At 68.8% G+C, this 53979-nt stretch carries 58 protein-coding genes and 9 pseudogenes (1 of these 67 only partly in view); 38 read left to right on the top strand and 29 right to left on the bottom strand.

The genetic code is table 11. The features are described from left to right. On the bottom strand, window positions 1-301 hold the 5' portion of the coding sequence (locus ABD346_RS38700) for a carboxymuconolactone decarboxylase family protein (protein WP_381226454.1). It extends 365 nt beyond the left edge of the window; the window shows 301 of its 666 coding nt (coding positions 1-301); it begins with the start codon at window positions 299-301; its stop codon lies beyond the left edge, outside the window. Window positions 302-440: 139 nt separating this feature from the next. On the opposite strand from ABD346_RS38700, the gene ABD346_RS34250 reads away from it, so the two are divergent. The 4 genes and pseudogenes from ABD346_RS34250 to ABD346_RS34235 form a co-directional block, all read left to right on the top strand. Next, entirely contained in the window at window positions 441-737 is a 297-nt protein-coding gene (locus ABD346_RS34250) for a winged helix-turn-helix transcriptional regulator (protein ID WP_344380215.1), read from the top strand. Window positions 738-767: 30 nt separating this feature from the next. Next, the gene (locus ABD346_RS34245; protein WP_344380214.1) at window positions 768-1112 is read left to right on the top strand and encodes a hypothetical protein; all 345 of its coding nucleotides are present in this window, start codon (window positions 768-770) and stop codon (window positions 1110-1112) included. Beyond that, window positions 1027-1581, top strand: coding sequence for a UDP binding domain-containing protein (locus ABD346_RS34240; protein ID WP_344380213.1), 555 nt, complete (start codon window positions 1027-1029; stop codon window positions 1579-1581). The genes ABD346_RS34245 and ABD346_RS34240 overlap by 86 nt, the downstream gene beginning before the upstream one ends. 129 nt (window positions 1582-1710) lie before the next feature. Continuing rightward, a pseudogene (locus tag ABD346_RS34235) lies at window positions 1711-1899 on the top strand (NADP-dependent oxidoreductase); the annotation flags it as partial. A gap of 503 nt (window positions 1900-2402) precedes the next feature. Here ABD346_RS34235 and ABD346_RS34230 read toward each other — a convergent pair. Next, window positions 2403-3362: a ScbA/BarX family gamma-butyrolactone biosynthesis protein gene (locus ABD346_RS34230; protein ID WP_344380212.1), complete on the bottom strand. Its 960-nt coding sequence runs from the start codon at window positions 3360-3362 to the stop codon at window positions 2403-2405. A gap of 125 nt (window positions 3363-3487) precedes the next feature. Between ABD346_RS34230 and ABD346_RS34225 the strand changes: the two genes are divergently transcribed. Then, the gene (locus ABD346_RS34225) at window positions 3488-4117 is read left to right on the top strand and encodes a ScbR family autoregulator-binding transcription factor (RefSeq protein ID WP_344380211.1); all 630 of its coding nucleotides are present in this window, start codon (window positions 3488-3490) and stop codon (window positions 4115-4117) included. Window positions 4118-4232: 115 nt separating this feature from the next. Further along, entirely contained in the window at window positions 4233-5012 is a 780-nt protein-coding gene (locus ABD346_RS34220) for an SDR family NAD(P)-dependent oxidoreductase (RefSeq protein WP_344380210.1), read from the top strand. Between the two features lie 23 nt (window positions 5013-5035). Here ABD346_RS34220 and ABD346_RS34215 read toward each other — a convergent pair whose 3' ends face one another. Next, window positions 5036-5635 carry a TetR family transcriptional regulator gene (locus tag ABD346_RS34215; RefSeq protein ID WP_344380209.1) on the bottom strand — a complete coding sequence of 200 codons (600 nt, stop codon included), beginning with the start codon at window positions 5633-5635 and terminating at the stop codon, window positions 5036-5038. Between the two features lie 820 nt (window positions 5636-6455). On the opposite strand from ABD346_RS34215, the gene ABD346_RS34210 reads away from it, so the two are divergent. Next, entirely contained in the window at window positions 6456-7697 is a 1242-nt protein-coding gene (locus tag ABD346_RS34210; protein ID WP_344380208.1) for an IS701 family transposase, read from the top strand. 85 nt (window positions 7698-7782) lie between these two features. Here the strand turns inward: ABD346_RS34210 and ABD346_RS34205 are convergent, their stop codons facing one another. From ABD346_RS34205 to ABD346_RS34170, 8 genes are all read right to left on the bottom strand, one after another. Further along, entirely contained in the window at window positions 7783-8046 is a 264-nt protein-coding gene (locus ABD346_RS34205) for a DUF6253 family protein (protein WP_344380207.1), read from the bottom strand. Further along, on the bottom strand, window positions 8043-8855 hold the full coding sequence (locus ABD346_RS34200; RefSeq protein ID WP_344380206.1) for a maleate cis-trans isomerase family protein: 813 nt from the start codon (window positions 8853-8855) through the stop codon (window positions 8043-8045). The genes ABD346_RS34205 and ABD346_RS34200 overlap by 4 nt, the downstream gene beginning before the upstream one ends. A gap of 11 nt (window positions 8856-8866) precedes the next feature. Then, on the bottom strand, window positions 8867-9550 hold the full coding sequence (locus ABD346_RS34195; RefSeq protein ID WP_344380205.1) for a transglutaminase domain-containing protein: 684 nt from the start codon (window positions 9548-9550) through the stop codon (window positions 8867-8869). 16 nt (window positions 9551-9566) lie between these two features. Further along, window positions 9567-10685, bottom strand: a complete 1119-nt coding sequence (locus ABD346_RS34190) for an acyl-CoA dehydrogenase family protein (protein WP_344380204.1) — start codon at window positions 10683-10685, stop codon at window positions 9567-9569. A 118-nt stretch (window positions 10686-10803) separates the two neighbouring features. Beyond that, window positions 10804-11178 carry an ectoine synthase gene (locus ABD346_RS34185; RefSeq protein ID WP_344380203.1) on the bottom strand — a complete coding sequence of 125 codons (375 nt, stop codon included), beginning with the start codon at window positions 11176-11178 and terminating at the stop codon, window positions 10804-10806. A 59-nt stretch (window positions 11179-11237) separates the two neighbouring features. After that, on the bottom strand, window positions 11238-11504 hold the full coding sequence (locus tag ABD346_RS34180; RefSeq protein ID WP_344380202.1) for an acyl carrier protein: 267 nt from the start codon (window positions 11502-11504) through the stop codon (window positions 11238-11240). Continuing rightward, window positions 11501-12970: an AMP-binding protein gene (locus tag ABD346_RS34175; protein ID WP_344380201.1), complete on the bottom strand. Its 1470-nt coding sequence runs from the start codon at window positions 12968-12970 to the stop codon at window positions 11501-11503. The genes ABD346_RS34180 and ABD346_RS34175 overlap by 4 nt, the downstream gene beginning before the upstream one ends. 243 nt (window positions 12971-13213) lie before the next feature. After that, window positions 13214-13663: a MarR family winged helix-turn-helix transcriptional regulator gene (locus tag ABD346_RS34170; protein ID WP_344380200.1), complete on the bottom strand. Its 450-nt coding sequence runs from the start codon at window positions 13661-13663 to the stop codon at window positions 13214-13216. Window positions 13664-13883: 220 nt separating this feature from the next. Here ABD346_RS34170 and ABD346_RS34165 point away from each other — a divergent pair, with 220 nt between their 5' ends. From ABD346_RS34165 to ABD346_RS34130, 8 genes are all read left to right on the top strand, one after another. After that, entirely contained in the window at window positions 13884-14204 is a 321-nt protein-coding gene (locus ABD346_RS34165) for a DMT family transporter (RefSeq protein ID WP_344380199.1), read from the top strand. A gap of 46 nt (window positions 14205-14250) precedes the next feature. Further along, window positions 14251-14652: a DMT family transporter gene (locus ABD346_RS34160; RefSeq protein ID WP_344380198.1), complete on the top strand. Its 402-nt coding sequence runs from the start codon at window positions 14251-14253 to the stop codon at window positions 14650-14652. A 106-nt stretch (window positions 14653-14758) separates the two neighbouring features. Next, window positions 14759-15241 (top strand): nucleoside deaminase, encoded by a 483-nt coding sequence (locus ABD346_RS34155; protein ID WP_344380197.1) that lies wholly within the window; start codon window positions 14759-14761, stop codon window positions 15239-15241. Next, complete coding sequence (locus ABD346_RS34150; protein ID WP_344380196.1) at window positions 15241-15885, top strand: DsbA family oxidoreductase; 645 nt, start codon at window positions 15241-15243, stop codon at window positions 15883-15885. The genes ABD346_RS34155 and ABD346_RS34150 overlap by 1 nt, the downstream gene beginning before the upstream one ends. A 2-nt stretch (window positions 15886-15887) precedes the next feature. Further along, window positions 15888-16883 (top strand): FkbO/Hyg5 family chorismatase, encoded by a 996-nt coding sequence (locus ABD346_RS34145; RefSeq protein WP_344380195.1) that lies wholly within the window; start codon window positions 15888-15890, stop codon window positions 16881-16883. Then, window positions 16880-17851, top strand: a complete 972-nt coding sequence (locus ABD346_RS34140) for an LLM class flavin-dependent oxidoreductase (RefSeq protein ID WP_344380194.1) — start codon at window positions 16880-16882, stop codon at window positions 17849-17851. The genes ABD346_RS34145 and ABD346_RS34140 overlap by 4 nt, the downstream gene beginning before the upstream one ends. 65 nt (window positions 17852-17916) lie before the next feature. Next, the gene (locus tag ABD346_RS34135; RefSeq protein WP_344380193.1) at window positions 17917-19035 is read left to right on the top strand and encodes an MFS transporter; all 1119 of its coding nucleotides are present in this window, start codon (window positions 17917-17919) and stop codon (window positions 19033-19035) included. Continuing rightward, window positions 19032-19436: an ArsR/SmtB family transcription factor gene (locus ABD346_RS34130; RefSeq protein WP_381226441.1), complete on the top strand. Its 405-nt coding sequence runs from the start codon at window positions 19032-19034 to the stop codon at window positions 19434-19436. The genes ABD346_RS34135 and ABD346_RS34130 overlap by 4 nt, the downstream gene beginning before the upstream one ends. A gap of 70 nt (window positions 19437-19506) precedes the next feature. Here the strand turns inward: ABD346_RS34130 and ABD346_RS38695 are convergent, their stop codons facing one another. Then, complete coding sequence (locus ABD346_RS38695; RefSeq protein ID WP_381226439.1) at window positions 19507-19767, bottom strand: transposase; 261 nt, start codon at window positions 19765-19767, stop codon at window positions 19507-19509. A 282-nt stretch (window positions 19768-20049) separates the two neighbouring features. On the opposite strand from ABD346_RS38695, the gene ABD346_RS34125 reads away from it, so the two are divergent. Both ABD346_RS34125 and ABD346_RS34120 read left to right on the top strand, forming a co-directional pair. Further along, window positions 20050-20289: a hypothetical protein gene (locus ABD346_RS34125; protein WP_344380191.1), complete on the top strand. Its 240-nt coding sequence runs from the start codon at window positions 20050-20052 to the stop codon at window positions 20287-20289. Window positions 20290-20383: 94 nt separating this feature from the next. Next, window positions 20384-20823, top strand: a pseudogene (locus tag ABD346_RS34120) (helix-turn-helix domain-containing protein); the annotation flags it as partial. Between the two features lie 207 nt (window positions 20824-21030). Here the strand turns inward: ABD346_RS34120 and ABD346_RS34115 are convergent. After that, window positions 21031-21882, bottom strand: coding sequence for an MBL fold metallo-hydrolase (locus ABD346_RS34115; protein WP_344380190.1), 852 nt, complete (start codon window positions 21880-21882; stop codon window positions 21031-21033). Between the two features lie 649 nt (window positions 21883-22531). After that, window positions 22532-22836, bottom strand: a pseudogene (locus ABD346_RS34110) (transposase); the annotation flags it as partial. A gap of 82 nt (window positions 22837-22918) precedes the next feature. On the opposite strand from ABD346_RS34110, the pseudogene ABD346_RS34105 reads away from it, so the two are divergent. From ABD346_RS34105 to ABD346_RS34095, 3 genes and pseudogenes are all read left to right on the top strand, one after another. After that, a pseudogene (locus ABD346_RS34105) lies at window positions 22919-23476 on the top strand (cysteine hydrolase family protein). Window positions 23477-23614: 138 nt separating this feature from the next. Then, a pseudogene (locus ABD346_RS34100) lies at window positions 23615-24118 on the top strand (transposase); the annotation flags it as partial. Between the two features lie 70 nt (window positions 24119-24188). After that, complete coding sequence (locus ABD346_RS34095; RefSeq protein ID WP_344380189.1) at window positions 24189-24497, top strand: hypothetical protein; 309 nt, start codon at window positions 24189-24191, stop codon at window positions 24495-24497. A gap of 185 nt (window positions 24498-24682) precedes the next feature. Here the strand turns inward: ABD346_RS34095 and ABD346_RS34090 are convergent, their stop codons facing one another. The 4 genes from ABD346_RS34090 to ABD346_RS34075 form a co-directional block, all read right to left on the bottom strand. Continuing rightward, complete coding sequence (locus ABD346_RS34090; protein ID WP_344380188.1) at window positions 24683-25972, bottom strand: FAD-dependent monooxygenase; 1290 nt, start codon at window positions 25970-25972, stop codon at window positions 24683-24685. A gap of 398 nt (window positions 25973-26370) precedes the next feature. Continuing rightward, entirely contained in the window at window positions 26371-27684 is a 1314-nt protein-coding gene (locus ABD346_RS34085) for an MFS transporter (protein WP_344380187.1), read from the bottom strand. Between the two features lie 123 nt (window positions 27685-27807). Continuing rightward, the gene (locus tag ABD346_RS34080) at window positions 27808-28977 is read right to left on the bottom strand and encodes an acyl-CoA dehydrogenase family protein (protein WP_344380186.1); all 1170 of its coding nucleotides are present in this window, start codon (window positions 28975-28977) and stop codon (window positions 27808-27810) included. A 14-nt stretch (window positions 28978-28991) separates the two neighbouring features. After that, window positions 28992-30548 carry an acyl-CoA synthetase gene (locus tag ABD346_RS34075; RefSeq protein WP_344380185.1) on the bottom strand — a complete coding sequence of 519 codons (1557 nt, stop codon included), beginning with the start codon at window positions 30546-30548 and terminating at the stop codon, window positions 28992-28994. Window positions 30549-30661: 113 nt separating this feature from the next. Here ABD346_RS34075 and ABD346_RS34070 point away from each other — a divergent pair, with 113 nt between their 5' ends. Together ABD346_RS34070 and ABD346_RS34065 are read left to right on the top strand one after the other, a co-directional pair. Next, window positions 30662-31288 carry a TetR/AcrR family transcriptional regulator gene (locus tag ABD346_RS34070; protein ID WP_425583047.1) on the top strand — a complete coding sequence of 209 codons (627 nt, stop codon included), beginning with the start codon at window positions 30662-30664 and terminating at the stop codon, window positions 31286-31288. 107 nt (window positions 31289-31395) lie between these two features. Beyond that, window positions 31396-32583, top strand: a complete 1188-nt coding sequence (locus ABD346_RS34065; protein ID WP_344380183.1) for a serine hydrolase domain-containing protein — start codon at window positions 31396-31398, stop codon at window positions 32581-32583. A 66-nt stretch (window positions 32584-32649) separates the two neighbouring features. Here ABD346_RS34065 and ABD346_RS34060 read toward each other — a convergent pair whose 3' ends face one another. Beyond that, window positions 32650-33528 (bottom strand): GNAT family N-acetyltransferase, encoded by an 879-nt coding sequence (locus ABD346_RS34060; RefSeq protein WP_344380182.1) that lies wholly within the window; start codon window positions 33526-33528, stop codon window positions 32650-32652. A gap of 1254 nt (window positions 33529-34782) precedes the next feature. After that, window positions 34783-35247 carry an SRPBCC family protein gene (locus tag ABD346_RS34055; protein ID WP_344380181.1) on the bottom strand — a complete coding sequence of 155 codons (465 nt, stop codon included), beginning with the start codon at window positions 35245-35247 and terminating at the stop codon, window positions 34783-34785. 46 nt (window positions 35248-35293) lie between these two features. Between ABD346_RS34055 and ABD346_RS34050 the strand changes: the two genes are divergently transcribed. The 3 genes and pseudogenes from ABD346_RS34050 to ABD346_RS34040 all read left to right on the top strand — a co-directional run bounded on the left by ABD346_RS34050 (window position 35294) and on the right by ABD346_RS34040 (window position 37295). After that, the gene (locus tag ABD346_RS34050) at window positions 35294-35902 is read left to right on the top strand and encodes a TetR/AcrR family transcriptional regulator (protein WP_344380180.1); all 609 of its coding nucleotides are present in this window, start codon (window positions 35294-35296) and stop codon (window positions 35900-35902) included. A 146-nt stretch (window positions 35903-36048) separates the two neighbouring features. Beyond that, window positions 36049-36197 (top strand): annotated as a pseudogene (locus ABD346_RS34045) (IS5/IS1182 family transposase); the annotation flags it as partial. 156 nt (window positions 36198-36353) lie between these two features. After that, window positions 36354-37295 (top strand): alpha/beta hydrolase, encoded by a 942-nt coding sequence (locus ABD346_RS34040; protein WP_344380179.1) that lies wholly within the window; start codon window positions 36354-36356, stop codon window positions 37293-37295. A 297-nt stretch (window positions 37296-37592) separates the two neighbouring features. On the opposite strand, the gene ABD346_RS34035 is transcribed toward ABD346_RS34040, so the two are convergent. Further along, on the bottom strand, window positions 37593-38222 hold the full coding sequence (locus ABD346_RS34035; RefSeq protein WP_344380178.1) for a DEAD/DEAH box helicase family protein: 630 nt from the start codon (window positions 38220-38222) through the stop codon (window positions 37593-37595). On the opposite strand from ABD346_RS34035, the gene ABD346_RS34030 reads away from it, so the two are divergent. The 4 genes from ABD346_RS34030 to ABD346_RS34015 all read left to right on the top strand — a co-directional run bounded on the left by ABD346_RS34030 (window position 38221) and on the right by ABD346_RS34015 (window position 39987). Then, window positions 38221-38667 carry an SRPBCC domain-containing protein gene (locus tag ABD346_RS34030; RefSeq protein WP_344380177.1) on the top strand — a complete coding sequence of 149 codons (447 nt, stop codon included), beginning with the start codon at window positions 38221-38223 and terminating at the stop codon, window positions 38665-38667. The genes ABD346_RS34035 and ABD346_RS34030 overlap by 2 nt on opposite strands. Beyond that, window positions 38664-39056: an ArsR/SmtB family transcription factor gene (locus tag ABD346_RS34025; protein ID WP_344380176.1), complete on the top strand. Its 393-nt coding sequence runs from the start codon at window positions 38664-38666 to the stop codon at window positions 39054-39056. Before ABD346_RS34030 ends, ABD346_RS34025 begins: the two co-directional genes overlap by 4 nt. 20 nt (window positions 39057-39076) lie before the next feature. Next, complete coding sequence (locus tag ABD346_RS34020) at window positions 39077-39550, top strand: SRPBCC family protein (RefSeq protein ID WP_344380175.1); 474 nt, start codon at window positions 39077-39079, stop codon at window positions 39548-39550. Window positions 39551-39804: 254 nt separating this feature from the next. Next, a complete protein-coding gene (locus tag ABD346_RS34015; protein WP_344380174.1) occupies window positions 39805-39987 on the top strand; it encodes a hypothetical protein in 183 nt (60 codons plus the stop codon). Between the two features lie 410 nt (window positions 39988-40397). On the opposite strand, the gene ABD346_RS34010 is transcribed toward ABD346_RS34015, so the two are convergent. Both ABD346_RS34010 and ABD346_RS34005 read right to left on the bottom strand, forming a co-directional pair. Then, window positions 40398-42194, bottom strand: a complete 1797-nt coding sequence (locus ABD346_RS34010; RefSeq protein WP_344380173.1) for an alkaline phosphatase family protein — start codon at window positions 42192-42194, stop codon at window positions 40398-40400. A 724-nt stretch (window positions 42195-42918) separates the two neighbouring features. Next, window positions 42919-43244: pseudogene (locus ABD346_RS34005) on the bottom strand (helix-turn-helix domain-containing protein); the annotation flags it as partial. 543 nt (window positions 43245-43787) lie between these two features. On the opposite strand from ABD346_RS34005, the gene ABD346_RS34000 reads away from it, so the two are divergent. From ABD346_RS34000 to ABD346_RS33980, 5 genes are all read left to right on the top strand, one after another. After that, complete coding sequence (locus ABD346_RS34000) at window positions 43788-44672, top strand: RICIN domain-containing protein (RefSeq protein WP_344380172.1); 885 nt, start codon at window positions 43788-43790, stop codon at window positions 44670-44672. 568 nt (window positions 44673-45240) lie between these two features. Beyond that, window positions 45241-45435 (top strand): hypothetical protein, encoded by a 195-nt coding sequence (locus ABD346_RS33995; protein WP_344380171.1) that lies wholly within the window; start codon window positions 45241-45243, stop codon window positions 45433-45435. Between the two features lie 168 nt (window positions 45436-45603). Then, the gene (locus tag ABD346_RS33990) at window positions 45604-45930 is read left to right on the top strand and encodes a PadR family transcriptional regulator (RefSeq protein ID WP_344380170.1); all 327 of its coding nucleotides are present in this window, start codon (window positions 45604-45606) and stop codon (window positions 45928-45930) included. Then, window positions 45927-46283, top strand: coding sequence for a DUF1048 domain-containing protein (locus ABD346_RS33985; RefSeq protein WP_344380169.1), 357 nt, complete (start codon window positions 45927-45929; stop codon window positions 46281-46283). Before ABD346_RS33990 ends, ABD346_RS33985 begins: the two co-directional genes overlap by 4 nt. A gap of 1 nt (window position 46284) precedes the next feature. Then, complete coding sequence (locus tag ABD346_RS33980) at window positions 46285-46611, top strand: DUF1048 domain-containing protein (protein ID WP_344380168.1); 327 nt, start codon at window positions 46285-46287, stop codon at window positions 46609-46611. Between the two features lie 66 nt (window positions 46612-46677). On the opposite strand, the pseudogene ABD346_RS33975 reads toward ABD346_RS33980, so the two are convergent. Then, window positions 46678-46966: pseudogene (locus ABD346_RS33975) on the bottom strand (Tn3 family transposase); the annotation flags it as partial. 142 nt (window positions 46967-47108) lie between these two features. On the opposite strand from ABD346_RS33975, the gene ABD346_RS33970 reads away from it, so the two are divergent. After that, complete coding sequence (locus ABD346_RS33970) at window positions 47109-48566, top strand: NF041680 family putative transposase (RefSeq protein WP_344380252.1); 1458 nt, start codon at window positions 47109-47111, stop codon at window positions 48564-48566. A gap of 269 nt (window positions 48567-48835) precedes the next feature. On the opposite strand, the gene ABD346_RS33965 is transcribed toward ABD346_RS33970, so the two are convergent. From ABD346_RS33965 to ABD346_RS33955, 3 genes are all read right to left on the bottom strand, one after another. Next, window positions 48836-49624, bottom strand: coding sequence for a hypothetical protein (locus ABD346_RS33965; RefSeq protein WP_344380167.1), 789 nt, complete (start codon window positions 49622-49624; stop codon window positions 48836-48838). Further along, a complete protein-coding gene (locus ABD346_RS33960) occupies window positions 49621-49962 on the bottom strand; it encodes a hypothetical protein (protein WP_344380166.1) in 342 nt (113 codons plus the stop codon). Before ABD346_RS33960 ends, ABD346_RS33965 begins: the two co-directional genes overlap by 4 nt. 716 nt (window positions 49963-50678) lie before the next feature. Next, on the bottom strand, window positions 50679-50870 hold the full coding sequence (locus ABD346_RS33955; protein ID WP_344380165.1) for a hypothetical protein: 192 nt from the start codon (window positions 50868-50870) through the stop codon (window positions 50679-50681). 129 nt (window positions 50871-50999) lie between these two features. Between ABD346_RS33955 and ABD346_RS33950 the strand changes: the two genes are divergently transcribed. Continuing rightward, window positions 51000-51320: a hypothetical protein gene (locus ABD346_RS33950; protein ID WP_344380164.1), complete on the top strand. Its 321-nt coding sequence runs from the start codon at window positions 51000-51002 to the stop codon at window positions 51318-51320. Window positions 51321-51370: 50 nt separating this feature from the next. On the opposite strand, the gene ABD346_RS33945 is transcribed toward ABD346_RS33950, so the two are convergent. Next, a complete protein-coding gene (locus ABD346_RS33945; protein WP_344380163.1) occupies window positions 51371-51610 on the bottom strand; it encodes a hypothetical protein in 240 nt (79 codons plus the stop codon). Between the two features lie 52 nt (window positions 51611-51662). Here ABD346_RS33945 and ABD346_RS33940 point away from each other — a divergent pair. Further along, window positions 51663-52208, top strand: a pseudogene (locus ABD346_RS33940) (transposase); the annotation flags it as partial. Beyond that, the gene (locus tag ABD346_RS33935) at window positions 52205-52576 is read left to right on the top strand and encodes a hypothetical protein (protein WP_344380162.1); all 372 of its coding nucleotides are present in this window, start codon (window positions 52205-52207) and stop codon (window positions 52574-52576) included. The pseudogene ABD346_RS33940 and the gene ABD346_RS33935, both read left to right, overlap by 4 nt. A 1046-nt stretch (window positions 52577-53622) precedes the next feature. Here the strand turns inward: ABD346_RS33935 and ABD346_RS33930 are convergent. Next, the gene (locus ABD346_RS33930; RefSeq protein ID WP_344380161.1) at window positions 53623-53844 is read right to left on the bottom strand and encodes a hypothetical protein; all 222 of its coding nucleotides are present in this window, start codon (window positions 53842-53844) and stop codon (window positions 53623-53625) included. Window positions 53845-53979 lie beyond the last annotated feature (135 nt).

Below are 53979 nucleotides of genomic sequence, written 5' to 3'. Positions count from 1 at the left end.
TCGCCTGCTTGCGGGTGAGTTCCACCCGCTCGGCGAACGTCGTCATGTGCACGCCCCACTCGTACTCGCAGCCGCACCGCGCGCACGTCCGGTCGATGACGATCTCGCGTTCCCTCATGGTCAGAGTCAGCTGCCGGCCCAACTCGTAGCGGCCCCACCCGTGCATGGCGCCGGCCATCGAGAGGTTTCGGGCGAACATCCGGAACAACCCGATCGGTTGGGCGTCCCCCGGCATCATGCGCGCGAGCAGTGCGCCGGCCTGGTCGGTGTACGGCGGTTCCAGCAGGGCTATCCGAGACATCGGCTCTCCCGTCGAGTTTGTTTCGAAATCCGAAACGCCCGGTGGATGCTAGTGTTTCTAATACCGAAACGCAAGGAGGGTCATGCCGACACCGCGCCCAGGAATACCGGTACGTGGATCGACGACCGGCCGCCCTCTCATGGCCGCGTTGGACCTGTTCGGCCGCCGGTGGGCACTGCGCATTCTCTGGGAGCTGCGTGCGGGTCCACTCGGCGCCCGCGCGCTGCTGGCGCGGTGCGAGGGACTGTCATCCAGCGTCCTCTACCAGCGCCTTCGCGAACTCACATCGAGCGGGATCATCGCGCCCTCGGCCGATGGCTACGAGCTCACCCGGCTGGGAACAGAACTCAGTGGCGCCTTCCGCCGGCTGGACGAGTGGGCGGTCACCTGGGCACAAGAGCTAGAACGCAACGATCAAGAGCCCACGGAGACCTGAAGGTCGCACCCGGCCAGGTGGAGCCCTGATGTGCGTGGAATCCGGAGTTCCTGCGGGAATCGGTCGCCATCTAGGACATGCTCTGCCCCGACCGGGCTCGTCCTCGGCTTCGAGACCGAATACACCTGGGCCAGAGCCGTCCTGCGGCAGCGGCAGTGCTGCGAGAAATTCATCGAATCGGGGACGCCGACGATCGTTCCCGACTGGGCCACTGCCGAGCTCGCCAAGGCGTCCGCGAACGCCTTCCTCGCCACGAAGATCTCCTTCATCGACGCCATCGCCGAGGTCGGTGAAGCCTCCAGCGCCGACGTCACCACCCTCGCAGACATCCTCGGCCACGACGCACGCATCGGCCGTCGCGGGATGCGGCCCTGACCCGGCTTCGGCGGCGGCTGCCTGCCCAAGGGCATTCGCGGCTTCATGGCCCACGCCAGCAGTTCGACGGCAATCTCATGGGCAAGCGGGTCACCGTCTGGGGCGTCGCATTCAAGCCGAACACCGACGACATCCGGGACTTGCCCGCCCTCGCCCTCGTCCCGAACTCCCCGAGCTCGGTGCCACCGTTACCGTCACCGACCCGCAGGCCGGGGGCAACGCCCGTAAGACGCACCCCGAGCTCGGCTACGCCGACGATCCGATCGCCGCCGTCCAGGACGCGGACCTGCTGCTGTACCTGAGCGAATGGGCTCAGTTCAGCCACGCCGATCCGCACCGTCCCGCCGCGCGTGCCACGAAGGCGCAGGTCATCGACGGCCGCGGCACACTCAACGCCAGCACCTGGTGCGACGCCGGCCGCGATCTCTTCCCCGCCATCCTCACCCCGCGGGGACGGGAGGGCCAGTGATGGCGCGGCCACAGGGCGGTCAGTCGCTCGAGGCGTCGGCGACCCAACAGGTCAGTCCTCGCGGGTCACTTCGGCGCGCAGCAGCTCCGGACCCATCGGTCCCAGGCTGAAAGCATCGTGGTGGACCCCTTCGTCACGGCCGCGGCCGGTGGAGTCGGCTCACTGGCCGGGCAGTCCGCCCGCCTGGGAGGCGTGAGGAGGATCATCGGCAGTACCAGCTCCCGGCACAAGAGCCGGTACGTGGTCGAGGAACTCGGCTACGACGCCGTCGTCCCCCTCGGTGCGGGCCCGGTCGCAGACGAACTGCGCGAGGCGGCGGCGGCATTGACACGGTCTTCGACGGGGTAGCCCCAGGGCGAGATCCGCTCGGGCACCCCGACGATCTCCTTTGTGTCGGGCAGGCGGGTCGCCGATGTCGCCGTCACCCGGCCGTGGGCGGCGAAGTGCGTGGTCACCAGCCGACGGCACCTCGCCCACCCCGCGGGCAACCCGCGACAGCGAGGACATGTAGCCGACACCCTGATGACGACGCGTCACCTCATGGAGCCAACGAGAGGGCCGAGTTCGTGCTCACTGTGAACGGTGCGGCCATGGTCATCCCGAGCTCCGACAGTAGTTGGGCCGTGGCCGCTTGCCGCCCCGTGGAGGGCGGGTGGCGGAGATGGTCTTCAGGGAGAGCCGGGCGTGTTTGTGTGAGCTGGGGGTGCCCGACGGTGGTCCCGACACCAAAACGCTGGTGTCGGGTGCGACGTTCGCGGATGGGCGGGCGGCTGTGGAGTGCGGGCCGGTCCGGGCTCTCGGGGTGCCGCTTCGGTGGTGTTTCAGCGGGCCGGGTGGGGGGCCAGTGCCACCGTGGCGCTGAAGACCCGCCGTTCGCGCTGCTGTGCGTCGATCCGCACGCGCGGGCGGTTGTGGAGGTCGGGTGCGAGGGGGGTGGTGGTGAGCAGGCAGGGCGCGTCGAATTCGACGTATCCGTCGAAGGTGGTGGTGAAGGCGACGGGGGTGGCGGGTGTGTCGTGGCTTGCCTGGGCCGCCTGGCTTGCTGCCTCGAGGAGCACCATGCCGGGTATGTGGTCGTGGGGGTGGTCGTAGAGGACGGTGTGGCCGGTGTCGACGCGCATGTGCCATCGGCCTTCTTGGCCGGTGGGGGAGAGGACCACGTCTCGTGGGTTGGTGCGTCCCACGCGTTCGGGAGGGATGGGGGGAGTGGGCGGGGCGGCCCGCAGGAAGACGGTGCGGTCGGCGTAGGGGCCGCGCAGACGGTTGTAGATGCTGCTCGGGTGGGCGCTGTAGCAGACTTCGGCGGAGCCCGCGTACCTGCCGTCCACGCTGCCCTGCACATGTGCGACCAGCCGGACCGAGCCCATCCGGCGGTGCTCGATCGCCGAGTGGATGACCCGTAGGCGCAGGGTGGCCGGCCGCTGCGTGGTCCGCAGCGCGTCGGCGGCCACCTCCAGGTTCAGGTGCTGCCAGCCGAAGTGATAGTTCCTGGGTATGCCGTGTGCCGTGTGGCAGGACACGGCGAGTGCCTGACGCACGCTCTCGGTGAAGAGCAGGGGGCTGTGGGCCTGCGGGGTCGGCGTGTAGAAGTCGTGTGCCCGCGGCCATTGGACGGTGACCGCCTGTTCGCTGCCGCGCAGGTAGAGGCAGTCGGTAACGAAGACCTCCGACAGGTCGCGTTTGCCGACACACTCCTTGAGACTGGCCTGGGTGCGGACTTGCGGCGATGCGATCGATGGTGCCTCAACAGTGCATGGTGCTTCAGCGGTGCCGTATGACACGGTGCTGCCCTCCCCCAACTCGCTTCGACCTTGACGTGGCACGGTTGGACGCCTGCATGAGCACGAAATAAAATAGTGCCCGTTGTTTTTTTTGTCGAGTCGTTACTTGGAGGAGGCGGGATGGCATGGCACAGCGGGCTGTGAAGCAGGAGCGTGCGGTACGGACGAGGGAGGCGCTCGTCCAGGCGGCGGCCGAGGTCTTCGGCGAGTTGGGGTTCGCGGGCGCGAGCGTCTCGAAGATCGCGGACAGAGCGGGGCTCACGCTGGGGGCGATGTACTTCCACTTCAAGTCGAAGGAGGAGCTCGCCCGGGAGATCGTGGTCACCCAGCCTGCCAGGGTCCGGCCGGAGCATGAGTCCGAGGGGCTGCAGCATGCCATCGACATCACTCTGACCTGGGCGTACGGACTGGCTGAAGACACCGTGCTGTACGCGGGGGCGCGCCTGGTGATGGAACAGGAGCAGTTCAACGCTCCCGAGGAGAACTCGCACCGGCAGTGGACGGACATCATCGCTTGCGACCTGCGTGCCGCGCAGGCCGGCCGGGAGGTGCGCAGGGCAGTCGACGTGGAGGCCGTCGCGCGGCTGGTCGTCAACGCCTGTACCGGCGCCCAGATGCATTCCTCCATAGAGTCGGGCCGGGCCGACCTGCCGCAGCGGATCGAGGAGATGTGGCGGGTCGTGCTGCCGTCGGTCGCGGTGCCGAGCGCCGTGGCGCGCCTGGAGTTCGGGCAGTCGCGGGGCAGGCGCGTCTGACCGGTGGGTCGTGCGAGGGCCGTCCGTTGTCGTTCCGGGTGATGCCGGGCCCGGGATGTGCTCTGCTGGGCATGGTCAGTTCATGCGGACGAGTGGTGGGGGTACGAAGATGGCGATGTCTGTGGGGAGAGGCCGGCGGGAGCTCGATGGCAGGACGGTGATGGTCACCGGGGCCTCCAGCGGAATCGGTGCGGCGGCCGCGCGGCTGTTCGCCGCCCGGGGGGCGAATGTCGTCCTCATGGCCCGGCGTGAGGAGCGGCTGCGGGAGCTGGCGGCGTCCATAGCCGCGGGGGGCGGCACGGCGTCGGTCGCACCGGGCGATGTGACGGTATCCGCGGACGTGGAGCGGGCCGTGTCCACCGCGGTGGATACGTTCGGGTCGCTGGACGCGGCATTCAACAACGCGGGATGGGGCACGGTGGCCGTGCCCCTGCACGAGCTGGACGACGATGTCTATGACCGGATCATGGACGTCAATGTGCGTGGCGTGTGGAACTGCCTGCGCCATCAGATACCCGTGATGCTGGCTCAGGGCAGGGGCGGGGCGATCGTCAACACCTGCAGCACCGCGGGCCAGTTCGCCACGGGTGCCGTGGCTCCGTATGTGGCGGCCAAGCACGCGGTGCTCGGGCTGACCCGGGCTGCCGCGGCCGAGTACGGCGACCGGGACATCCGGGTCAACGCGCTGATGGTCGGCATTACGCGTACCGAACTCGTCGAGCAGGCGCTGCAGGAGATGCCCGGGCTGGAGAAGGCGGCCGTCACGCGGGCGGTCCAGAAGCGGCTTGCCGAGCCGGAGGAGATCGCGCGCGTGGCCGTCTGGCTCTGCGGTCCGGAGGCGTCGTTCATGACGGGCGCGGGCGTTCCGGTGGACGGCGGCTGCAGCGCCGTGTGACGCCGCTGGAGGCAGGGGGGGGGTCACTCACGGACGCGGGGGCCCTCCAGTGCCGGGAGGAGCATCTCGCACATCTGGGTGAACAGGTCCGACACGCTGCTCGCTTGGGTTTCGGGCGCCCCCCTGCGCCGTTGTGCGCGTACGTCCACTTCTGCTCCGCGCACCAGGTAGACGACGAGTGACAGGACGAGGGAGGGTTCTGCCGGCGCGCACGATGATGCGCCTGTCGTCTTGGCCAGTTCCTGCTGAACGGCCGTTGACCAAACGGAGTTCCAGGTGGGTGCGCAGTCTTCGCGATCCCGGTCCAGACGTGCTGCGGCGCACACGGTGACGTCGTTCTCCAGACATCGCACCACCGCGCCCGCCATGGAGATTGCCGACCGTAGCGGTCCGGCCTGGTGATCCACCTGCTGCAGGGCGTGCCGTGTCACTGCGACGCCCTGTGCGTGCACCTCGTCGGCGAGTGATGCCTTCGACGGGAAGTGAAAGGTCACGGCGCCTGTCGATGTGCCCGCGGCCTTGCCGATGTCGGCCAGGGACGCGGCGGCGTACCCGTTGTCGTCGAACTCCCGGGCCGCGGCAAGGACCAGGGCCTGCCGTGTGCGTGCGGCTCGTTCCTGCATCCCGTTGACCTTCCGTCGGACAGGCACACCAGTGTGCGTCGCGTTCTGTGGGCTCGCCCCGCCCGCGCACCGGGGCGGCGGTACACCCCTGGTGCAATGCCGAAGTGAAGGTGCGTCCCGGGCCTGGTGAGGCCCAAGGGGTCTGCGGCCTTCCCGGCGGCCCGAGCCCGTCCAGGCTGGGCGGGCGCCCGGCCCAGGGTATGCCGAGGCGCCCCAGGCTTCCAGAAAAATGATAGCGATCACTATGCTAAGTGTCTTAAAAAGATCGCAGTATCGCCAGAGGGGCGATGGCTGCGCATCTCCGGGAGCGGGAGTCGTTCCGCCCTCCGCCGGGTGCACGCGACGTGCCCGAACCGCGCACCCTGCTCTGCAGGGTGGCCGCCCGTGAGCCGCTGCCGTACGGGCCGGCGGGTTTCGTTGCCGGGTCCTCCCGTAGTACTCCCGCCCGCCGTGGAGTCCAGAGGTGTGTGCTGCCGACGAGGCGGGTTTCGTGTGGGACCGGCCCTTACCAAGAAAGAAAAAATCAACTATTTTTATCCTGTACCGAGAGGCAGACCTGACTCTGGGGGGACACCTTGCACGGCTTGACCGACGACATGGGGACGCAGCAGGCCCGCGTCCCGGCACCGTCATCGAGGCGCCGAAGACCCGCGTACGGGTCGTGGGCGACGCCGCCGCGGCCGAGGAGTGCGTGCGCCACCTGCGCAGGCACGGCTCGGCCGGCGTCGGGAGCGGGGAGGAGGCGTAGCGCATGCACCAGCACTCGGAATTCTTAGGCGTGACCCACGAGCGTAGGTGGGGACAGGGGGAGAACCCGCACATGTCTGCGCAGCACGGGGCGGACGGATCGGAATCCTTCAGCGGGTTCGCCGAGGAACTCTTCAGGCATCTGCCCAGGGTCGACCAGCGCAGGTGGGCGGCTGCCTATGTACAGGGTCTGCTCACCACACGGGGCAAGAAGACGGTCCGGCGCATGGCTGCCGAGGTGACCGACTCGTCGACAGCGGCGCAGGCCCTGCATCAGTTCATCAACTCCAGCCCCTGGGAGTGGGGGCCCATCCGTGCAGAGCTCATCCGGTGGGCCCAGGAGCGCACCCAGCCCCGGTGCTGGACCATCGCCCCCGCCGTACTGCCCAAGCGGGGCGAGCAGTCCTGTGGAGTGCACCGCCGTTTCATTCCGCACGCCGGGCGTACCGTCAACTGCCAGATAGGCTTCGGCGTCTTCCTGTCGTCGGACACCGAGGACCTTCCCGTCGCCTGGGGCATGCTGCTTCCTGACGAGTGGTCCGACCAGGCGCGACGGCTACGGGCTCGCATTCCCAGCGATGCCGCGGCTTCGGCGGAGAAGTGGTTCCTGGATCTGACCGACGAGCTGGCCGCGTTCGCGGCTCACGGCCCGATGCCGGTGGTGGCCGATGCGACCGGGTACCTGGACGCATCCGCGCTGGTCAGTGGACTCAGCGCCCGGGGCCACGACTTCGTGGTCGCGGTGCCGGACAACCTGCTGGTGCGGCCCGGCAGTCATCTGGCGGCCCGCCAGTGCCCCGAGGCCGCCCCCGTGTCGGCCGTCCGGCTCATCAACGAACGTCCCGGCACCGTCTCCCGGCTTGCCGTGCCCGCGCCGGCCGACGCACCGCAGTACCCGACGGCCCTCGTTCACCTGCCCCGGACCTGTTCGCTGCCCGGGCCCCAGCACACCTATCGGCTGTTCGCCCAGCCCGACGGCCGGGGCCGCCGCGGCTGTCTGTGGCTCACCAACATGGTGAAGCACCCTCTCGGAGACCTCGGCGGACTGGCCGGCCGCCGCGCGGAGGCGGCGGGAACCGTGGACAGCCTTGAACGGAACTTCGGCCTGCGGGACTTCGAGGGCCGTTCGTTCCCCGGATGGCACCACCACATGACGCTGGTCTCCGCGGCCTTCACGTACGCCCGGCTGACGGCGCAGCAGGACATGCGGAGCATCCGCGGTGTCGGCTCGGGCAGCGGGGCAGTGCCCGATCCCCACGCAGCGCCGTGGACGTCGCTCCACGGGCAGCAGGCCCAGGGCCACCGGACCGCCTGATACACGGTCACGCAAGTGCAGGGGGCGGGCTCGTCGGCGTACGACGAGCACGCCCCCTGCGGTGTTCCGCCCGCCCGCGGCGGTGTCAGTGCACGGCTTGGGGCAGGCGGGTCTGCGATGGTGCGTCGGTGAGGCGGGAGGCGTAGGCGTCCACGGGCAGGGGAGCGGGGCAGGTGTCGTAGCGCATGAAGCCCGTGACCTGCTCGGCACGCCTGAGCTGCCCCTTGTGCAGGACCATTCCGGAGATGTAGGTGCCGTCGTCGTGCCAGCACACCAGGGGGAAGCGGTAGCTGTCTCCTTCAGGGGTGCCGAATACGGCCTCGTAGCCGGCGGCGTCCAGCAGGCTCACGCGTGTCCGTCCTTGGGGGTGGCGGTGAACAGGTGCCCGTAGTCGGTGATGTCCGCGGCGAGGTGGGCGGCGTCTGCGAGGTGCAGCGCGTGCCAGAGGATCACCTGGTTCGCGGTGATCACGTGGAATCCGAGCTCTTCCTCGAGGGGCCTGATGGTGCCCACGGCCCGGATGCCGTTGCCCGCAACGAGAACGGCGTCGGGACGGTGCGGGGCGACCGTGGTGCGGATCCAGGCGGACAGGTTGTCGGGGGTGATCGCCTTCTGGTTGGAGGGCAGGCCGCACGGCCCGTGGTGGACGACGTCGAAGCCGAACTCGCGGAAGTAGTCGGCGCCCTGGCCCGAGAGCGTGTCGTCGAACCACGGCGGGTTCACGATGGCGATCCGGTGGGCGCCCAGCGCGTGGAACGCGGCGCGGGCGGCCCTGGTCGTGCCGGTGATGGGCAGCCCCCGGGTGAACGGCGCCAGCCGCTGGTACAGCGCCTGTTCTCCCTGGGCCTTCAGTACGTAACTGGAGGAGGTGAAGCCGAGGGTGAGCGCGTGGAGCGGGGAGGCTGCCACGAGTTCCACGGCCTGGTCCAGGAAGGGCGGTTCGACGAACGCCCTGACCGGGTCGTGCGGGATCTTCTCGTCCATCTCGCCGCCCGCGCGCATGGCGGCGAAGTGGATGCGGGAGCCGTGGACGGATACCGAGGCGGGGGCCATGGCCTGGAGTTCGGCCTCCGGGCCGACGTCGGCGTGCGGGACGACGACGCCGATGCGGGTGGAGGCATCCCATCCGTCGGTGGGAGGAGCGCTGGTGCTGGACATGAGGGGATCTCCTACTTGGACGTCGTGAGGGTGGACTCGTCGGCCAGCCGCCCGCCGCTGACCGTGCCCGTCCCGGCCTTGTCGAGGAAGTTGGGGTGCTTGGAGCGCATGGTCGCGATGATGAAGTCGTAGGGAACGTCGTCGAAGGCGCCGTGGTCGACGAGGAACTCCATGGAGCCGCCGCCTTCGGCGTACGGGTGGTAGAGGCTGTCGTGGGTGCCGTCGAACTCCAGGGCCTCCATGCCGTAGAGCTTGCAGAGCATCTTGTTGAACACCGGTGTGGCCTTGACCCACGTGCCGTCCAGGTGAACCTGGGTCAGACCGTGGAAGAAGACGTCGCCGCCGATGTGCTCGATGAGCCGCGGCGAGGCGAGGTGGTTGCGCACGTCGCCGTACACGAGGCGGGAGGGGATGCCGAGGGCGCGTACCGCCGCGGCGTACAGGGCGGCCTTGTGCAGGCAGAACCCGGACTTGGTCCTGGCGGTGTGCGAGGCCTTCAGTCCCTCGGGGGAGAGGTCGGCGCCGTAGACCTCGTAGAAGACACCGTCGCGCACGGCGTAGTACAGCTCGATCGCGTTGGTCTTCTTGTCGGCGGAGCGGTCCTTGACGGCGTGGTCGATGAAGTCCTGGACCTCATCGCTCTCGTAGTCGAGGAAGGGAGTGGGGCGGGTCAGCTGGAGGAGGTCGGCAGTCATGGCATGTCCTGTGGTGTTAGAGGCCGATGAGGGTGGCGATGCGGTTGCGCTGGATCTCCGAGCTGCCGGAGTAGATGGTCCCGGCGATCGAGTTGCGCAGCTCGCGTTCCATGCCGTGCTCGGTGAGCACCCCGCGCCCGCCGTGGATCTGCACCGCGTCCAGTGCGGTCTGCACGTTGGCTTCGGACACGATCGTCTTGGTGGCCGCGAGGTCGAGGGCGGCGTCCTGCCCCGCCTCGACCTTGGCCGCGGTGTCGGTGAGCCACTTGCGGGCGGTCTCCACCCGCATCTTCATGTCGGCGATCTTGTGCGAGATGGCCTGGTACTTGCCGATCGGCTGCCCGAACTGGGTGCGGGCCTTGGCGAAGCCGATGGTCTCCTCCAGCCGGCGGGTCATCTCGCCGAGCGTGAGCGAGAAGCCGAAGAGGACCTCGCGCTTCATCACGTGGTCCAGGACGAGGAAGCCCGCGCCCTCCTGGCCGACGCGCTGGGCGACGGGGATGCGCAGCTCGTCGAAGGACAGCGTGCCGATCGGGCTGGTGCGCAGTCCGATCTTGTCCATGGTGGGCCCGACGGACAGACCGGGGGTACCGGCCTCGACCAGCAGCGTGGTCAGGCCGAACGGGCCGGGCTTGCCGGTGCGTACGTACAGCAGGAACAGGTCGGCGATGGGGGAGTTGGTGATGAACATCTTGCCGCCGTTGACCACGTAGTGGTCGCCGTCGCGGTGCGCGACGGTGGACAGGTTCATCGCGTCCGACCCGCCGGACTCCTCGGTGATCGCGTGCGCGGTGATCAGCTCACCGCCCATGATTTTCGGCAGGTACCGCTCTTTGAGCTCCTGCGTCGCGAACCGCTGCACGGGGATTCCGACGGACACGATCTGGGTGGAGGTGGAGAAGGACAGTCCCGCGTCGCGGGAGGTGTACCCCAGTCCCTCCAGGGCGCGCATCGTCTCGGAGAGACTGCGCCCGCTCCCGCCGAAGTCGGGGTGGAAAGGGGTGCGCAGGATCCCTGAGCTCCGGATGGCCTTCCACTTGTCCTGGGGGAAGGCGCCGGAGGCGTCCAACTCCTGCAAGTCGGCATTGAGTTCGTCGGCCCACGGGGTGGCGAGGTGGAAGAGGTCGTCGCTCAAGGCTTGTCCTAGGTCCGCTGCGGGTGAGGTCGGTGGCGCGGGGCCCCGCCGACGGCGCCCGGGGGGAGTGGGCGCCGCCGACGGGGGCTGGGGACACGGGGGCCGTGGGCCCGCCGTATCAGTACTGGGAGAACCCGTCTGCGGACAGGTTGTGTCTCTCGGTGCCGTTGATCGGCGGGTTGAACACGGAGATGAGGTGCAGGTCCTCGTCGCTGGAGGCGACGAGGTAGTGGGGGTCGTGCTGGTCGAGGGCGTATATCGTGCCCTGCACGATCTTGTGGCGGGTGCCGTCCTTCTCGACCACTTCGCCCGATCCCTTGACGCAGTAGCAGGCCTCGAGGTGGTTGCGGTACTGCAGGGCGCTGGTGGTGCCGCGGCGGACCAGGGTGTCGCAGACGGCGAAGCCCATGCCGTCGGACTCGGTCAGGAGGCGGTAGCTGAGGCCGTTGCCCCACTCGACCGGGGCGAGGGCGTCGATGCTGCGGACGATCATGTTCTGTTTCTCCTTGTCGTGGAAGGTGCCGAACGCCTGGAAGGTGTGGAAGGAGCCCTTCAGGCCGCGAGGGGCCCGGTGTGGGAGGTGATCAGGGCGACGATCGCGTTGATGCTGCGGAAGTTGTCCGGGCCGAACTCGATGTCGTCCAGGGGGACTTCGTGGGACTGGCTGATGTGGGAGATGAGCCGGACGAGGCCGAGGCTGTCGATGACTCCGGACTCGATCAGGTCGTAGTCGTCGGTGAGGTCGGACGCGTCCTCGCCGGACAGGTACTGGGTCACGACGAAGTCGCGGATCCCGGCCGCGATGTCCCTGCTGCTCATGCGTGGATCTCCTTCATTCGGTTGCTCTTGATCTGGTTGCGGTCGGGCTTGCCCGTGGAGGTGCGGGGAAGGGGGGCATCGGTGATGTGCACGGAGGTGGGAATGGCGTGCCGCGGCAGGTGTTTTCCGGTGTGTGTACGCAGCTGCAGGCTGGTCAGCGTGCTGCTGGGGTGCCGGCTGACATGTGCGTGGAGGCGGACGCCCGCCTGTTCGTCGGGCAGGGGGACCACGACGGCCTCCGCCACGTCCGGGTGCGCGGCGATCACACGCTCCACCTCCTGCAGGTTGGTGCGCACTCCGCGGACCTTGACCTGCCAGTCCGCGCGGCCCTGGAGGCTGTATGTGCCGTGCTCGTCGCGTGAGACGAGATCGCCGGTGCGGTAATAGGTGAGTCCGTCGACGACGGTGAACGCCGCCGGGTTCAGGGCGGTGTTGAGGTAGCCGTGGGTCTGGAAGGGCGTGGCCACCAGCAGTTCACCGGTCCCGGCGGCCTCCACCACCGTTCCGTCCGGGGCGTGGACGAGTGCGCGTGTGCCGGCGATGGGCCGGCCGATCGGCAGCGGGCCGGCCGGCGCGACCGGGTCGAACTCATGGATGAACGAGTCGTTGGTCTCCGTGCAGCCGAACACGTTGTGGAAGCGGGCCCCGGGGAAGGCCGCCGCCACCTTCGTGAGCAGCGAGGCGGGCATGCTGTCCCCGGTGAAGATCATGCGGCGTACGGCCGTGAAGACCCCGCCGGCCTCGGTCAGCAGGCGGTGGAGCATCGGCACCCCCTGGACGAACGTGACCTCGTGTTCCGCGGCCAGCGCCCGGACGTGCGGGCCGTCCGCCGCCCTGCCCTGGTCCACCAGGACGACCTCCGCCCCCAGGTGCAGGAAGGTCCAGACGTCGAGGAGCGCGAGGTCGAAGTTGAGCGGGGCGTAGGACAGCGCGATGTCACGGGGGGACAGGGCGAACTCGTGGACGGCCCAGTCGGTGAAGGCGTCGAACCCGGTGGCCTCGATCGGAACGATCTTCGGAGTCCCGGTCGAGCCGGACGTGGTCAGCAGCAGCCGGGTCCGTACCGGATCCGGCATCGCGAAGTGCTGCGCCTGCTCGTGGTCCGCCCGCGCCGGCGCCGCGCTGAGCTCGCCGTCGGCGGTCGCCGTGAGCAGGTGCGAGACACGGGCCTGCTGCGCCAGGCGCTCGAGTGCCGCACTGCCCAGGTCGGGGGAGGGGGCGAGGGCGACGTGGCCCTCGTGGAAGACGGCCAGCAGCAGCGCGATGGTCTGCGGCGTCTTGTGCGCCGGCACGCACACGGTGCTGCCTGCCGGGAGGTTCAGCCGCAGCACCTGGCTGCGCAGGTTCTGGGTCAGGTCGCTCAGCTCGCCGTAGGTGACGGCCTGGTCGTTGAAGTGGAGCGCGATGCGGTGGGGCCGGCGGTAGCCGTGGACGGCGACGGTCTCGGCCAGACGGGGCGATGGCACGGCGGGATTCCTCGCGGTCGGATCAGTCGGCGCTCAGATGCGGCTCGACTGTTCGTCGAATCGTGCGGTGTCGAGGGGGAAGGTATCCGGCCAAGTGCATGCTTGGTCAAGCATGCACTTGGCGAAGTGGGTGTGATCCAGGTCGCAGGTGAATGTTTGTGCAACTAAAAACCCCCGGACGATGAAGCGTCCGGGGGTGAAGGGGGCGATGTGTCGGATGTGGTCCGGAGGAGTGCGGGGGGATCAGCTCCGGGGGGCGCGCAGGGCCTGGACCGTGGGTCCCAGATCCGGGTCGGCGGTGAAGGCGTTCAGCGCGGACGAGAGGACCTCCGTGTAGGTGGCGCGCGCGGCCTGGTAGCGCTGCCGTCCCTCGTCCGTGATGACCGCGTAGACGCCGCGCTTGTCCGACGGGCAAAGGTCCTTGTAGGCGAAGCCGGCCGCCTCCAGCCGCCCTACCAGGCGAGTTACGGAGGACTGCCCCAGGCCCACCCGCTCGGCGAGGTCCTGCATGCGCAGCTCGCTGTCCTCGGACTGGTCGAGGTGTTCCAGGGAGCGGTACTCCGACAGGCCGAGCCCGTGCCGGCTCTGCAGCGCCTGGGTCAGCTCGCGTTCCACCTGTGCGTGCAGCGCGAGGACGCGGTTCCAGGCGGCGTGGTCGGACGTGCGCGGGGGCACGGGGTGTGAAGTTGCCATAGTCGTGGCCTCCCCGGGTTGATGTTTGACATCAGAGTACATGCTCATGCAAGCTCCAGGCGTTCCTCCCATTGAGCTTTCGGGAGCGCTCGGGCATCATGTCTTTGCATGCACAAGCAATAACTTGCCCCCTCGGTGCAGCCACCCCTCACGCCCCACCCCCGCCCCCCCCGCATGGCCGGCCCGGAACGTACGGCCATCACGCCGAAAGGACTCCTCCATGCAGTGGCTCTACCTCGCCATCGCCGTCGTCTTCGAGATCGGCGTCGCCATCGCAGCCGGCAAGGCCGAAGGCTTCCACAACCGCAAGTGGACGACCGTGACCCTCGTCAGCGGCGCCCTCGGCACCTACTTCCTCAGCCAGGCCCTGCTGACCTTCAACGTCGGCGTCGGATACGCCCTGTGGACCTCGGTCTCCGGCGTCGGCATCACCCTCCTGGGCGCGCTGCTGTTCGGCCAGAGCCTCAGCTGGCGCAAGGCCCTGGGCATCGTGGTGATCATCGTCGGGGTCGTCGGCCTCCAGCTCAGCGGCGCCGCCTGACACTCCGCCCGCCCCAGCACCCCAACCCCACGAAAGGCACCCACCCATGTCCTCGAACAGCCCCTCCGCCGCCAACTCCTGGCTCATGCTCCTCCTCGCCGGCGTCTTCGAAATCGGCTACGCACTCTCGGTCGGCGGAAGCCACGGCTTCACCCGGCTGACCTGGTCGCTGGTCGCCGTCGTGTTCTTCCTCCTGACGCTGTGGGCGCTGAGCGTCGCGCTGCGCACCATCGACGTCGGCATCGGCTACGCCGTCTGGGCGGGAATCGGGGCGGCCGGAGCGGCGGCACTCGGCCCCGTCTTCTTCGACGAGAGCCTCACCGCCGTCCAGTCCCTGTGGCTCGGCGTCATCATCCTCGGCGTCGTCTGGCTCAAGCTCGCAGACAAGCCGAGCAGCACCGAACAGCCCGCCGACCAGCCGAAGGCAGCCCAGGGCGCCGGCGTCTGAACGCGCCCCGCACCGCACACCGCACCGGGGGCAGCTCTTTGCCACGACGGGCCGCCCCCAGCCCATGCCCGACGCCCCCCGCCCCCTCTCAAGGACCGACTCCGCCATGCAGAGCGACACCCTCGACCACCTGACTCCCTACGTGGAGGAAGCCGTAAAGATCAGTCGCAGTCACGTCGCCGAAGGCGGCATCCCCTTCTCCGGGATCGTCGTACGGGACGGCCACGTCCTGGGCACCGGCTTCAACCGGGTCCATGAGGACAACGACCCCACGGCCCACGCCGAAGTCGTCGCGCTGCGCGCCGCGGCCCGGAAAGCCGGCAGATACGGCGTCGCCGGAGCCACCCTGATCGCCTCCGGCGAGCCCTGCGCCCTGTGCTACATGGCCGCCCTCTACTTCAACATCGAGCACATCGTGTACGCGGCCGACCGCAAGACCGCCGACGCGTACGGCTTCAACTACGCCGACTCGTACGCCATCTTCTCCACCGACCCCACCTCGTGGCCGCTCAAGGTGACGCACGCCCCCGTCGAGGGGCACGAAGTGCCGTTCCAAGAGTTCTTGACCGGCCGGAAAGGCCGACTGTGATGAGCACCCCAGTCAAGATCCAGGTCTGGTCCGACTACGTCTGCCCCTTCTGCATGCTGGCCGAAGGACCGCTGGACGAGGCCACGAAGGACCTCGACGTCGAGATCGAGTGGAAGCCCTTCGAACTGCGGCCCCACCCGCAGCCCACCCTGCGCCCCGAGGACGCCTACCTCCCCGACATCTGGCGGCGCGCCGTGTACCCCATGGCCCGTCGCATGGACGTCGACATCACCCTGCCCACCGTCTCCCCGCAGCCCTACACCCGCCTCGCCTTCGAGGGCTACCAGTTCGCGGCCGAGCACGCAAAGGGCACCGCATACACGCGTCGTATGTTCCGCGCCTTCTTCCAGGAGGACCAGGACCTCGGCCGGCTCGACGTCCTGCAGCTCCTGGCCGAGGAGATCGGCCTGGACGGCGCCGCGTTCCGCGCGGCCCTCGAACAGGGCACCTACAGCGCCAGGCACCAGGACGCACTCCGCGAGGCACAGGCGCACCGCGTGCAGTCCGTGCCGACCCTCCTGATCGGTGACACCCGCATCGAGGGAGTGCCGAGCCCCGCCCAGCTGCGCAAGGCGATCCTCGACGCCCAGGCCCAGCAGGACACCGAGCCCGGCGGATCCTGCAGCGTGAACGGCGGCTGCTGACCATGAGCATCCGCGCACACTTCGCTCCCATCCGGGAGATACCGAAAGCGGAGCAGGGGCGGCACGTCCTGGCCTCCGTCACCTTCACCACCACCGCCTCCCTGACCCTGACCGAACACGGCAGCCCCGACCTGGCCATCCCCATGGCAGACGGGCCCGCCCAGGAGTTCCGCGAGGTATGGACCGTGCCCGGACGGCCCCGCTGGGCCATCCGCGACGACCTCGCCTACGCCCACGACGGCCAGTACCTCTTCATCGCCGGACTCCTGCCCGAGCAGGACGTCTACACCCCGCCGGTGCGAAAGCTGTACGAGAAGGCCTTCGCGCTGGTCAACCACCTCGGCTACGCGCACATCTTCCGCATGTGGAACTTCGTCGGCGACATCGTCGGCGCCAACGCCGAAGGCATGGAGGTCTACCAGGACTTCGTCCAGGGGCGCGCCCAGGCATTCGAGACGTACAAAGGCCGGGGCACCGCACACATGCCGGCCGCCACCGGGATCGGGACACGGGACCGCGGAATCGCCTTCTCGCTCCTCGCCTCCCACCAGGACGTACCGCGGCACGTGGAGAACCTGAAGCAGACGCCCGCGTACCACTACCCCAAGGAGTACGGCCCGAAGCCCCCGAGCTTCGCCCGCGCCACCATCCTCGGCGACGCGCTCTACGTGTCCGGCACCGCGTCCATCCTCGGCCACGCAACCGTGCACCAGGGCGACGTGGAGAGCCAGACGCGAGTGGTGCTCGACAACATCGCGCACCTCGTGTCCCGCGAGAACCTCACGGCCCAGGGCATCGACGACGGGCACGAGCTGAAGGACCTACGGCTGATCAAGGTGTACGTGCGGCATGCCAGTGACATTCCGGCAGTGCGCGCGGCATGCGAAGAGGCGTGTGGCACCGGCGTCGAGGTGAAGTACCTCAACGTCGCCGTGTGCCGCGACGACCTCCTAGTGGAGATCGAAGGCATCGTGCCCGGACGGGAGTGGGCACTGTGACCGCGGTGAAGGTCGGCATCGTGCTGCCCGGGCGGGAGTCCGTGGTGGACGACGGCCCCTACCCGGCCAACCTGGCCTCGATCGCGAGGCTGGCCGAGGACTGCGGCTTCGACTCCGTGTGGGCCGGCGAGTCTCCCCTCGCCCGCTCCCGGATGAACCCCCTCCTGGCACTCACCGCCGCAGCCGCCGTGACCGAACGGATCCAGCTCGGCACCGCCGTCCTGATGCCCCTGCGCCCTCCCGTGCACCTGGCACACGAACTCGCCTGCCTCGACCGCATCTCCGGCGGCCGCCTCATCGCGGGCATCGGCTCAGGATTCGCCTCACCCGCCACCGAGCAGGAATTCGCCAACTACGGACTCGACTTCGCCACCCGCCTGGGACGGATGCGGGAGACCGTCGACATCTGCCAGGCACTGTGGAAGGCCCAAGGGCAGCCCGTCTCCTACGAGGGGCGGCACTACCGGCTGAAGGACGCCGCGCTGCTGCCGAACCCCGCACAGCCCGGCGGGCCGCCCCTGTGGATCGCGCACTCCGGACCGAAGATGCTCCAACGCACCGGCCGCCAGTTCGACGGCTGGATGCCCACCTCCACCTCCCCCGACAAGTACGGCGAGGGATGGAACCAGGTCGCGGCGGCACGCGAAGCGGCCGGGCGCCCCGGCGACGCCGTCACCGCAGCCGTCTACCTCTCCGTCGCGGTCGACAGGACGAAGCAGGACGCGGAGGACACCCTCGGGTCCTACTTCCGCGCCTACTACGGCCTTCCCCTCACCACCATGCGTACCACCCAGGGCATCTTCGGAGGAACGGCCGACGAGGTCGCCGACCGGCTGCGGCAGTACGTCGACAACGGCGCCCGCCACCTCATCCTGCGCCTGCCCACCAGCGAGCTCACCGAGGCGAGATACCGAACCGCGGTGCAGCGCACCGCGCAGGAGCTGCTGCCGCTCCTGCGCGCCCTATGAGCTCGCGAGCGGACGCGCGGAGTTGGGACGTGTGGGCGGCGGCATGGCCCGTCACAGCCGTGTTCATGCTGTCCAACATCCCGACCCCGCTGCTCGGGGTGTGGCAGGAGCGCCTCGGTTTCACCACCGCCACCACGACCGTCATCTTCGCCGCCTACATCGCCGGACTCCTGCTCGTGCTGCCGTTCGCCGGTGTGCTGGCCGACCGGTTCGGGCGTCGCGAGGTCCTGGTCCCCGCCCTCGTGGCGGCCCTGGCCTCCTGCGTGCTGTTCATGACGGCACGCCACGTCCCCGAACTCATTGCCGCCCGCGTCCTGACGGGGCTCGCGGTCGGTGCCCTGGTGTCGGCCGGCACCGCGGCCGTCGCGGACGTCGGCGGCCCCGCCCGCAAACGGGCGGCATCCCTCGCCGGTTCGGTCGCCATCGGTGTCGGCCTCGCCACCGGCCCCCTGCTGGGAGGCCTCGTCTCCCAGCTGTGGGGGCCGCCCACCGTCACCGTGTTCGCCATCGAGATCCTCGTACTCCTGTCCGCGCTCGCCGTCGTGTTCACCGTCATCCCCTCCTCGGCCGGCACCGCGACGGAGCACCGGTGGCTGCGGATCCCCTCGGTGCCCCGCGCGAACCGCACCAGCCTCACATCCAGCCTGATGGCCTACATGCCCGGCATGACCGGAACCTCGCTCATCCTCGCCCTGGGCCCGAGCCTGCTGACGACCCTGCTGCACACCAGCAGCCGCCTGATAGCGGGAGGCATCGGATGCGTCATGTTCGGGACGTCGACGGGCATCCAGTTCGCCATCAGGAGCGTGCCGGTACGCCGAGTGCTGATCCAGGCCGGAATCCTGACAGGTGCGGGAATGCTGGCCGCGGTGGCCGCCGTCCGCGCCCAGTCCCTGACCCTGCTGATCGCCGCCGCCGTCCTTGCCGGCGCGGGCCAGGGAATGGGCCAGCTCGGCGGGTTCTCCCTGCTCAACTCGGCCGTACCGACAGGCAGGCTGGCAGAGGCGAACGCGGCGCTGAGCGCGGGAGGCTACGCGTTCGCCGGCATCCTGCCGATCGCCACGGGATACCTCAGTGACGCCGTCGACATGACCACGTCCGCGACCGTGTTCGCCGCCCTGACGGCCGTCGCCGCCGTCGCCGGTTCGCTGATGATCCGCCTGCCGCGCCGGACATGGGCATGAACCGGAAGGAACACCACGCACGACCGGCCCGGCAGGGACGCGTGAACGCGAACACCACACCGGCCAACCGTGAACTGCCCCACCCCGCCCCGGAAGACATCCGCCTGAAGGACCTCCTCCACGCCGTGTCCGACCCGGTGCGGCTGGGCATGATCCGACAACTCGCGGCCGCCACCGGCGCCCTGCCCTGTTCATCCATCACCGTGCCGGTGAGCAAGTCCACGGCCTCGCATCACTACCGCGTGCTGCGCGAGAGCGGCCTGATCCGGCAGACCTACGAGGGAACGGCCAAGATGACACGGCTGCGGCGGGCCGACCTCGACATGCTGTTCCCGGGCCTGCTCGACACGCTGCTCACGGCGGCCGGACTCCCCGGAGACCGAGCCGCCCGCCGGGCCTGACCCCAGGGCCCCGAGGCCGCGACACCCTGTCCGTAGAGGCCGCTATTGCGGCGGACGCGCCACTGTGGCTCTACCCCGGTTTCCGGGGTTTCCGGCACAGGCCGGGCTCCGCGTCCTTCGCCAGGGCCGCAACCGCCTCGGGCTGCTCGGCCCTCTCCGCCGTCTTGATCCACTGCCGCAGCCTCTCGTGGTTCACGCCGAGTCCGGCCGCGATACGTGAGACAGACCGGCCCGACGAACGGCCAACACCACCGCGTCGGCCCGCAATTCCGTCGAGTAATCCGTCGAGAACTCGTAGGTCCCCACCCCGGACTCCTCTCCCTGGACTCAAGATCCAGCGTCGACGTGTCCACGATCAAGGTGGAGGGCCCGCCATGGCGAGGAATAGAAGATCAGACACGTCTGCCCAGACAACACCCCAGGCAGGCGCGGTTCCACCCAGGCCGTCGGCCTGGGCAGCCTGCGGCTGCAAGCCCGTGGCGCAACGTCCGGGCACAGGCGATCGGTGGACGGGAGGCGTCGACGGTCTGCGACTCGGGATGGGGGAGCGGCACCGCGGTGGAACGATGAGCAGCAGCGTGACCCGGGCCGAACCGGTGTCGTTGACCCGGCCATGAAGAAGATCAGCGCGCTTGTCGCGCTCACCATCGCCGGCTTCGCCCTCGCCACCCCGGCCCACGCCGACAACGGCGACGACTTGGGCCGCAGCATCAACATCGCCGGCCATCAGCCCCTCTCCACTGCCAATCTCTGCAAGCAGGCATTCGGACTCGTCCCATTGGCCGCACCGTGGACCGACGCCGTGGACGACGCATGCAACAACCGCGACCACATCCACAGCGAACGAAACTAGTGCTGCCACTGTGAGGTTCACCGGGTTGCCGTTCGCGATGGGGCTCCTGCGGGCGATTGGATGTGCCGACATCCAATCTGTGCGTGGGGGTGCGGTGGCAGAGCCGGCCAGGGTCCGGAGGCTTGACCGACCAAGTAGGGCAGAGGTTTCAGTAGATCGTGCGCCGGGCCAGCACCAGTACGGTGCGCTACCGACGCGCGATGATGATCCTTGCCTCGCCCGGAGGTAACGGGGTGCCGGTGATCGCCCAGCTGGTCCAGGCCGACGAGGCACCGTCCGTGACGTGATCCACCGGTTCGACGGGATCGGCCTGGCCCGCCTGGACACTCAGTGGGCGGGAGGCCGTCCCGCCTGCTCAGTCCTGACGACGAGGATTCGTCGCCCAGACGGGCGCCGCCCGCCCGACCAAGCGCGGCCAGCTCTTCACCCGCTGGTCCATCCGCACTCGCCGCCTACCTGCGCAAAGTCCACGGCCGTACGATCCGCATCGGCCGCGAGGCCCTGCGTCTACTGCTCGCCCGCGGCGGGGTCACGGCCGGCACCTGGTTGGGGCTGAGCTGGGCGGGGCGCTCTGGCCCAGCAGGCGCAGCACGGCCTCGGGCCCGTGGTCGCGGCGGGCCATCGAATGTCGAGCGGGCAGGCAGCTGCCGTCCGGTGTCACGGCCGCCGCTGTGCAGAGCGGCGGCGACCGGTCCGCACGGGTCTCCATGTGGGCACGCGAGGCCTGAGTGGACACTGTTCTCAGGTGAGCAGCCCCAGGCCGCTGTACCAGAGGGGGCCGGGGTTGAGCCGCTCGCCGTGGAGCTTCATCATCTCGTCGAAGAACTCCAGCGGGGTCGGCCGGTCGGCGAGCAGGCGGATCGTGTCCCGCAGGTACTGGCGGGTCTCGTCCAGAATCTTCGGATCGTCGGGCAGATCTTTGTTCTTGTGGCCGGCGACGACATGGCGCGGGTTGAGGGCGGCGACCCGGTCGATGCCGTCGAGCCACGCCTGGAGGCCGCCGTTGCCGCCTTCGAGCATCATCTGGTGGACGCCGTTGTACACGACGTCTCCGGCGACGACGAGGTCGATCGACGGTACGTGCAGGACGCTGGAGTCGTCGGTGTCGGTGTGGCCGGTCTCGACCGCGCGCAGGACCCGGCCCTCCAGGCGGAACCCTTCGGGCGGTACGGGGACGGCGAGCACCGGGGTGTTCTCGGGGACCTCGGGGAACGTCTTTGCGAACCCCTCCTCCTTGTCCTTCAGCTGCTCGCGCATCTGCCCGATGGTGCCCTCGGTGGCGTACACAACGGTGCCGTCATCTCCGAACTGCTCCAGCAGCGTCGCTGTGCCGAACCAGTGGTCGGGGTGGCCGTGGGTGATGTACACGTACGCGAGCCGCTTTCCGGAGCGCTCGACGCCCTGGGCGACCTGAGCGATCTGCCCGTGGGTCAGCGGAGGGTCCACCAGGACTGCATCCCGTTCCCCGTAGATCAGGGTGGATGAGATGGGGGAGGAGACAATCTGGTCGCCGTTCGGCATCCTCAGATCGATCTTCCTGGGGACGCCGTCCGCGACGAGCACCTCGTAGGACAAAGGCGCAGGCTCGGTCATGGTGGACATCCCTCAGACGTGGGCGTAGATACCGCTGCCACCTTTACACAAGCAGAAGTGGCTTGCCCGCCGAAGGTCTGCGGGCAGAGCCGGGAGGTCGAGTCTGCATGGGGCAGCGAGGCGGGCCGCTTATCGCTGAGCAGAGCAGCCATCCGACCCCATCTGCCACTGATCTCTCCGGTGCGGGGTGATGGTGATGGTGCTCGGGGATGCGCCCCGGGTTGCCTTCACTCCGACGTAGGCGGCCCGACCGCGCGGCGGCGGGCCCGGCGGGAGCAAGCGCGGCCCGAGGCCGCCGAGTTGATCGCGGTACGCCGGCGTCGACGGCCGCCATGTCCTCGACCGCCTGGGCGCGACAGGGCCCGCCCTGCTGCGGCCTCACGGTGTTCTGCTGCTGGTCCAGTCCGCCCTGAGCTGCGCCGACGTGACGCTGGAGATGCTGGAAGCGGCAGGCATGCAGGCCAAGGTGACCGACCGGGCCGCCATTCCCTACGGGCCCGTCCTGCGCTCTCGGGCGAAGTGGCTGCGCGTCCGAGGTCTGGCCAGCGCCGACGACACGACGGAAGAGCTGGTGGTGACCGTGCTGAGGCGCCCCTGGCGATCCTTGTCCCGGCCACGCCCGGCGGGTCACCGTTGGTCCCGAAGGCCCGGTGCTGGTGTCCACGCTCACCATGGACCAGTCAATGCGGCCTCGGCATCCGCGTCGGCCAGGACGGCCGCGTAGATCTTGTCCCATGTACCGTCCGCCGACTGGTGTCTGTGCCTCTCGTACACCGTCTTCCACTTGCCGAACCACGCAGGCAGGTCCCGCCAAGGCACCCCAGTCCGGTTCCGGTACAGGATCCCGTTGATGATCCTGCGGTGACTGGCCCAACGCCCACCGCGCAGCCCGCATTTGGGCAGATGCGGCTTGAGGCGGACCCAGTCCTCGTTCGTGAGATCCCCTCGCTCTATGGACATGCCAACGCGCCGGGGCGCGAGAAGTCACATGATCCGCCGGACGGGCCCTAGCGGGGCCAGACGCCAGGTGCAAGGCATGGACAAGACTGCCGTCATCGCCGTCGACGTGATCAACACGTATGACCACGACGACGCCGACCTCCTGCTCCTGGCCGTCGAGTCCGCGCTGCCCGCCATGGTGGACCTACTCGAACGGGCATGGCGGCACGATGTCGGCGTCATCTACGCCAATGACACGGGCAGTGGAGGTCCCACCACGGCGAGCTCCTGGCGACGGCCCTCGCGGGGCCACACTCCGCTCTCGCCTGCCGGCTCAGCCCCGACGAGGACTCGCTGTTCGTGGTGAAGGCAGGACATTCCATCTTCTACGAAGCCTCCGCTGAGCTATCTCCTGAGGGAGCAGGGGATCACGCATGTGGTGCTGTGCGGACAGGTCACCGAGCAGTGCGTCCTCTACTCGGCGCTCGACGCCCACATCCGCCACCTGAAAGTAACCGCCCCTCGCACCGCGGTCGCCCATATCCATGAGGACCTTGCCAACGCCGCCCTGTGGATGATGGAGCGCAACATGGGCGCCCACATCCCTGCCCTCGCCGATCTGCGCTGGCGAGGCGTTTCCGCAGGGGTTTCCTAGCCCGCTCGCTCCATCCGGGTGAAAATGCTGGTGTACAGGCGTGAGCAGTTCCGCGGTGTTGCCGTACACGGCTTGGGCGTCGGCTTCTTCGAGGTCGGCACGGGGGATGCCGCCCGCGAGCAGCGCGACGGCGCGATACGGGAGAAGGCCCGCCGGTTAGAGGACCCGTCCCTCGTGATCCTCGACACCCAGTCCGTCCGCGCGGCTGCAGGTGTCCCGAAGGGCACGACGGGACTGGACGCGAACAAGAAGGTGTCCGGGCGCAAGCGGGGGCTGGCCGTCGACGTTCTGGGACTGGTCATCGGCGTCGTGGTGTTGGCCGCCTCCGCTCACGACAACACCGCCGGCACCGCCCTGCTCGACCAGGTGGCCGAGCGGTGCGGGATGCGGTTGGAGAAGGCCCTGGTCGACCAGGGCTTCAAGGACCAAGTCGTCATCCACGGCGCCCTGTTGGACATCGACGTCGAAGTCGTCCGCCGCAACCCCGAAGATCAGGGCAAAGGGTTCGTCCCGCAACCCAAGCGATGGATCGTGGAGCAGGTCAACGGCACATTGATGCTGCACCGCCGCCTGGCCCGCGAGTACGACCACCGGCCCGACACCTCCGCCTCGCGCGTCTACTGGGCCTCCATCGCGAACATGGCCNTGCCTCCAGGCCCAGCACGACCAGACCGCAGCCCGGGCCAGGGAACTGCGCGACCAGATCGAGCACTTGACCGCCACCCTGGCCGAGACCGAAGCGCGACTCGCAGACCTGGACACCACCCAGAAGGTCATAGCCGAACTCGCACCGGCTGGAGCCGAACCCGAACCATCCGAGATGAACACTGCCTACCAGGCCATCGTGAACACCTTCAACCAGCACCCCGACCAGGCATTCCGAGCCCGCGAGCTGCACGAACTCCTCGGCATGCCTACCCACGAGGCTGCCGTCAACATCACCCGCAGTCGTCTCGGCCGCCTCGTTCGCCAAGGCTTCCTCACCCAGCCCGGACGAGGCCGCTACCAGAAACGGACTTAACGTCCACTGAGACCCCGCGCAGTGGATTCCCATCGATCCTGTCAGTTCTCCCAGCCAACACCGCCTCATCGGAACGTGGCGCGACCGCCGAAAGGGCGCTCCAACGCTCACCGTGCGGCATGAGTGGAGGTCGTCCGGCGGTGTCCTGCCGGAGCGGGGGTCCCTCTCTACACGTTGTGTGACACCTACGGCTTGGCCGACGAGGTGATCGGCGATCCCGCCGGGGCTGCGGAGTCCGGCACCCCCGCGTAGTCGGGCAGCTCGATGCCGTTGATCGCGCGCCCGACCAGTTCGGTGAACCATTCGCCGGCGAAATCGGGGCGCGGCTCGGCGTCCGGCCCGGGGACGTCGCGGCTGCGGGCGTTCAATCGGCCGATCTCCTGATTGGCCTCGACGAAGGAGCGCATCCGCGCCTCGTAGCGGGTGAACCCGGTGTCGGGGTCCCATCCGGCGGCGGCCAGCTCTCCGGCCAGCAGGTAGGCGCCGACCAGGGCCAGCCCGGTGCCCTGGCCGGACATCGGCGACGAGCTGAACGCCGCGTCCCCGAGCAGCCCCACCCGTCCGCTCGACCAGCGGTCCATCACCACCTGGGCGACCTGGTCGAGGTAGAAGTCCGGGGTGTCGTCCAGGTGCGCGAGGACGTCCGGGGCCAGCCAGCCCAGGCCCGCCATCCGCTCACGGAGCAGGCGTTTCTGGGCCGCGACGTCACGGTGGTCGACGTCGAAGTCGGCCGAGGCGGAGTAGAACATGGCCATCGCCCGGGTGGCGTCCTGGATGGGGCGCAGGAGGGCGGAGCGCCCGGACTCCTGGTCCTGGTACTCGAGCAGCCAGCGGTCCAGCCCGAACTCGTTGGGCACACTGTAGAAGGCCAGCACGTGCCCGAGGTGGCGGAGAAACCGCTCATGCGGCCCGAAGACCATCGCCCGCAGCTCCGAGTGCAGCCCGTCGGCCCCGACCACCAGGTCGAAGCGCCGCCGGTCGCCGCCCGCGAAGACCACGTCGACCCCGTCCGCGTCCTGGGCGAGTTCGGCGATCCGGTCGCCGAAGACGTACTCGACGCCGTCGCGTGTGTCGTCGTAGAGCACCTGGGACAGGTCCCCGCGCAGGATCTCGATGTCCGCGATGAACCCGTCGCCACCGTCGTCGTCCGCGCGGAAGGTCTCCAGCACCTGCCCGTCCGCGTCCACGGTGTGCGCGCCGGCGGTCTCGGTGCACGCCGCGCGCACCGCCGCGTCCAGCCCCATACGCTCGATGACCTCCTTGGCGACCCCGCGCGCGTCCACCGCCTGCCCGCCGGGACGCAGCTCGGGAGCCCGCTCCACCACGGTCACCTCAGCTCCCCGCCGACGCAGCCAGTGGGCCAGTGCGGGTCCCGCGATGCTCGCCCCCGCCACCAACACCCTGGGACCGCTCACCCGGACCCCCCGCTCGCCGGTCCCGATGGTGCACTCCTGCTCGGAGTCGTCGACGCTCATCACAGCCTCCATCTGCTTCCACCCGCACTGGAACGTTCCCAGCACAGGCCCACCGCTGTCAGTAGATCCAGCCGTGCCGACCGCAGAGCCGCACGAAACTCATCGGTCACGGCAGACAGTGATGAGAAACGCCGGCTCTGATGAGACTCACATCAACCCAAACTGGGCAAACAAGGCGAACCAGCCTGTCAGGCAGGCCGCCGCCTGAGGATTCGCCAGATCTGTGCGCAACACAGCGAGACGCTGAAAGACCAGTGAGAACGGACAACCTTGACCAGGCGATCTCAGATTCATGGCCATTCGGCCAGCACTTGACCACCGGTCATGAGATTCGGCCACGAAAATCCGAGACCCTACACAAGGCGTACGGCTCAGCCCCTCGGGACCTTCGCGTGCGCCTACCTCAACGGCCCGGGCACGGCGTTGAGCCTCAGGCGTTGTTTGTCCCGCTCCGGGCGGATTGCTGTCAGCGCGCAGGCGCCGGCTGCGAGCATGACCGCGCCGGCGACGAGGAAGGCGGTGGTGTAGCCGGCGGCCTGGGTGTCGGCCGTGTCGATGAGGTGGCCGGTCAGGAACGGTGCCACGAGGCCCGGCAGGGTGCCGATGCCGGCGACGATGCCGAAGACGGCGCCGCGCTGGGCAGGGGGGACGACCTCCGCGGTCGTCATGTAGTGGAGGGGGACGGCGATCGCGGTGCCGCCGAAGGCCAGCGCGATCAGCGCGAGCCGCGGACCGGACGCGCCGACGAACGGGAACGCCGCCATCGCGCACCCCGCCACGCACACGGCGATGCTCTGCGCGGCCCCGCTGGACCAGCGGCTGCTCACTCCCCGGGACTTCAGCGCGTCCACGAACGGGGAAACGGCAAGCAGCAGCACAAGACCGAAGCCGGAGATGACGCTGATGGCGGTAGCGGAAGCAGCCGCCGACATGTCCAGCTGTGTCCTGAAATAGGCGGGCAGCCAGGCATGACTGAGGGACAGTGCCCACGCCGCTCCGAAGGCGCTGGCGATGCTGCCGAGCACGGTGCCGGTCAGCAGGATCCTGCGGTACGGCAGCCGCAGCCCGCCGGATCCGGTGGCCGCGTGCCGGTGGTCGTACGGGCCGTCGTGGCCCACGCGCCACCACAGCAGCGCCCAGCAGGCGCTGCCGACCGCGAGGACGGCGTAGGCCGAGCGCCAGCCGAAGCCGTCGATCAGCCAGGTGACCAGGGGCGCTGCGATCAGCGTGCCCAGGGCCGCGCCGCCGATCTGGAGGGCCGACGGCAGAGCGCGGTGCTCCGGCGGGAACCACTTGTACAGAGCGTGCATGGACATGGAGGCCGCGGGTCCCTCGGCGGCACCGAGCAGGATGCGGCCGGCCATCAGGGTCGGGACCGAGGCCACCACGAGGACCGGGAGCTGGGCCACGGCCCACACCACGGTCATGACGAAGAGCAGGACCCGGCTGGATATCCGGGTGGAGAGGAAGCCGACGAGGAGTCCGGAGACGCTGAACAGGAAGGAGAAGGAGCTGGAGATCAGGCCGTAGGTGCTGTTGCTGAGGCCGAGTTCCTCCATGATCGGAACGGCGGCGAGGCCGAGCACCGACTTGTCGGCGAAGTTGATGACCATGAAGGCCACGATCATTGCCATGATCAGCCAGGCTCCGCGGCGGTCGGGTGCCGGGGCGGCGATGTGCCGGGACTGCGCGGCGGCGGTACGGGGTGCCATGAGGCGACTCCTGCGGATGCGGGTGGAGCAGGGGGTCGTACGGGCGGGCGGTCTCCCTCGAGGCCGCGGGCCCGCTCGCCGAAGCGGGGGCCCGCGGCACCGCCCTGGGCACCAAGGGGTCGGTCAGATCAGGCCCTTGGCGATGGCGTTCTTGTGGATCTCGGTGGTTCCGGTGACGATCCGGAACATCCGCAGGCTGCGGAAGATCTGCTCGACCTCGTTGCCTCGTGTCAGGCCGGCCTTGCCGTGGATCTGGACGGCCTGGTCGGCGACGCGGAAGGACGCCTCGGAGGTGAAGAGCTTGCACATGTTGGCCTCGACGGAGACGTTGTCTCCCCGGTCGGCCTTCGTGGCGGTACTCATCACCATCGCGCGGGCGGCGTAGATCTCCGTGGCCATCTCGGCGATCTTGTGGTGGATGGCCTGATGGGCGAGGAGCGGCTGGCCGAAGACCACGCGGTTCATCGCGTACTCCACCGACAGGTCCCAGGCGCGGCGGGCGGCGCCGATGAGGGAGGGACAGTGCAGCAGGCGGTTGAGAGTGATGCGGCCGATGCCGATGCGCAGGCCCTGGCCGATCTCACCGAGGAGGTTCGCGGCGGGGATCCGGCAGTCCTCGAAGACGAGGTCGCCCTCCATCTGCTGGCCGGACATGGGCACTTCGCCGTCGAGGACGCGGCATCCTGGGGTGTCCAGGTCGACGAGGAAGGCGCTGTACGCCTCTTCGGTGCCGGCCATGCGGGCGACGACGATCGCGAAGTCCGCGAAGGGAGCCGCGGAGCTGAACACCTTCTTGCCGTTGAGGACGTAGGTGTCCCCGTCCGGGGCGGCGGTGGTCGTCATGCGGCGTACGTCGGAGCCCGCGTCCTCCTCCGTGATGGAGAAACAGCAGGCCCGCTCACCGCGGACGACAGGCATCAGGTAGCGCTCCCGCTGCTCCTCGGTGGCGTACTTCACGATTGCGCCGACGCGCAGCGGGCCGCCCATGTCGCCGAGTACCGAGTGGGAGAGAGCGGCGCCGGAGGCGGTCAACTCTTCTTTGAGGGCGCACAGTTCGTAGAAGCTCAGGCCCTGGCCGCCCAGCTCCGCCGGCAGGCTGATGCCGTAGAAACCGAGTTCGGCGCTGCGCTTCCAGACGGGTTCGAGGGTGGTGCGGTCGAGCTTGGTCTCCGCGGTGATGCCGTGCTCGCGCTCATACGGGATGAGCTCGTCGGCCAGGTAGGCGCGCAGGCGGACGACGAGGTCCTTCAGGCGCGGGTTGTCGTCGTAGGAGGGTTCGAGGGTGAAGGGCATGCCGTGGGTCCTGTTCAGTTGACGCGGCGCTCGGCGCCCGCCCAGTAGCGGTCGCGGATGGCGCGGCGGTCGATCTTGCCGTTGGGGTTGTGGGGCAGGGCGGCGACGAAGTCGACCGAGCGGGGCTTCTTCATGCGGGCCAGGTGGTCGGCGCAGAAGTCGATGAGGTCGGCCTGCGTGAGGGTGGCGCCGTCGCGCGTCATGACGACCGCCTTGACGGCCTCGCCCCACTGCTCGTCCGGGACGCCGACGACGGCGGCCTCGTAGACGTCGGGGTGCTGGTGCAGGACGGACTCGACCTCGACGGCGTAGATGTTGAACCCGCCGGAGACGATCATGTCCTTCTTGCGGTCGACGATGAAGACGTATCCGTCCGCGCGGCGGCGGGCGAGGTCGCCGGTGAGGAACCAGCCGTCCCGGAAGGTCTGCGCCGTGAGGATCGGCTCGTTGTGGTAGCCGGGGACGACATCGGGTCCGCGGACGGCGATCTCTCCGATCTCCCCGTCGGGGACGGGCTGTCCGCTGCCATCGACGATGGTGACCTGGGCCTCGGCGATGGGACGGCCGCAGGACAGCAGCAGCTCCTCGTCCTCGCCGTCGATCGCCCGCCGGTGGTCCTCTGTGGAGAGGAAAAGCACGCCGGAGGTGGTCTCGCCACACCCGTATCCCTGGGAGAGAACAGGGCCGAAGAGATCCCAGGCAGCCCTGATCCGGGACGGTGACATCGGCGCGGCGCCGTAGATGAGCTGGCGCAGGGTGGAGAGGTCGTAGTCGCGGGCGTTCGGCAGTGCGAGGACGGTGTTGACCATCGTCGGCACGACGAAGGCATGGGTGGCGCGCTCGCGCTGCACGGTGGCGAGGAACTCCTCGGCGTCCCAGCGCGGCAGCACGATCGCACAGCCGCCGGCGAAGAAGATGCCCGTCAGCGGCATGCCGGAGGCATGGGTGACCGGCCCGGCCAGGATCTGCCGGTCACCAGGGCCGACCCTGGTGTCGGCATTCATCACCGACTTGCGCATCAGGGCGAGCCGGTTGCCGTAGGTCTGGACCGCCGCCTTGAGCTTGCCGGTGGAGCCCGAGGTGAAGTGCAGCACGGCGATGTCGCCCTCGTCGCACTCCGTTTCGACGGGTTCCGGCTCGGTGCCCGCGAGGGTCTCGGCATAGCCCGGGCCGAGATCGCTCGGGCCGTCGTAACCGAGGACGGTCTTCACTCCCGTACCGGGCATCGCGGCGCGGGCGATGTCCAGGTGGGCGGCGTCCGTCAACAGCAGCCGCGCGTTCGACTCCGCAAGCAGGTGGGCCACCTCGGTGGTGCCGAGCCTGGCGTTGATCGGCGCCCGGGTCAGGCCGGCCTTGTAGAGGGCCACTTCTGTGACGACCAGCTCCGCGCGGTTGCCGGCGAGGGTCGCAACCCGGTCGCCCCGGCCCAGGCCGAGGGCACGCAGCGCCGTCGCGAGCCGGTCACTGTGGTCGTCGAGTTCCGCGTACGTCAGCCGCACGGATCCGCAGACCACCGCTTCGGCATCGGGTTGGTGGCCGGCAGTCCGGCGTACGTACCGCCCGAAGTTCATCGCACCTCCTGAGTTCCTGAACAAGCTGTCCTGTAACAAGCTTGGTGTCCGGCAACGTAAAGGCAGCGTTAGGGTCAGGTCAACGGCCCGGACGAGAAGGAAACGAAGTGGACATGAAGCCCGCGGAAGACCGCCGCGTCCGCAGGACGCGGGCCGCACTGCGCCAGGCCCTGGTCGAACTGGTCCTGGAGAGGGGGTTCCACGCGATCACGGTCGAGGAGATCACCGAGCGCGCCGACGTCGGCCGTGCCACCTTCTATGCGCACTACCGCGACAAGGAGGACCTCCTGGTCGGCATCGTCCGCGACCTCGCCGAGGACCGGGACCGCCTCCTGCCCGCGGTCCGGCAGGCGCACGCGGAGGGGTTCACCGGACTGCCGGTGAAGTACATCTTCGAACATGCCGAGCAGGAGAGGCCCGTCTACCGAGTCGTACTGCGGGGCGAGGGCGACGGACGGGCCCTGCGGGAGTTCACGGACCTCATCTGCGCCCACGCCGAGGCCGCCTTCCGTACGCGGACCGAGCAGCTCGGGGTGACACCGCGGATCCCCCTCGATGTCGTCGCCCGTGCCTGGACCGGCGAACTCATCGGCCTGCTCACCTGGTGGACGGAGAACGACACCGGCTACAGCGCCGCCGAGATCACCGCGCATCTGCGCGACCTGTCGGTCTACGGTCGCGTCTGGGCCACGGGACTCGCCCCGTCCGACGCCCCGGGAGCCCTTGACCTCACCCCCTGAACCGCGCCTGCACCACGGCCTCCCGCCTGACGCATCTGGTCGAGTTACCGAACAACATGTACGGTAACTCGACCAGATGGTGCGTGACTGAAGAGCGGAGCGGACGCATGACAGGCATACCGTCGCTGGCCGACCTCGTTTGGGCCCGGGGATACACCGATCCGGCCTGGGCCCGACGCCACACGACCTCAGGGAGGGAACTCGTTCCGAGCCGCAGTGTCTGGCGCGGCTTGGACGGGGCGTCCGCGCTACCGGCTGCGCCGGCCGGTGCCCTCGACGACCTCACGTTCACAGGACCGCACGGCCAGTCCCTCACCCTCACGGAACTGCTCTCCCGGGCCGAGACCGACGCCCTCCTGGTCATGCACCGCGGACTCCTCGTGCACGAGGAGTACCTCCACGGGTACGAGCCGCATGTCCCGCACTTCAACGCCTCGGCCGCCAAGTCCTACCTCGGACTCGTCGCCGCGGTCCTGGCCCACGAAGGTCATTTCGACCGTGGCACCCAGGTCGCCAAGATCGTCCTCGAGCTCGCCGGCACCGCCTTCGGAGACGCCCAGGTCGATCACCTCCTCCACATGGGCACCCAGATGAGCTACGCGGGCCGCCCGTACGACAAGGCACTCGAAGCGCAGCGCTACTTCGCCGTCCTCGCCCCCCAACTGCGCCCCTACGGCTACACCGGACCGACCACGATCCGCGAACACCTCGCCACCGCCCGGGCGACCGCCGAGCCGGGCGCCGAATTCCGCTACGAGAACGGCAACGTCGAAGCCCTCGCCGAGGTCCTGCGCCGCGTCACCGGCACAACCACCTCGGCCCTGCTGTCCGAGATGATCTGGTCCCGGATCGGCGCGGAGGAGGACGCGTACTACCTCCTCGACGCGGAGGGCTCCGAGGCCGCCTGCGGCGGGTTCAGCGCCACCGCCCGCGACTTGGCCCGGCTCGGGGAGATGATCCGCTGCGGCGGGGCGATCGGCGACCGCCAGATCGTCCCGGATGCCGTCGCCTCCACCATCGTCTCCGGCGTCCCGGACGGCTACCCCCACCGCGTCCGCTTCCCCGCCGCACCCCCCGAAGCGCCCGCCACCCTCTCCTACCACGACCTCTGGTGGATACCGAACGACCCGTACGGATCCTTCATGGCCAGCGGCATCCACGGCCAGCGCCTCTTCATTTCCCCCGCCCTCGACCTGGTGATCGTCCACTACGCCTCCCAGGTCATCTCCCCGTCCGTCCCCCAGATCCCCCTGGTCCAGGCGTTCTTGAAGATCGGCACGCACCTCTGCGGCTAGGCCGTGTATCGAAAGCGCGGACAGGCCGGGCTGGGTGATGCCCCGGTCCGGCCCGTCCGCTCCCCGCTAGAGGTCGAGCTGATGCTGGTGTGTCGTGTGCGTGAGTGTGTAGCCGAGACCGTCGTTGATCTGCATCATGTGCGTATTGCTGTCGGCGGTGTCGGTCAGGAGGCCACCGAGGTCCGGATAGTCCCTACGGGCCTGTCGGATCGACTCGGCTTTCATCCACAGGCCCAAGCCGTGTCCACGGTGCTCGGGCAGCACACCGGTGCCGTAGTGCTGGCCGTCACCTGAGCCGTTGCCGGGGATGACGAGTTCGGTGAACCCGGCGATCGCGCCGTTGGAGGTGTCGATGGCGACGACGGTGTGCAGGTGGTCGCCGCGCTGTTCGACGGCCTTCGCCGCAGCCCGCACGCGGTCCACGTCCCAGGTCACGATGCCGCAGTCGGTGTCGTCCATGGGCATGTCGTCCATGGCGCGGCGTGAGGCGGCGAACGTCTCGGCGAGGTCGTCGGGGACGGTTCCCTGCCATGACAGCAGCCGGTAGCCGGAATGCGGACGTTCGATGATCTCGGTGAGGACGGCGGTGTCCACGTCGGCCAGCGGCAAGCGGGTGTACCTCAGGGCAAGGACCTTCCGGAAACCGCGCGCTGCCAGGAAGCGGTCGCCGGGCGATCCGGCTTCTGCCTGCGCGACGACGCAGCGTCGGGCGTTGTCCCGGGCGGTGGCCACGGCGCTGTCGAGGAGCCGGGAGCCGACGCCCTTGCGGCGCTCCGCGGGATGAACACGGAGGTCGAGCTCGGCCAGGTGCTCTTGTCCGCCATCGAACAGGCGCAGAAAGGCCGTCCCGGCAGGGATGGAATCCGCGTCCGACGCCAGCCAGGCAAGACGCCGGCCGTGCGGCCCGTGAGCGGGGTCGGTCAGTGGGGTGATGCGAAGGGACAAGGTGTCTCCGTCGTGTGGAGGTGGCAAAGGTCAGTACGCGAGCTCAACTCCTGGGCACTCCTGTGCATGTGCTCCACACCTCCTCGTCGACGGCGCCGGCCTGCACCGATGCAGGCGGCTGGGCGAACCTAGCTGACCGATCAACTCCTGGGCAACGGGTTAACGAAAAGGCCGTGCGCGTGTGTGGTCACAGCCACTCGTTGATGGCCGCGACGAGGACAGTCGCCTCATGGGGACTGCGAGTGTGTCGTACGGCGAGGCCGATGCGAAACGAGGAAGCGACCGGTGTTGGCCTGGCCAGGCCAAGGGCTGCACTGGGGCATCGGTGCGTGGGCGGGCCGGGGCCGGGGGCCTGGTGGGTGTGCTCTCCGGAGAGGGGGCCGGATCGCGGCCTGGTGCAGCGGGGCTTCGTCCAAGCGAAATGGGGGGGCTCCCCGACGGCGGACGGCGGCGACAAGGCTGCCCGCCCCCCCCCGGGTGTGTCCTGCCCCGGTGAAGCCGCCCGGCCGTGCTGCCGCAGCCCCCCTCGGGCTTCCGGCGGCCCGGCCGCGGCGGGCACATCCACTCTCGTGGTGAGGAACCCCATGAGTTCGTCGGGCAGCAACCACGGGCTGGGGCCCCCTCGTACACGTCTCCGACGTCCTCCTGATGGTGTCAACCGGTCATCCCTACGCCGAACGCGAGTCAATCTGAGTGGAGGACCTCGGCGACCACTGCGCGTTCCTGCCCGGACGTCCCGCCGCTTCAGCAAGCCGCATTCCAACCGTTCCACATCCCCTTCAGTCGCCCAGTTCCCCGCGGCCCGCGACCCTTCCATCTGGCATGCGTTGCTCGGCCTTGTCACCGCTGGACAAGGCGTTGCAGGCGTTGCACGGGATGCCGCTCTCTTCTGTCCCTGGCCCGGCTTTCGCCTTCATATCCGTCCGAGACATGTCACCGGTATTGGGCTCTCGTATGGAGGCCCGCCTACCAGGACCCGCTCAGCCTGCCCTCAGCCACGCAGCCGCGAAGTCGCACCAGAGTGGGAAAGAGAGGGTCGGTGCCGGGTGCAACGAGCGGCAGCTGATGCCGGTGTCGCATGGGCGCAAGCCCTGCTTCCTCTACACAGTAAGAGCCGTACGGGGGGTCACCACAGAGGCGGGAACTGGCGGACCGCGCCGAGGCTCTGCCCCTCCCAGCCCAACGGGCCGATGGGTAAAGCGAGTTGATGCAGACGCCTGCAGCCGCCCGCGCCGCGGTCGAGGCGTGCCGCTGTCAGGAGCCGCCGGCGGAGACGTGGCGGGTCAGCTCGGCGGCCAGGCGTTGCATGACCGTGCGGTTGGCGCGCCGCATCGTGGCCCGAACGGAGGGTGCCAGCAGACGGTCGGCGAGCGGAGCCCGTACCCAGGCGTAGGTGAACGAGACGCGGCTCCCGCCGTTTGGCTGAGGTTCGATGATGTAGACGCCGCGGGCCACGCGTCGGCCGCTTGCGCTGACGTTGCGTTCGACGATGCGCCGCGGTGCATCGGTCTCGACGACCTCAATGGTGACGTCGGTCTTGGTGCTGCCCAGCGAGGCGGTGACCGCGGCGCACGAACCGACGCCGCGGCCGGGGCCGCTGAACTGCCAGTCGGTCAAATAGTGGTTGGTGAATCGTTCGTGGTGAGCCATGACATCGAGGAAGTCGTAGACCTGCTCGGGTGTCTCGGGTACGTCGATCGACACGGTGACAGACCTCATGTACCACACGGTACATGCGAGATGAACCAGTTGGTACACTCGCGGCGTGGTGAATACCAACGACGCGTATCCCGACGGCAAGGTGGCTCGGAGCAGGGATGGTGAGCGGCGGGCCCGTCTGGTGGAAGCCGCCGTCGACCACGTCGCAGCACACGGCATCGCGGACCTGAGCCTGCGCAGCCTGGGGGCGGCGATCGGCGTGAGCCACCGTATGCTGATCCACTACTTCGGCTCCAAGGAACAGCTGTTCGTCGAGATCGTCCGAACGTCGGAACGGCGCCAGCGCGACCTGCTGTCCCGCCTGCAGCTGGAGCCCGGCCTCGCGCCCTCCGATGTCGCGCTATTGCTGTGGCAGCGGTTGACGGACCCTGGGCTGGCCGACCAGGAGCGACTCTTCTTCGAGATCTGCGGACAGGCATTGCGGGGCCGCCCTGAGTACGCCCCGCTCATCGAAGGGCTTGTGACGGACTGGCTGGAGCCGCTCATGGCTGCTGAGGTGGCCGCGGGGGCCAACCCTGCCGTGGCCCGGAACCGCGCCAGACTGGGCCTCGCCACCGTCCGCGGCCTGCTGCTCGACCTGCTCGCCACGGGCGACCGTGCCGGCGTCGATGCGGCGATGGAGGAATTCCTTCGCCTCTTCTACGACGCGGAGTGACATGGCCACCGATCAGGGCGAGTTGGGGACTGTCAACCGAGCGGCTCTGTCTCTCATTCGATGGTGACGCAGAGTGCTGCTATCCGAGGAGGATGCGGTGCCGGAGCAGAGTGAAGCCTGCTCGTCCGTGCGTCTGCCGCGCGATCCGCTGGAGGATCGAGCGGTCCATCGCCTGGCTGTGCGGCTACCGCCGCCTTACCGTCCGATATGAGCGAAAGGGTTCCACTGCCTCGCCTTCCTCAGCCTCGCCGCCGCTCTGACCAGCTACAAGAAGCTCGCCAAACTCGCCACGTAAGACGCCCTCTAAGCGATCTTGATGATTTGTGGTGCGGCTGGGACTCAGCCGTCACTCGTAGGGTCCCGGGCGGGTGAAAGGCGCGCAGGTCCGCCTTACGGTGGAGTCGTCTGCGGGGGCTGCGTGCGTTGTGCACCGTATCGGAAGGGCGTACCGATGCCCCTGAGCCCCATCGACCCGCAGATCGAGGCGTTGCTGAAGCAGTTCGGGGTGGACGGGCCGCCGCCCGCCACCGCTCCCACGGTGGAGGAGATGCGGGCGGGCAACCGCATGCTGTCCCTCGCCGTCGCACCCAACCCGCCGATCGAGGTGGCGTCGGTCCAAGACGACCGTCTGGCCGGGGTACCCGTGCGGGTCTACCGGCCCGAGGCGGCCGGTCCGGCACCGGCGGTCGTCTTCATCCACGGCGGCGGGTTCATCGTCGGCGACCTCGACACCCACGACGGGGTCTGCCGCCGCCTGTGCAGGGACCTGGGCGCGATCCTGGTCAGCCCCGACTACCGGCTCGCCCCCGAGCACCCCTTCCCGGCCGCCTACGACGACTGCCTGGCCGTGGCCCACCACGTCGCCGACCACCCCGCCGACTTCGGTGAACCGGTCGCCCTCGCCGGGGACAGTGCCGGGGCGAACCTGGCCGCCGCAGTGGCCCTCGCCTTCCGGGACGAGGGTCGACCGTTGGCGGCCCAGTTGCTCGCCTACCCCGTCATGGACCTGCGGATCGGCATCGACTATCCGTCCCGGACCGAGTGCGCCACCGGCTACCTGCTGACCACCGATGAGGTCGAGAACGACATCCGCCTCTACCTCGCGGACGACCTCACCGCGGGTACCCGCGCCCCGGCCTCCCCGCTGCTCGCCGAGAGCCTGCGGGGCCTGGCCCCGGCCGTCGTCGGCTGTGGCGAACTCGACCCGTTGCGGGACGAGGGGCTGGCCTACGCCGACGCGCTGGCCGCCGCCGGCGTGCCGGTCACCAAGCACCGCTACCCCGGGCTCATCCACGGGTTCATCAACTACGACACCCACTCCCAGGCCGTCGACGCCGCAGTCACACAGATGTACACCGAGTTGGGCCAGCTCCTGCGTCCCTCGACTGCGTGATCACGGACAGGTCGCTTGCGGCCGGTGCTGTCGCAGCGGTTACGTCCGGCCGCAAGGAACAACCGGGAGCACCTTGCAGGGCTTTCCCGCCAATCCCGCCACCAGCCGGACCTCCGGACCAGCGCGCCCCAAGAGCCACCGCGGGGCAGTCCGTTACCTCCGCACGGGCCGCAATCTGCGGGAGGGGTACTGGAGGAGGCGCGGCGTCCCCACTCCTCGGTGCTGGCCGGGAACTTCGGAGGCTTCTTGCCGAAGTCGAAGGCAAGGTCCGCACCGATTGTCTGCCCGTACAGCCCGTCACCACTGGCCAGGCCGTGGTCGATCGGCCCCGGCACCCTCCCCGGCACCTGCGATCCGGCGAACAGGTCGTCGGGGACGTCGCGTTCGACGAGGGAGGAGGCGTAGGTGGCGAGCGCGATCAGGGGCCGGTGTGCCGGCCCACAGAGCGAGCTGGATCGGATGTGTCGTAGCCCGCGTCTCGAGATCCTCCAGCACGGGATCGTCGGCCAGCGAGCACACGGCGACCATGGGGGAGCGGTGCCCGACCCGGCGCCAGGCCCGGGCGGTCTGCACCAGCAGGTCCAGCGTCGGCGCCAGCACCCGCCCCGCAGGGAACATGTCCAGCGCGGCCGACGCGGCGGTGAACGTCTTCCCGGAACCCGTCGCCGACACCACCCTCGCCCGCGAGCCCCGGTCGGACACCAAGGGGTGGGCGGGGAACCCGAATGCGCTCAGGATGCGGTGCTTCGCGTCGACCCGATGTTTCCGGAGGCTGATCCCACCTCTGCACCGTGGGGAGGCGACGGCACGTGCTGCCCCGCAGCCGGGGGACCCCGATCGAGGTGCAACTCTCGGGTTGCGCCAAGTCTCGTGACGTGCAACTCTGGAGTTGCACCCAGTGTCGGCGATGAAAGGAGTCCCCCTCATGGGCGAGCACCGGATCGAACGCGAAACCCTGATCGAGGCATCCCTGGAGCGGGTCTGGTCGCTGGTGGCCGAGCCCGGTTTCTGGGTGGCCGACAAGGCGAGCCTGCCCGGCACGGTGGCTCGGGAGGGCGAGACGATGGTGGCGAAGAACCCGGAGTACGGCGACTTCCCGGTGCGCGTGGAGAAGGTCGACCCGCCGACCTACCTGGCGTACCGCTGGGCCAGCGCGTTCCCAGGCGAAGAACTCCGCGAGGACAACAGCACCCTCGTGGAGTTCACGCTGACACCGGAAGAGGGCAGGACGCGGCTGCGTGTCGTAGAGAGCGGGTTCGCGGCGCTGGCCGGGTCCGTGGAGCTGCGCGGCAGGGCGGTCGAGGACAACACCGGGGGCTGGCACCAGGAGCTCGACGCACTCAAGGCGCGCGCCGAGCAGCCTGCCGCGTGAGCGACGAACCCCGCGGCAGCGTCGAGGCGGTCGACACCGTCCTTGCGGCGCTGGCCGATCCGACGCGGCGCCGGCTGCTGGAACTGCTCGCCGCGCAGGGTGAGGCCTCCGCGACGACGCTCGCCGAACATCTTCCCGTCTCGCGTCAGGCCGTGGTCAAACACCTCGCCGTCCTGGACGCCGCCGGGCTGGTGTCCGGCGGCCGCATCGGGCGCGAGGTGCGCTACACGGTGCGGCCCGCGGCGCTCGACGCAACGGCGCGGTGGATGGCCTCGCTCGCCGCCGACTGGGACCGGCGCCTGGCACGCATCAAGCACATCGCCGAGGCCGCACAGCGGGACGCGCAGGCCGACCGCACGAGTCGTAACGGGTCGCGTCCCCCGGCCTGACCCCACAGAGGAGCATGATCATGTCCATGGAGAACCGTCACCTCACCCGCGTGCCTGCCGCGTACGCCTGCATGATGGTGCGCAGGCCCGCAACAGAGGCGTTCCAAGCCTTCGCCGATCCGGCCGTCACGACCCGGTTCTGGTACAGCAAGAGCAGTGGGCCCATGGTCACAGGGGCTGAGCTGCGCTGGGAATGGGAAACCTACGGGGCATCGGCCGACGTCCGCGTCGAGGAAGTGCAGGAAGGACGACTGATCCGGTTCGCATGGGGCAACTACGCGCAGCCGACCACGGTCGAGCTGAAGTTCACCCCACACACGGACGGGGCCACGTTCGTCGAAGCCACCGAGACCGGCTTTCAGGGCTCGGGTGACGACACCGTCCGCTGGGTGAACGACACCGTCGGCGGCTTCACCACCGCACTCTGCGCGATGAAGGCCCTCCTCGAACACGACGTCGAACTCAACGCCGTCCCCGACCACCACCCAGCCTGACCGCCCCTTCCCAGCCCTACCCGCCGATCCGGGGGCAGGCGAGGGGATGTCACACACATCCTCATCGGGGTCTTCGGGTCTGCCGCGCGATCGGGTGACATCTGAACTGGCTTGCCCTGTGAGGCAGGCGGGAAGGACGTCGCTGTGCCTCAGCCCTATCCGGAAGAGTTCCGCCAGGACGTCGTGTGGGTCGCACGGAATCCTGGTCCGGGTGTGACGGTCGAGCAAGTGGCACCGACTTCGGAGTCCACCCGATGGCGTTGTGGAAGTGGATGCGCCGGGCGGGCATCGATGACGGCTCCAAGGCCGGGGTGACCAGTCAGGAGAGCGAGGAACTACGGCAAGCACGCTGTCGGCTCAAGCTGCTGGAGCAGGAGAACGAGGTGCTGCGCCGGGTCGCGGTTTGCCGCAGGAGCATGAGCGCCGTGGGGAGTTGAGTGGACAACATCGCGGCGGAGAGAGGTGGACCGAGGCTGTGAAGCGGGAGACGCTCAAGGGCGCCAAAGCACCCCCCGCTGCACGAGGCTCGCGGCGTTCCGCTGGGGGAGCCGGTACATCACCGTCCCAGGCAGCGGACGTGCAAAGCCCCCGCCGGCCCGGAGGCCGGCAGAGGCTTCGTAGCGGGGATCAGTGACCGAAGACGACTCGGCGGCGCCGTGCCTACCGCTACGGCACAGGGCGGTGAACAGGCCGGGGAGCCGGCCCCCGGGGAGTCTCGGGAACCGCAGGTCACCGGCCCGCGCGGGTGCTTCCGTGTATGCCCGCCTGGCACCCCCGTTCGCTGCGCGCCATCCCACCCGTGCCTCGCCTCGGGTGCTGCCTGGTGTGACGGAGCAGGGCCGCCGGATCAGCCCACGGCGAGTGAGAACGGTCCGGCCAGCACCGAGTAGCCGTCATTGGCCAGGTAGTACACGTCGTAGCTGCCCGGACCGTTCAGCTTGCCGGTGGAGAAGGTCACCGCGCCGCTGGAGTCGGGTGCGTAGGCCCAGGCCAGGGACGACTGCTTGCCGGGGGCGACGCCGGCCGGGTAGATGCCGATCCAGTTCTTCGCGCTCACCTGCGCGGCGGACGGTACCGAGTACCGGAAGGTGACGTTGCCGCCGTTCGCGACCGAGTTCAGATCGCCGGTGAGAGTCGGCGTCGTCCCGGTGTTCGGTGCGAAGGCCGCGTTGAGCGGCGTTGCGTAGGTGTCATTGGCGGTCAGGCCGGGCAGGCCGAGGGCCGCTTCGACGGTGCGGGCGATGCCGTAGTGGTCGTAGTGGGCGGGACTGGTGGTCGCTGCCGGAACGGTGCCCTGGGAACCCACGAGCGTGGTAACGATGTGGTTGTACGCCTCGTTGTTGCTCTCGTCCCAGGTCAGGACGAGTAGCGAGCGCTGCTGGGTCCAGGCGGGAGAGGTCAGGACCGGGGTGAGGGTCTGCTTCAGCCAGCCGTCCTGGGTCTTGAGGCTGGTGGCGTTGCCGTTGCCGGACGCCTCGCCGTCGTAGTAGTCGTCGGCGGCGATCCAGGAGAAGTTCGGGGTGGTCGAAGCCGATCCGAGGTCGGTGGTCAGCTGTGTGGTGTCGAAGAGGTGCGCGGCACAGCGTGATGCGTCGCCACTGACATTGGTGTAGTTGATGAACGGCGCGTCGTCGGGCTCGTAGTAGCTGTCATTGTTGTTCTTGGTGTTGCAGGGAGTGCCCATCCCCTGTTCGTAGGCCTTCCAGCTCTTGCCGGCCGCCTCCAGGGTGTCGCCCAGGTGGCGTTGGGGCGAGTTGATGTTGGGCCAGTAGGTGGCGCCCTTGGTGTAGGTGTCGCCGCCGGCGACGGCGAGGTAGTTCTCGTCGCTGGGGTGGTAGACGCCGTGGAAGTCGGTCATGGTCGCGCCCTGAGCCATGAGGCTGTGCAGGTAGGGCGTGTCGGCCGGATCGTTCATGATGGCGGAGTAGTCGGTGTTCTCCATCATGACCATGAACACGTGGTCGTAGCCCGGCACTTTCGACACGGGAGGAGCGAGCGGGGCCGGCGCGGTGACCGGTGTGTTCAGGGTAAGGGAGAGGTTGTCGACGTAGCCGGTCTCGTGTGACGTCGACAGGAACTGCACCTCGACCTGGATCGAGCGGGTACCCGCAGGTACCGGACCGGTGGTGCTACGGGCGAGGAACTTGGTGGCCAGGGCCCGGTCGGAGGCGGACACCGTGGGCAGCTTGGCGGTGCTGCCCAGCGGACGGCCGTTCGCGTCCTGGAAGTGCAGGCTCACGGCGGCGTACCCGCTGTAGGTGGTCCAGCCGCCGAGCCAGCCGGAGAGGTTGTAGCTCACCCCGCCGCCGTCCACCGCCGCGGCCGCCGAGGAGACGTCGACGGTCTGCGACATCGAACCGTCACCGAAGTTGCCGGGCCCGAAGAAGGCCTTGCCGGGAGCATTGCCGTCGCTGGGCAGCCCGAACGAACCAGCGGTGTGGCACATCACGTTCACCCCGCCGGCCTGAGTGGTCCAGCCGGGCACAGTGGTGGCCGCCGCCCAGTCGTCAGTGCAGTAACCCCCGGCCTCCGCATCGGCGTTGACGATGAGATTGCCGCTGCCCCCGGCCGCGTGGGCCGGGGGAGGGGAGAAGATCAGCAAGCCGAGGAGGGCGAGCCCCCAGCTGAGGAGTCTTCGGCGCAAGTGCATTTCTGTACCTCGTCCCGTGTGAAAAGGGTGGGTTTCATGGGGGAGCGGGCCGTTCGGCCCCGGCCGCGCACGATGAACGGGACATGGATATCGATCCCTGCCGTCAGACGGAAGAACCAAGTCCAAACTTGATTAGACAAGTTGGCATGGTGATGGTCATAGCTGCCCTGGCGAGAGTCCGTGCGGGGCTTCGCAGGCAGTTCTCGTCGCCGGTGGCGGCCGATTTGCGGTACCAGGACTTCGCCGCACCTCTGTCTCCGAGCTGCAAGCGGATGTCTCCCGGGGTGTTCATCGCGGCAGCACTGCCCGCGACGGCGGCCTGCCGGGCCCGGCGCTCGGCCGGGCTGCTCTCACCCAACTGCTCCCCTGACCCGCGGCAATGTGACGCAGGGGTTCGATGTGCTCTCGGAGTTGGCAGCGCAACTACGCGGCCCGTGAACCGCGTGGCGGGCACGGCACAAAGGGCCGCTAGCCGCCGCACCCAGCTCCCTGTCCCTGTCCCTGCAGCATGCGTACGACGCGCTCGGCGGCACGGGAAGTGGGGGAGCCGCGCTGCTTGCCGGGCACGTTCCCGCTGAGCTTCCCGCAGGAGGAGGAGCCGGACGACGTCTTCCTACGCTCTCCCTTCCTGGTGCACGCTGCGCCAACCGCACCACGGGGTGCGAACGCTGCGGCCGGCAGCAGCGGAGGCTGGGCCATGAAGTGATCGCTGAGAACGGATCAGCAGCAGCCCCGGGCGGACGTGGTCCGAGGAGCCGCCGGGCCGGGGCGGCTCCTGGGCCGCGAGGTGGAACAGGTGGTCGCGCTCGACGTCGGTGAGGCGCAGGGCCGGGCCAGGGCGGTGAGCATCTGCCGCGAGGGGTAAGAGCCGCGGCGCTGTTCCAGGCGCGTGTAGTAGTCGGTGGACATCCCGGTGAGCTGGGCCACCTCCTCGCGGCGCAGGCCCGGGGTGCGACGCCGCGGACCCGCGTACAGGCCGACATCGCGAGGGGCCAGGCGGGTGCGGGCGCGGCACAGGAAGTCGGCGAGTTCGATTCGGTCCACGAGGTACAGGATCCCCTGCATCCGCACGCCCATCCAGGCCGTAGCCAGGGAGTGCCGGTCCCTGGATAGGCACACCTCTCCCGTCGCCCCCGCCGATCCGACGGGCTTCTGATCGCATCGCGAGAACCGCGACCAGAGAGCGCAGCCGCCCGGGCCCACCCCGCCGGGTCAAGTCGACTTCTCTGCACTTCGGTTGACATTCGCGTCCTTCCTCATGGTCTGCGCGGGTCTCGTCGCATCGACCAGTACCGCGCAGGCGGCGGAACCGGACAGCCATACCGCGGCGACCTGGAACATGGACCAGGGCCCCAGCCGCTGGACCATCGCCTACACCATGTCTCTGCGCCACGACGTGCTCGCCTCCAAGAGGTTCCGGACACGCCACCGACCGGTGCCCGCCTGCAGGGCACGACCGGCGGCGGTGTCGAGCACTACTTGTGGCGCGAGGGTCAGCGCGGCCCGGAGCGGCACCTGTTCATCCTGCGCACGCCCAGCCGGAACCTCGGGATAATCACCTCGTGGGGTCCCGGGCCCGGCAATGTCGTGAACATCCCGAGCGCCTACCGGCCCGCACTCGGCGTCATCGACCGCACCAACAGCATCCTGTTCGCCTCGCTGCACGCCCAGTCCGGAAACGGCAACGACGCTGGCGCGCTGCTGCGCCTCGTCGCGTTCACGGCCGCCGTCCAGCACGTCACGAACTGGGAGGCGCTCGGCGACTTCAACCGGAGCCCGCAGCGATGGGACGAGCTGAACCCGCCGTCCGACTACCGCGTGTACAACCCGGACCAGCCCACGTTCCGCACTGGCGAGGAGTACGACCACATGGTGGCCAACCTGACCACCGACCGGTGGCAGATCGCTGTGCAGCCGAACCCCGGCAGCGGCCACTGGCCCGTGCACTTCAGCGCCCTGCGCGGAACAGCCGGTCCCCGCTCGTTCACCGTGACCGGAGACAACAGCGGTCTGCTCCTGAGCCTCAACCACAACGCGACCATCAACGGCATGGACGTCTGGCAGTACCCGGACGTAGAGTCCGCCGCCCAGCGCTGGTTCCTGGAGCCCGTCGGCCGCCAGGGCTCTGACGGCAATGCCCTGTACCGCCTGGTGAGCGCGGCCAGCCACACGCCCAAGTGCCTTGACATCCACCGCGGCCAGCAGTCCACCGAAGGCGATTATTTCGACATCTGGGACTGCCACGGCGCCCAGGGCGAGCCGACGCCCGGCGGCTACCAGCACGACACCCAGAACTTCACCCTGGAACACCCTGATCAGCGCGCCCCCCTCTCAGACCGGCGCCCCTTGGGGTTCCGCGGCCGGTCATCGCACGGCTGGGTGTATGTAGCGGCAGACCACCTGGACGATGCCGTCCTGAACAACTGGCTGCGGGCGGCCCGGGAGGCCGCTGCCAAGCCTTCACCCGAGTGACGACACCAAGATCCGCAGGGCCCTCTCCTCCGGCGCCGGCCAGGACGGCGCCCGCACCGTAGCGGCCCAGCAGCAGACGCTCGCCCACGCCTGCCTGGCCCCCGTCTACCAACGCAGCGCCCGCGGCCTGGAGATATCACCCTCCACCAACGCTGACCAGCCATTCGACCCGCAGGCGCTCCCGGCCGGGAGCGCCTGCGGCCAAGGCGTCGTCTCCGCTCGTGCTGGGCCTGGCCCGGTGCGGTCCGCGCGGTATCCGCCCGGCCGGGACGTTGGCACCAGGAGGAGACCGAGTACCCACGTACTTACTGGGCGTCGCGCCGGTACGAGGTGTACCACCGGGGGATCACGGCTGGGACTACGGTCAGGTGGTGCCGGTCGTCTTCACCACCCTGGAGCGCGGTGCGGGCGTGGCGGTGTGGCGCCGTCTGGGCAGGGCCGGTGAGCAGACGCTGACGGCCGCGAGGCGCGGCGTCCGGCGTGCAGGCGGTGCGGGCAGAAGTTCGCCGACCGGCGCTGGCGGGAGACCACCGCGCATGGCGAAGCGTGGAATGCCGGTGGCCTGTTCGTGTACGGAACGTGCTGCGCCGACGACATCGTCCGGGAGGAAGCCGACACCGAGACCGCCTGGGAGTCGTCTCCCGCACAGCCGGAGCCGGAGCCGGAGCCGGAGCCGGAGCCGGAGCCGGAGCCGGAGCCGGAGGACGACCGCGGCCAGGAGCTGGGCAAGCCCCGCCGCGCTCTGCTCCGCTGGCGGACCTGATCCTCGGCAGCCCAAGGGGGCCCTGGGCGAGCCACCCGCACGCACGGAAGGCTTGCACAGGCTTTCGGCTAGCGCCTACTGGAAATGCTGCCACTCTCCACTACTCGGTGGTACCGTATAGTGGTACTCGGTGGCACGTAGTACTGACAGGGTTGAGGAGCATCCGGGATGGACGGCCTGACGGAGATGTTGAAGGGCACGCTCGAAGGGTGCGTGCTCGAAATCATCGGCAGTGAGGAAACCTACGGGTACGCCATCACCCGCCAGCTGAACGAGCTCGGCTTCGCCGACGTCATCGAGGGGACGGTGTACACCATCTTGCTGCGGCTGGAGAGGAACGGGCTCGTCCAGGTGACGAAACGACCCTCCGGGGTTGGTCCGCCGCGCAAGTTCTACGCGCTCAACGACGCCGGACGTGAGGAACTCGCGAAGTTCTGGGCGAAATGGCAGTACCTCTCATCACGCATCGACAGGCTCAAGGAGGGCGGGAGATGAACTTCTGGGAGAAGGTCACAGGCAGCGATCTCACCAGGGAATGGAAGGCGTTCGAGGCCCGGGCCGAGGTCCTGCCGGACGGCTACCGGGCGGCGTGGGGGCAGATCATCGCCCACCTTTTCCCCTACGGGGACTTCACCGGTCGCAACCTGATGCCGATCCTCGACTCCGCCCTGGGGCTGCTCGAAGTAGCAGCGGCGGACAGCCAGAGCGTCCACGAGGTGCTCGGCGAGGACATCCAAGGCTTCTGCACCGCGCTGGCCGGCGGAGCAGGGGCCCAGACTTATCGCGACCGGTCGCGCGAGCAGTTGAACAGGAACGTCGCGAGGAAATTGAACCGGCTGGGAGGCTGATATGAGCATCCAGGACATCATCGAAGGCAAGAAGGAGTGGCGGGCGCACGTGGCTCGGGTCAAGGCACTCCCGCCGGACTACCAGATCGTCTACAAGGAGATGCAGAAGTACCTGTTCAAGGTCGGACCGATCAGCCTGTCCGAGGGGCGCCTGCTCCCCGGGATCGTCGACTTCTTCGAGGAGGGCGTCGCCGCAGGCAAGGGGGTGGTGGAACTCATCGGCACGGACGTCGCCGCGTTCTGCGACGATCTGGTCAAGGATTCCCCCACCTACGCGGACGTCTACCAGGCATCCATCAGCGCGGAACCCGGCGCGGACGAGAAGTGACCCCCGCCGCCCGGGTGCGGGCCGGGATCGAGGGCACTGCGTAACCGTCGAGCAGCGCCCTCGCGCTCACTCCTCGCCCTCTTCGTCCTCATCCAGCTTGGGCGCATCCGGGTCGCGCAGCGGACGCAAGGCACCGGTGGCAGGAACGCTGGCAGTGAAGCTGTAGCAGCCGAGCAGGTTCAGGTTGCGCTTTTGAACGGGGAGATCCGGGCGAAGTCCTCTTCCTGGATTTCGCGGCCCTCGGCCTGGAGTTGGGCGACGGCGCCGCCGATGTAGCGGGTGGTCCAGAGCACGATGGCGTTGAGGACCAGGCCAGCGCGCCGAGCTCGTCCTCCATGCCGTCGCGGTACGCCTGAGCTTGTTCTTTTACCTCTGTCCTCGAACGTTGCCTCGTACAGGCTCGCTCATCTGGGGATTCGCCGGGCACGCTGACGGCCTTCGTATGACCATGCGTTCCGCCACGGAATCACGTTCATACGAAGGCCGCAGAGGTGAGTGTGGTGGACCACGATGCCCGACGCGATGCGTTCGACTTCACGTCACACTTCCGGGAAGACTTCTACGCGTGCCTGACCGCACGTGGTGACACGCTGTTCGAGCTCACGGACGCGATGCTCTGCGAGGACGGGCCGGTGACCTCGCCGGTCGACCTGACGCTGCTGGCCGAGCACCGGGGCGGGCACGGAGCGATGTATGACGCGCTCAACCAGGGTCGCATCGATGTCGACGGGCTGCGCAAGGCCCTGGCCATGCTGCCGCAGCCCAAGGCCGCCGACGGGCGCCTGGTCCTGGCCGTCGATGTCTCGGCGTGGCTGCGGCCGGACGCGCCGACCAGCCCGGACCGCCTGTTCTGTCACGTCTACGGACGCTCGGGACGCTCCTCGGACCAGTTCATCCCCGGCTGGCCGTACTCCTTCGTCGCCGCGCTGGAGACCGGGCGGACGTCGTGGTGCCAGCTGCTGGACGCGGTCCGGCTCGGCCCCGACGACGATGTCGCCGAGGTCACCGCCGGCCAGGTCCGCCGCGTTGTCACCGACCTGATCGGCCAGGGGCAGTGGGAAACAGGGGACCCGGACATCCTGGTCGTCTTCGACGCCGGCTACGACGCCCCGCGCATGGCCCACCTCCTGACCGGCCTCCCCATCGAGGTCCTCGGCAGGATGCGCTCGGACCGGGTCATGCGACGGCCGACACCCACGCTCAAGGAGTACGCCCTGGCCTATCCCCAGGGCGGCAGGCCGCCGAAGCACGGCAGGGAGTTCCGCTTCGCCAGGCCCGACACCTGGGGCGAGCCGGACACCGAAACGGTGCAGGTCACCGACCGCTACGGCACCGCGACCGCGATGGCCTGGGACCGCATCCACCCCCGCCTCACCACCCGCTCCGCATGGATCGACCACGACGGTGAACTCCCCATCATCGAGGGCACGCTGATCCGGCTGAAGGTCGACCATCTGCCCGGTGACCGTGAGCCGCTGCCCTTGTGGCTGTGGTCCTCGAAGACCGGCATGACCAGCGAAGACGTCGACCTGCGCTGGCAAGGATTCCTTCGCCGCTTCGATTTGGAACACACCTTCCGTTTCGAAAAGCAGACGCTCGGCTGGACGCGTCCCAGACTCCGCACTCCCGAGGCGGCGGACCGGTGGACGTGGATCGTCATCGCCGCCCACACTCAGCTCCGCCTCACCCGCGAAGCCGTGGCCGATCTCCGCCGGCCCTGGGAGAAGCCGGCCGAGCCCGTCCGGCTCACCCCGGCCCGCGTCCGCCGTGGGTTCAGGAACATCCGCCCCTACTTGCTTTGTCCGACCCGTGCACCCAAACCATCAACTCCAGGCCCAGGGCGCCCACTTGGCTCCAAGAACCGGCGGCCCGACACCCGATACGACGTGGGCAAAACGACCAGACGCCCCGAGAGCATCGCCGAACGTAATCAGCTCAAAGCGCGCAAACCATAAAAAACAAGCTGAGTGCCTGTGTCAGATCCCGTGGTTGGTGACGCTCTGTGAGGGCCGGGAGGTGCTCGGGGGGCTGGTTTCTCGGCGCTGGCATGATCTTCGGTCATGGGAGATTGGTTTATGCAGGCAGGTCACGGGGTGCGGTTCGAATGGGGCCCTGCTGGTGCGGCTCTTCTCGCGAAGGACGCTGCTTGTCTTGTCGTCGTCGACGTGCTGTCGTTCACCACGTCGGTGACGGTCGCGGTGGAGTCGGGGACTCGGGTGTTGCCCTATCGCTGGCGTGATGAGACCGCAGCGGTATTCGCCGACAAGGTGGATGCCAGCCTCGCCGTGGGGAGGAGCAAGGCCACCGAGGCATCACCGTGGTCGCTGTCACCGGCTGCATTGCGACGTGCCCCGTTCACTCCTCGGCTGGTGCTCCCCTCGCCCAACCACTCGCTCCGGACCGCGAAGATCGCCTCCCGGACCGGTTCGGTGATGCTGTGGTGGCCGGTGCACGGACGCAGCCACCGGTCATCCGCGCAGCCCATCACGCCCCACCGGCGGTAGCGGGCCGCCCACCTCTCCAATGTGCGCGAGGAGACCCGGTCCAGTCCGGCCATCTGGGCCTGCTCCGGCTCCCGCCGTCGTAGCTCCGCCAGTTCGGTGACCTTGGCCCGGCGCCGCTCGGCCAGCAGCGGCGTGCGCGCCGGGTCGTACTGGGGCTTCGGCTCGCCGGCCACCGGGCGCAACGGATCACCGCTGCGGTGGCCGGTCTCCACCTCCAGCAGGTGCGCCAGCCGGAATTCGATCACCTTCTGCTGCGCGGGGGTGAGGTCCTTGAGCGTCTTGGGCTGACGGCCCCGGTCGGAAGCGGGAAGGTCGCGGCGTGACCGGCTCGACAACCGGCAGTTACGGTGGTGCATCAACGTCCGGACCGTCACGGACTGTTCTTCGCCGTCGGCGTTCCGCAGCGCGACCGTGCCCCGGTGCGGTTCCAGGACCTCCACCGTCCACGGGGCACCGCCCAGCACCAACTCGCACCCCTCGAAGAGCTCCAGCTCTTGCCCCGTACTCATCGCGGCCTCCCCAACTCCGGCGTGGAGCGGTGGACCACCGACCGGTCCGTCAATGGCGCGGACAGATCGACGCCCACGCTCCGGTGCCACAGAAGGTGCAGAATCGCGGCGCGGCCCACCACCGGAACGGTCGTCATCTGCGCCAACTCGCCGAACGGCCTGGGTCCTTGCGCGAGTTGAGCCAGCACCTGCTTCTGCAGGCCGAGTGGGTCGGCCATCGGCCGGCGCTGGGAAGCGAGCGTGTCCAGCGTCGTCTGGACGTACGGATGCCAGCCCGACACCACGGTGTAACGCCAGCCGCAGGCCAGCGCGGCCTCGGCCGCTGCGGCGAACCGCACCGTGTCCTCCGGCTCGATCAGATGAACCAGGGCGCACGTCGACCAGCCAGGTCCCCGAGCGGGTCCAGGCCAGGAAGTCTGGGATATGCGACCCAGTCCCGGCTGAGGTGGTGAACGTGAGCCGGAACGGCTGCGAGAGCACCTCCACCAACTCCCCAGCAAAGTCCAGCGCGAGAAGGAACTCCTGCTCGGCATGGCTCTCGAACCCGTGGTGGCGACCAGTACTCACCAAGTACTGCAGGCCGGGCCGGTGGCGCTGGGACGTACGCCAGGAGAACCGGCGGACGGGCTGCGTACCTTGAGCAGGAAAGGACGCCAGGTCCCGCACCGGACAGATGACCGCGGCCCCGGCTACCTTCCGCGTGTCCGTCCAGTGTTTCGCCCGTCCCTCGCTCTGATCCAGCTCGGTGCTGGTCACCCAGCTTCGCTGGCACGGAGCCACAAGCTGGTCCCACCCGCACCGGTCCGAGTGCAAGGTGTCCCGCTGGATTCGAGGAGCTTCGGTCATACGCACCCCTGCGTTCCGGGCCACCCTCCACGGCGACCGTCCGCAGGGAGCATGAGTCAAGATCCCCGAACGCATGTCGGGCGCGGACCAGGAAACTTCGCACGGGTGAACAATCGGGACCAGATCGCCAAGAAAGGTTTGGACGCCTCGCCAACTGCCCCTGGATATCCCCGAGAACAGGCACGTCACTCACGTCCATAGCCGTCACTCAGGATCTGCGGTCGCAGAAGCCCGGCAACGAGATCGTGTGCAGGTGCTCGGCGAGCGCCTCGGCGATGATCTGCCACTGGGCCTGCCGGTTGGTGAACGCCTCCTCCGCGTGCAGAGCGCGGTCGTTCGTGCTGAACAGCGTGCGCAGATCCATGCCCCGCTCGGCCATGACACCCGCGTAGAAGATCAACTGCCCCCACTGTAGGCAGCGTTGGCGCCGTACGCCGCGCCATCGCGGAACGCTGTGCCCGCCACCGCCGTGCTTTGGCCAACAACTGGCGGACAATGGCCATACCTCCCCGAAAGCAAGGTGGCAGCCGTGCACGAAACCGAGTCCACGCCCGGTCAGATGCCCCCCGAGAACACCGCCCCAGGGGCGTCCGAGCCGGACGACTTCGGATACGCGAGGGATGCGTTCGAAGAGGCCCGGGAGGTGCTGCGCCGTTTCGTCCGCAGGTGCACACAGCAGCTCCTCGAGGAGCGGCGGGCCTCGCGGCCTGATGCGGCACGGATCGAGGAACCGGCGGCCGGGCTGAAGGCGGGCAAGGCTGACGAGAAGGTGCTGCTCGCTGATCCGGGGCTGGCGGCTCGGATCAGCGCCTTCTACGCGGCGCGGCTCCGTGAACTGGGGGCCGGGTAGTGGGAGCCAGCAGTTGGAGACCGTTTCGACCGGCCTGGGTCGGGGCGATGTCACCAGCCCATGTCCCTGGCGACCTCCTCCTGAGCGGCGGCAATCTGCTCGGCAGTTGAGCCGCGCAGGTCAGTGTCGGTGTCCGACTCCAACCGGGAAAGCAGATCCGCCAGTGCCTGCTTCTGGGCAGGGTGCGTCACCGGCACTGAGTCGAGATCCGTGCTCATCAGCCAGTCGAACAGCACGACGGCATCGGCACGCCACAGGCGTACGGTCACGGTGGGCAGAGCGGTTGTCATGGGCACATGATGCCCGTTTGGTGATCCACCTTCTGGCGGTAGTCGAATGGCGCTGGTCGTCGGCGATGGCGCGATGGGCCTGTGGAAGGCTCTGGCCGAGGTCTTCCCCGCGTCCCGGCACCAGAGGCGCTTGGTCCACAAAGCCAGAAATATCACGAATGCCCTGCCGAAGCCCGCACAGCCAGGCGCGACGAAGGCGATGCAGGAGATCTACAACGCCGAGGACCGCGCGCACGCCGAGAAGGCGATTGCGGCGTTCGCGAAGACCTACGGCATGAAGTGGCCGAGGGCTGTCACGAAGATCACTGACGACCGGGAGGAGCTGCTGGCGTTCTAGGACTCTCCGGCCGAGCGCTGGATCCATCTGAGGACCACGAGCCCGATCGAGTCGACGTCCTCCACGGTCAAGCTGCGGACCAAGGTCACGCGCGGGGCCGGCAGCCCGGCCGCCGCCCTCACCATGGTGTTCAAGCTCGTCGAGTCCGCACAGGACCGCTGGCGCGCGATCCCCGGAGCCCAACTGGTCCTACTGGTCCGTGCGGGCGCAAGGTTCGAGAATGGCCAGCTCGTGGAGCGAGAGGAGATCGCAGCCCGATGACCACCCCGGAACTGCTCAGCGACGAGGAACTCGACCAGCTTGGCGAACTCGCGCAGGCAGCCACGCCAGTACCTTGGTTCGTCCGTAGCCTCGACGACGGGCACGCCATGAACCTCGTCGCCGTGAGCACCACTCCGGACACCGGCCTCGGCGAGCGGTGGCCGAACTTCGACCACCGCGAGATCCTGGCCGCAACCCTTGTCCAGCACCCCCGCTACGTCGACGCCGCCGACGAGTGGTGGGACGAAAACGCACAGTTCATCGCCGCCGCCCGCGAAGCTGTCCCCCGCCTCGTCGCAGAGATCAGAAGTCTGCGCAGCCAGCTGAAGGCCAGCAGCTCCGAAGACAGATCAAGAGGAGCGAACTGATCCACAACTATTGACTATTGCTCAGGACCAGGCTGTTGCAGCCGGAAGAGCGTACACCGTGCCCCCCCGAGCAACTCAGCCCGTGCAGTGGAGCAGCACCGTGGTGGCGTCCACGCGATGCTGAGTCGGGTTCAGCGAGGGAAACTTCACTACTTCATCAAGTGCCCGCGTACGGCGCGGGCTGGCCCCTTCGCCCGGCCTCCACACGCCTTCGGCACAGGGGCCGGTCCCTGGGGCCGCAAGCAAGTTACAGCCCTGAGTAGAGCCCCGTCGGCAAGCTGCCGGTCAGAACGATGCCTCCGGCGGGGGATCGGCCGACTCCGGGATGGAGGGGGCGTCGTTCCCGGGTGCCGGCCGGGCGTGGCGTGCGTGGTGTTCTCCCATCCCGTCTGCCATCGCCCCAGGCAGAGCCGAGCAGACGCGGCCCATGGCGTCCAGGTCGTTCGTACAGTGGCGCGCTCCACCTGGACGCCATGAACCACGCCCGCTCCACATGCGTGTGGGTCGACGGCAGACGGGATGGGAGCTGGGGTGAGTGATGGGGTGAGCCGAGTGGAAGGGCGAGCGCGTGAATAATCTCTGCACCTCATCAGCCCTGGCTGCCAGAATCGCCGCATGGATGGCAAGCGGCTCGGGAACTTGCTCAACTCTGCAATGAACAAGGCTCGTACTTCGAGCACTCTTCAGCATGCGCAACAAGCTGGCGCACTCATTGGCCTACGGCATCGAGGCGACTGAAGCGGCCGTCTCCATGGTGGAGCTGTCCACCCTCCACGTTAGAGCTCTTCCCACCTCATACTGGATGGCCGCGTAGAGCTGTGAGCTCAATGAGCCCGTGCCCCACCCGTGCCCGATCGACTGGGGACTGACGGAGAACCACGGAGCCTGACGGAGATCCTGCACGAGAACGGCCCCCGACCGATTCACCAGGTCAGGGGCCGTTCATCTGCGGTGGGTGTGGGATTTGAACCCACGGTGACATCGCTGCCACGACGGTTTTCAAGCTCGGCTCCGGTCCTGCGCGGATGGGCTCTTCCTGCCTCAACTCAGTCGAACCATGTGGACAACACCCCAGCGGCGGTCGCGCAGAGGAGCCCGACGCTCGCCATCACAGCGGGAATAGTGACCTCTGGCGCCTGCTCCGGCCTGATCAGTTCAATCCGCTCCCTGATGTGGAGAACATCCGTCCAGGTACCCGCGGTTGGGGTTTCCTGCTCAAGCCGTCGCGACCGTTCGTCGGGAGTGAGCGCGGGGTCGTTCTTGATCACCCCAACACGTGTGAGCAGGGCACGAAGTTGCCTTCGTCGACCGTCCACGTCTCGCCAGAGCCGCAGCACTCCGAGGTCACGTCCACTGGAGTGGTGTATCGACGGCCACTCGGTGATCTCGTTTTGAGGCTATGC

Source organism: Streptomyces mauvecolor, from assembly GCF_039532965.1.
Lineage (GTDB): Bacteria > Actinomycetota > Actinomycetes > Streptomycetales > Streptomycetaceae > Streptomyces > Streptomyces violascens.
This window is presented reverse-complemented; position numbering and strand designations above follow the sequence as displayed.

Excerpts from the sequence above, each read along its gene's own strand:
- ABD346_RS34250 (WP_344380215.1), top strand. The coding sequence starts at position 441 with ATGGCCGCGTTGGACCTGTTCGGCCGCCGGTGGGCACTGCGCATTCTC.
- ABD346_RS34225 (WP_344380211.1), top strand. The coding sequence starts at position 3,488 with ATGGCACAGCGGGCTGTGAAGCAGGAGCGTGCGGTACGGACGAGGGAG.
- ABD346_RS34220 (WP_344380210.1), top strand. The coding sequence starts at position 4,233 with ATGTCTGTGGGGAGAGGCCGGCGGGAGCTCGATGGCAGGACGGTGATG.
- ABD346_RS34215 (WP_344380209.1), bottom strand. The coding sequence starts at position 5,635 with ATGCAGGAACGAGCCGCACGCACACGGCAGGCCCTGGTCCTTGCCGCG.
- ABD346_RS34210 (WP_344380208.1), top strand. The coding sequence starts at position 6,456 with ATGTCTGCGCAGCACGGGGCGGACGGATCGGAATCCTTCAGCGGGTTC.
- ABD346_RS34200 (WP_344380206.1), bottom strand. The coding sequence starts at position 8,855 with ATGTCCAGCACCAGCGCTCCTCCCACCGACGGATGGGATGCCTCCACC.
- ABD346_RS34195 (WP_344380205.1), bottom strand. The coding sequence starts at position 9,550 with ATGACTGCCGACCTCCTCCAGCTGACCCGCCCCACTCCCTTCCTCGAC.
- ABD346_RS34185 (WP_344380203.1), bottom strand. The coding sequence starts at position 11,178 with ATGATCGTCCGCAGCATCGACGCCCTCGCCCCGGTCGAGTGGGGCAAC.
- ABD346_RS34180 (WP_344380202.1), bottom strand. The coding sequence starts at position 11,504 with ATGAGCAGCAGGGACATCGCGGCCGGGATCCGCGACTTCGTCGTGACC.
- ABD346_RS34170 (WP_344380200.1), bottom strand. The coding sequence starts at position 13,663 with ATGGCAACTTCACACCCCGTGCCCCCGCGCACGTCCGACCACGCCGCC.
- ABD346_RS34165 (WP_344380199.1), top strand. The coding sequence starts at position 13,884 with ATGCAGTGGCTCTACCTCGCCATCGCCGTCGTCTTCGAGATCGGCGTC.
- ABD346_RS34160 (WP_344380198.1), top strand. The coding sequence starts at position 14,251 with ATGTCCTCGAACAGCCCCTCCGCCGCCAACTCCTGGCTCATGCTCCTC.
- ABD346_RS34155 (WP_344380197.1), top strand. The coding sequence starts at position 14,759 with ATGCAGAGCGACACCCTCGACCACCTGACTCCCTACGTGGAGGAAGCC.
- ABD346_RS34150 (WP_344380196.1), top strand. The coding sequence starts at position 15,241 with ATGAGCACCCCAGTCAAGATCCAGGTCTGGTCCGACTACGTCTGCCCC.
- ABD346_RS34145 (WP_344380195.1), top strand. The coding sequence starts at position 15,888 with ATGAGCATCCGCGCACACTTCGCTCCCATCCGGGAGATACCGAAAGCG.
- ABD346_RS34135 (WP_344380193.1), top strand. The coding sequence starts at position 17,917 with ATGCTGTCCAACATCCCGACCCCGCTGCTCGGGGTGTGGCAGGAGCGC.
- ABD346_RS34130 (WP_381226441.1), top strand. The coding sequence starts at position 19,032 with ATGAACCGGAAGGAACACCACGCACGACCGGCCCGGCAGGGACGCGTG.
- ABD346_RS34125 (WP_344380191.1), top strand. The coding sequence starts at position 20,050 with ATGAAGAAGATCAGCGCGCTTGTCGCGCTCACCATCGCCGGCTTCGCC.
- ABD346_RS34115 (WP_344380190.1), bottom strand. The coding sequence starts at position 21,882 with ATGACCGAGCCTGCGCCTTTGTCCTACGAGGTGCTCGTCGCGGACGGC.
- ABD346_RS34090 (WP_344380188.1), bottom strand. The coding sequence starts at position 25,972 with ATGAGCGTCGACGACTCCGAGCAGGAGTGCACCATCGGGACCGGCGAG.
- ABD346_RS34085 (WP_344380187.1), bottom strand. The coding sequence starts at position 27,684 with ATGGCACCCCGTACCGCCGCCGCGCAGTCCCGGCACATCGCCGCCCCG.
- ABD346_RS34080 (WP_344380186.1), bottom strand. The coding sequence starts at position 28,977 with ATGCCCTTCACCCTCGAACCCTCCTACGACGACAACCCGCGCCTGAAG.
- ABD346_RS34075 (WP_344380185.1), bottom strand. The coding sequence starts at position 30,548 with ATGAACTTCGGGCGGTACGTACGCCGGACTGCCGGCCACCAACCCGAT.
- ABD346_RS34070 (WP_425583047.1), top strand. The coding sequence starts at position 30,662 with ATGAAGCCCGCGGAAGACCGCCGCGTCCGCAGGACGCGGGCCGCACTG.
- ABD346_RS34065 (WP_344380183.1), top strand. The coding sequence starts at position 31,396 with ATGACAGGCATACCGTCGCTGGCCGACCTCGTTTGGGCCCGGGGATAC.
- ABD346_RS34055 (WP_344380181.1), bottom strand. The coding sequence starts at position 35,247 with ATGAGGTCTGTCACCGTGTCGATCGACGTACCCGAGACACCCGAGCAG.
- ABD346_RS34040 (WP_344380179.1), top strand. The coding sequence starts at position 36,354 with ATGCCCCTGAGCCCCATCGACCCGCAGATCGAGGCGTTGCTGAAGCAG.
- ABD346_RS34030 (WP_344380177.1), top strand. The coding sequence starts at position 38,221 with ATGGGCGAGCACCGGATCGAACGCGAAACCCTGATCGAGGCATCCCTG.
- ABD346_RS34035 (WP_344380178.1), bottom strand. The coding sequence starts at position 38,222 with ATGAGGGGGACTCCTTTCATCGCCGACACTGGGTGCAACTCCAGAGTT.
- ABD346_RS34020 (WP_344380175.1), top strand. The coding sequence starts at position 39,077 with ATGTCCATGGAGAACCGTCACCTCACCCGCGTGCCTGCCGCGTACGCC.
- ABD346_RS34015 (WP_344380174.1), top strand. The coding sequence starts at position 39,805 with ATGGCGTTGTGGAAGTGGATGCGCCGGGCGGGCATCGATGACGGCTCC.
- ABD346_RS33990 (WP_344380170.1), top strand. The coding sequence starts at position 45,604 with ATGGACGGCCTGACGGAGATGTTGAAGGGCACGCTCGAAGGGTGCGTG.
- ABD346_RS33985 (WP_344380169.1), top strand. The coding sequence starts at position 45,927 with ATGAACTTCTGGGAGAAGGTCACAGGCAGCGATCTCACCAGGGAATGG.
- ABD346_RS33980 (WP_344380168.1), top strand. The coding sequence starts at position 46,285 with ATGAGCATCCAGGACATCATCGAAGGCAAGAAGGAGTGGCGGGCGCAC.
- ABD346_RS33965 (WP_344380167.1), bottom strand. The coding sequence starts at position 49,624 with ATGAGTACGGGGCAAGAGCTGGAGCTCTTCGAGGGGTGCGAGTTGGTG.
- ABD346_RS33945 (WP_344380163.1), bottom strand. The coding sequence starts at position 51,610 with ATGACAACCGCTCTGCCCACCGTGACCGTACGCCTGTGGCGTGCCGAT.
- ABD346_RS33935 (WP_344380162.1), top strand. The coding sequence starts at position 52,205 with ATGACCACCCCGGAACTGCTCAGCGACGAGGAACTCGACCAGCTTGGC.